General features: G+C 34.4%; 38 protein-coding genes and 1 pseudogene. 26 read left to right on the top strand and 13 right to left on the bottom strand.

Annotation, left to right across the window (positions count from 1 at the left end; genetic code table 11):
• The first annotated feature begins 197 nt into the window (after positions 1–197).
• The 6 genes from E7480_05755 to E7480_05730 all read left to right on the top strand — a co-directional run bounded on the left by E7480_05755 (position 198) and on the right by E7480_05730 (position 4,792).
• Entirely contained in the window at positions 198–548 is a 351-nt protein-coding gene (locus tag E7480_05755) for a four helix bundle protein (GenBank protein MBE6904095.1), read from the top strand.
• On the top strand, positions 545–949 hold the full coding sequence (locus E7480_05750) for a hypothetical protein (GenBank protein ID MBE6904094.1): 405 nt from the start codon (positions 545–547) through the stop codon (positions 947–949). Before E7480_05755 ends, E7480_05750 begins: the two co-directional genes overlap by 4 nt.
• 183 nt (positions 950–1,132) lie before the next feature.
• Positions 1,133–1,720, top strand: coding sequence for an HD domain-containing protein (locus tag E7480_05745; GenBank protein ID MBE6904093.1), 588 nt, complete (start codon positions 1,133–1,135; stop codon positions 1,718–1,720).
• Between the two features lie 142 nt (positions 1,721–1,862).
• On the top strand, positions 1,863–3,047 hold the full coding sequence (locus E7480_05740; protein MBE6904092.1) for a hypothetical protein: 1,185 nt from the start codon (positions 1,863–1,865) through the stop codon (positions 3,045–3,047).
• Between the two features lie 18 nt (positions 3,048–3,065).
• Complete coding sequence (locus tag E7480_05735) at positions 3,066–4,205, top strand: hypothetical protein (protein MBE6904091.1); 1,140 nt, start codon at positions 3,066–3,068, stop codon at positions 4,203–4,205.
• 23 nt (positions 4,206–4,228) lie between these two features.
• Positions 4,229–4,792 carry a hypothetical protein gene (locus tag E7480_05730; GenBank protein ID MBE6904090.1) on the top strand — a complete coding sequence of 188 codons (564 nt, stop codon included), beginning with the start codon at positions 4,229–4,231 and terminating at the stop codon, positions 4,790–4,792.
• 121 nt (positions 4,793–4,913) lie between these two features.
• Here E7480_05730 and E7480_05725 read toward each other — a convergent pair whose 3' ends face one another.
• The 4 genes from E7480_05725 to E7480_05710 are packed head-to-tail and all read right to left on the bottom strand — an operon-like array spanning position 4,914 to position 8,590.
• Positions 4,914–5,189 (bottom strand): HU family DNA-binding protein, encoded by a 276-nt coding sequence (locus E7480_05725; GenBank protein ID MBE6904089.1) that lies wholly within the window; start codon positions 5,187–5,189, stop codon positions 4,914–4,916.
• 54 nt (positions 5,190–5,243) lie between these two features.
• Positions 5,244–6,053: a nucleoside triphosphate pyrophosphohydrolase gene (gene mazG, locus E7480_05720; GenBank protein MBE6904088.1), complete on the bottom strand. Its 810-nt coding sequence runs from the start codon at positions 6,051–6,053 to the stop codon at positions 5,244–5,246.
• Between the two features lies 1 nt (position 6,054).
• Entirely contained in the window at positions 6,055–7,683 is a 1,629-nt protein-coding gene (locus tag E7480_05715) for a polysaccharide biosynthesis protein (protein MBE6904087.1), read from the bottom strand.
• 52 nt (positions 7,684–7,735) lie between these two features.
• On the bottom strand, positions 7,736–8,590 hold the full coding sequence (locus E7480_05710) for a DegV family protein (GenBank protein MBE6904086.1): 855 nt from the start codon (positions 8,588–8,590) through the stop codon (positions 7,736–7,738).
• Positions 8,591–8,901: 311 nt separating this feature from the next.
• Here E7480_05710 and E7480_05705 point away from each other — a divergent pair, with 311 nt between their 5' ends.
• Positions 8,902–11,016 carry a sodium-translocating pyrophosphatase gene (locus tag E7480_05705; GenBank protein MBE6904085.1) on the top strand — a complete coding sequence of 705 codons (2,115 nt, stop codon included), beginning with the start codon at positions 8,902–8,904 and terminating at the stop codon, positions 11,014–11,016.
• Positions 11,017–11,051: 35 nt separating this feature from the next.
• On the opposite strand, the gene E7480_05700 is transcribed toward E7480_05705, so the two are convergent.
• Positions 11,052–11,852, bottom strand: coding sequence for a helix-turn-helix transcriptional regulator (locus tag E7480_05700; protein ID MBE6904084.1), 801 nt, complete (start codon positions 11,850–11,852; stop codon positions 11,052–11,054).
• Positions 11,853–11,939: 87 nt separating this feature from the next.
• Between E7480_05700 and E7480_05695 the strand changes: the two genes are divergently transcribed.
• Together E7480_05695 and E7480_05690 are read left to right on the top strand one after the other, a co-directional pair.
• The gene (locus E7480_05695) at positions 11,940–14,081 is read left to right on the top strand and encodes a hypothetical protein (GenBank protein ID MBE6904083.1); all 2,142 of its coding nucleotides are present in this window, start codon (positions 11,940–11,942) and stop codon (positions 14,079–14,081) included.
• 10 nt (positions 14,082–14,091) lie between these two features.
• The gene (locus E7480_05690) at positions 14,092–14,988 is read left to right on the top strand and encodes a glycyl-radical enzyme activating protein (GenBank protein MBE6904082.1); all 897 of its coding nucleotides are present in this window, start codon (positions 14,092–14,094) and stop codon (positions 14,986–14,988) included.
• A 67-nt stretch (positions 14,989–15,055) separates the two neighbouring features.
• Here E7480_05690 and E7480_05685 read toward each other — a convergent pair whose 3' ends face one another.
• Complete coding sequence (locus E7480_05685) at positions 15,056–16,381, bottom strand: sodium-dependent transporter (GenBank protein ID MBE6904081.1); 1,326 nt, start codon at positions 16,379–16,381, stop codon at positions 15,056–15,058.
• A gap of 158 nt (positions 16,382–16,539) precedes the next feature.
• Between E7480_05685 and yabP the strand changes: the two genes are divergently transcribed.
• The 4 genes from yabP to E7480_05665 are packed head-to-tail and all read left to right on the top strand — an operon-like array spanning position 16,540 to position 18,009.
• Positions 16,540–16,821, top strand: a complete 282-nt coding sequence (gene yabP, locus E7480_05680) for a sporulation protein YabP (protein ID MBE6904080.1) — start codon at positions 16,540–16,542, stop codon at positions 16,819–16,821.
• Between the two features lie 15 nt (positions 16,822–16,836).
• Entirely contained in the window at positions 16,837–17,430 is a 594-nt protein-coding gene (locus tag E7480_05675) for a hypothetical protein (GenBank protein MBE6904079.1), read from the top strand.
• Positions 17,339–17,617, top strand: a complete 279-nt coding sequence (locus E7480_05670) for a septum formation initiator family protein (GenBank protein ID MBE6904078.1) — start codon at positions 17,339–17,341, stop codon at positions 17,615–17,617. The genes E7480_05675 and E7480_05670 overlap by 92 nt, the downstream gene beginning before the upstream one ends.
• Positions 17,618–17,640: 23 nt before the next feature.
• Positions 17,641–18,009, top strand: a complete 369-nt coding sequence (locus E7480_05665) for a S1 RNA-binding domain-containing protein (GenBank protein MBE6904077.1) — start codon at positions 17,641–17,643, stop codon at positions 18,007–18,009.
• A gap of 41 nt (positions 18,010–18,050) precedes the next feature.
• On the opposite strand, the gene truA is transcribed toward E7480_05665, so the two are convergent.
• From truA to E7480_05640, 5 genes are read right to left on the bottom strand one after another with little or no spacing between them, the layout of a single operon-like run.
• Positions 18,051–18,791 (bottom strand): tRNA pseudouridine(38-40) synthase TruA, encoded by a 741-nt coding sequence (gene truA / locus E7480_05660; GenBank protein ID MBE6904076.1) that lies wholly within the window; start codon positions 18,789–18,791, stop codon positions 18,051–18,053.
• A 51-nt stretch (positions 18,792–18,842) separates the two neighbouring features.
• Positions 18,843–19,655 (bottom strand): energy-coupling factor transporter transmembrane protein EcfT, encoded by an 813-nt coding sequence (locus E7480_05655; GenBank protein ID MBE6904075.1) that lies wholly within the window; start codon positions 19,653–19,655, stop codon positions 18,843–18,845.
• Positions 19,648–20,514 carry an energy-coupling factor transporter ATPase gene (locus tag E7480_05650; protein MBE6904074.1) on the bottom strand — a complete coding sequence of 289 codons (867 nt, stop codon included), beginning with the start codon at positions 20,512–20,514 and terminating at the stop codon, positions 19,648–19,650. The genes E7480_05655 and E7480_05650 overlap by 8 nt, the downstream gene beginning before the upstream one ends.
• A 6-nt stretch (positions 20,515–20,520) precedes the next feature.
• Complete coding sequence (locus tag E7480_05645; protein ID MBE6904073.1) at positions 20,521–21,375, bottom strand: energy-coupling factor transporter ATPase; 855 nt, start codon at positions 21,373–21,375, stop codon at positions 20,521–20,523.
• A 53-nt stretch (positions 21,376–21,428) separates the two neighbouring features.
• Positions 21,429–22,292 (bottom strand): SAM-dependent methyltransferase, encoded by an 864-nt coding sequence (locus E7480_05640; protein ID MBE6904072.1) that lies wholly within the window; start codon positions 22,290–22,292, stop codon positions 21,429–21,431.
• A 162-nt stretch (positions 22,293–22,454) separates the two neighbouring features.
• On the opposite strand from E7480_05640, the gene E7480_05635 reads away from it, so the two are divergent.
• Genes E7480_05635 through E7480_05625 form a run of 3 tightly spaced genes read left to right on the top strand, consistent with a single transcriptional unit; the run spans position 22,455 to position 24,984 of the window.
• The gene (locus E7480_05635; GenBank protein MBE6904071.1) at positions 22,455–23,366 is read left to right on the top strand and encodes a dihydroorotate dehydrogenase; all 912 of its coding nucleotides are present in this window, start codon (positions 22,455–22,457) and stop codon (positions 23,364–23,366) included.
• A 14-nt stretch (positions 23,367–23,380) separates the two neighbouring features.
• Positions 23,381–24,055 (top strand): histidine phosphatase family protein, encoded by a 675-nt coding sequence (locus E7480_05630; protein ID MBE6904070.1) that lies wholly within the window; start codon positions 23,381–23,383, stop codon positions 24,053–24,055.
• A complete protein-coding gene (locus E7480_05625; GenBank protein MBE6904069.1) occupies positions 24,019–24,984 on the top strand; it encodes a 1-phosphofructokinase family hexose kinase in 966 nt (321 codons plus the stop codon). The genes E7480_05630 and E7480_05625 overlap by 37 nt, the downstream gene beginning before the upstream one ends.
• Positions 24,985–25,032: 48 nt before the next feature.
• Here E7480_05625 and E7480_05620 read toward each other — a convergent pair whose 3' ends face one another.
• Positions 25,033–27,126 (bottom strand): glutamine synthetase type III, encoded by a 2,094-nt coding sequence (locus E7480_05620; GenBank protein MBE6904068.1) that lies wholly within the window; start codon positions 27,124–27,126, stop codon positions 25,033–25,035.
• A gap of 280 nt (positions 27,127–27,406) precedes the next feature.
• On the opposite strand from E7480_05620, the pseudogene purF reads away from it, so the two are divergent.
• From purF to E7480_05600, 4 genes and pseudogenes are all read left to right on the top strand, one after another.
• Positions 27,407–28,810, top strand: a pseudogene (purF, locus tag E7480_05615) (amidophosphoribosyltransferase).
• A gap of 83 nt (positions 28,811–28,893) precedes the next feature.
• Positions 28,894–32,334: a DNA polymerase III subunit alpha gene (locus E7480_05610; GenBank protein ID MBE6904067.1), complete on the top strand. Its 3,441-nt coding sequence runs from the start codon at positions 28,894–28,896 to the stop codon at positions 32,332–32,334.
• Between the two features lie 162 nt (positions 32,335–32,496).
• Entirely contained in the window at positions 32,497–33,471 is a 975-nt protein-coding gene (gene pfkA / locus E7480_05605) for a 6-phosphofructokinase (protein MBE6904066.1), read from the top strand.
• Positions 33,472–33,489: 18 nt separating this feature from the next.
• Positions 33,490–34,119 carry a hypothetical protein gene (locus tag E7480_05600; GenBank protein ID MBE6904065.1) on the top strand — a complete coding sequence of 210 codons (630 nt, stop codon included), beginning with the start codon at positions 33,490–33,492 and terminating at the stop codon, positions 34,117–34,119.
• Between the two features lie 47 nt (positions 34,120–34,166).
• Here E7480_05600 and E7480_05595 read toward each other — a convergent pair whose 3' ends face one another.
• Complete coding sequence (locus tag E7480_05595) at positions 34,167–35,711, bottom strand: hypothetical protein (GenBank protein ID MBE6904064.1); 1,545 nt, start codon at positions 35,709–35,711, stop codon at positions 34,167–34,169.
• Positions 35,712–35,921: 210 nt separating this feature from the next.
• On the opposite strand from E7480_05595, the gene spoVAD reads away from it, so the two are divergent.
• The 6 genes from spoVAD to E7480_05565 form a co-directional block, all read left to right on the top strand.
• Positions 35,922–36,926, top strand: coding sequence for a stage V sporulation protein AD (gene spoVAD, locus E7480_05590; protein MBE6904063.1), 1,005 nt, complete (start codon positions 35,922–35,924; stop codon positions 36,924–36,926).
• Positions 36,927–37,071: 145 nt separating this feature from the next.
• Complete coding sequence (gene tsaD / locus E7480_05585; GenBank protein ID MBE6904062.1) at positions 37,072–38,106, top strand: tRNA (adenosine(37)-N6)-threonylcarbamoyltransferase complex transferase subunit TsaD; 1,035 nt, start codon at positions 37,072–37,074, stop codon at positions 38,104–38,106.
• 296 nt (positions 38,107–38,402) lie between these two features.
• Complete coding sequence (gene rlmB / locus E7480_05580; GenBank protein MBE6904061.1) at positions 38,403–39,182, top strand: 23S rRNA (guanosine(2251)-2'-O)-methyltransferase RlmB; 780 nt, start codon at positions 38,403–38,405, stop codon at positions 39,180–39,182.
• A gap of 18 nt (positions 39,183–39,200) precedes the next feature.
• Positions 39,201–41,588 (top strand): hypothetical protein, encoded by a 2,388-nt coding sequence (locus E7480_05575; protein MBE6904060.1) that lies wholly within the window; start codon positions 39,201–39,203, stop codon positions 41,586–41,588.
• A gap of 57 nt (positions 41,589–41,645) precedes the next feature.
• The gene (locus E7480_05570) at positions 41,646–42,854 is read left to right on the top strand and encodes a hypothetical protein (GenBank protein MBE6904059.1); all 1,209 of its coding nucleotides are present in this window, start codon (positions 41,646–41,648) and stop codon (positions 42,852–42,854) included.
• Positions 42,851–43,093: crossover junction endodeoxyribonuclease RuvC (locus E7480_05565; GenBank protein ID MBE6904058.1), on the top strand; the 243-nt coding region annotated here is incomplete at its 3' end. The genes E7480_05570 and E7480_05565, both read left to right, overlap by 4 nt.

The raw sequence follows: 43,093 nt of genomic DNA, 5'->3' as shown, positions 1-43,093 counted from the left end.
AAGAAAAATTGTTGAATATATTGAATTGTATTACAATTCAGAAAGATTGCATTCAGGTATCAATTATTCAGTACCAAATCAATTTTTCACTCTTTTATCTGTCCGAAATTCTTGACAAGTTTCGAAAATGTGCTTTGCTTCGCAAAGCGTTGATTTGAAAAGTAAATTATGATATAATTTACTTAGAGGTGAAGATAATGAATAGTCCGTTACTCGAAAAATCACTTGATTTTGCAACAAAAATTGTCTTATTTTATGAAGAATTTTCTAAAACAAAAAAAGATACAACAATTGCAAAACAATTACTGCGCTCTGCTACAAGTGTGGGTGCCAATATAAACGAAGCAATATACGGCAACAGTAAAGCCGATTTTATATCAAAATTACATATTGCTCTTAAAGAAACAGGTGAAAGTATTTATTGGCTTATGCTTTTAAAAAGAACCAACTTAATCGATTATAATTTTGATAGTTTGCTTTCACCTGCAGAAGAAATAAAAAGAATGTTAATAGCATCGTTGAATACTGCAAAGGAGAATTCAAAATGATATTTGATTTTGATGCTCTTTCAAAAGAGTTTAAAATATTTTATGATGCTTTTTCTCCTGAAACTTACGGCATTTCTATGGGACGTGCTGCTGAGCACGCTGCTGTAGATTTTGATAATCTTTCTGATGAAGAAAAAACATTAATCGATGAATGGTTTCTTGAACTTTTCGAAGAAGAAAAAGATTATTATGGTATTCCTTATCTTTGGGTTATTGAAAAATTAAAGGATGTTCGTTTCATTCCTTTGATTAAAAATTATTATAAAAGGTTAAAAAAGCGACACAAGAAAATTGTTGAAACAAACATAGATGGCAAAACAATTAGAGCACGCTCGGATTTTACAAGCGAATTAGTTTTGTGTAAAAAAGTTATAAAAGCACTTAAATCCAAAAAGAAATAATGTGTAGTGGTTCAAACATATAGGTCAAAAATTCAAAGGGTTTCGAATTTGTACAACCTTTCCACAAAAACCGACTTGTTTTGACAAGTCGGTTTTTTTATATGTTTGTTTCTGTAATACATCGTTGAAATACTATAAATTTGTGATATAATCAGTTCAATAAAGAAAAATCGAGGGTGAGTTATGGATATTCGTATTAAAAAGCAATTAGATTTTGCATTAGAAATTGATAAGCTTAAGAACGTGTTCAGACAAACACATTTATCAAATAACGGAAGAAATGAAAACGACGCTGAACATTCCTGGCATATGGCAATTATGGCATATGTTCTCAAGGAATACACAAATGAAAATATTGATATAGCAAAGGTTATGCTGATGTGTTTGATTCACGACATTGTTGAAATAGATTCCGGAGATACATATGCGTATGATTTGGAAAGATTGCAATCTCAAAAAGCAAGAGAGGATATTGCAAAACAAAGAATATTTTCTATTTTACCAGAAGAACAAGCAAAAGAATTAATAGACCTGTTCGATGAATTTGAAGCATATGAAACAGCTGAAGCTAAATTTGCTCATTCCATGGATAATCTCCAACCGCTGATATTAAATAATAACAATAATGGTGGTGATTGGCGTCAACACAATGTCACGGCGGAACAAGTTTATAAAAGACAAAGTAAAACCAAATTAGGTTCGGACAGATTGTTTGAAGTAACTGATGAAATAATTAAAGAAAATATACAAAAGGGTAACTTGAAAAAATAATAAATTCTAATTTATAAAACAGATTGGGATAGGGTCAATTTGCTTAATTGAAAATTTATATGGCAAAAATATTGTTTTTTCGAAATCTATTGCTATTTTGCGACAAAGCCTTTATAATAGAAAAGAAAAAAAGATTTTTGTAATGGAAAATAAAAAATATTACAATAGGGAGAAACGTATGAAACTGATTTCGGATTCACATTTTGACATTCGAGAATATTACGGAGATTTAATTATTCTATATCCGGAGGGATATCCGGAATTAGTTGCGCCATTGCGAGAAAGATTGGATATTTCCGGACACGTATATCATTGTCGTGCTGTAGGAGAGTCGCTTTTGGTGAAGGGAAATGCCTTTGATGAGATTGTGACATTATTAAATCATTGTGCTTGTCTGATACCAGTACTCAATAAGCAGTTGTTTGAAGAAGAGAATTTAGTATCTTGTTCTATGTTTTGGTATTTTATCGGATATATCCGTTCTAAATTGCAAGAATCCATTGTGCCTTACATTCCTAAAAATCAGGATGATGGAGTGCCCGATTTGAAGGGAACACCCTTGCAGGGAATTGATATTATATTTGATGCAGATACTTTTATGTCTAAAATACCGGAAAAATTTGCATCTAAACTGCTTCGTTATAATTATTATGAAAATCGTACTACAAATTTTTATGCTGCCCGTCGCATTAATTTTCAATGCCTGCGTATATCCTTTAATATTTATGAAGAAGCTTTTCAAAATGCTAAGCTATATTATAATGACATTACAGGTTATAACCGTTCAGACAGTGAATTTGATAATTTCTTGGAAGAGCATCTTATTTGCGGATGCCGTGTTGTCAGCTTTGGTGCAGAAGAACGCTTAGAGCCGCAGATGATGGTTTATAAGGAGGAGGTACATCCTTACATTGCGGATTATCCCAAGTCCTTTGTAGGAAAGAAGTCTTATCGTCGTTTTACTGCTAATGAACGTGAGGAAAGCGGAATTCGTGCTGAATTTGTATTCGATGTGTTGATTCCTGTACATAAAATCCTCGGAGCATATATAAAATGCTATTTGACTTGCCGAGATACAGATTGTCCTGTGTTTATGCTTCTTGCCTTGATGGAGCCTGACTTTGCAGAAGGAAGCATTTCGGAGCTTGATTTTGACCGCTATGAAGACGCTTCTTATTGGAAGGGAATCTACCCCGAGCAATCGCATGTGGATACTCGTTTTAACCGTCTGTATTTTTCATTGAATTTTGAATTACTAAGACCTCTTCTAAAAGCTGACCCCGCTTTAAATGTAGGGGAGACGGTAGACTTTATTTTCCCACAGTAAAGGAGGAAAGGATATATTATGTTAGAACCGAGAGGCTCCCGTTTGGGAGATTTTGATTTTACTACAAGACAATTAGAAGAGGACGAGAAAAAGTTCTATGGGATATTTATTTCTCACGCTAATGCTGACAATGAGGATTGCCTTTATCCTCTGCGAAATGCTATGCTTGAAATGGGACTTTATCCTCTTTGCGATCGTGATTTCTTGTCCGGGGGAGACGATTTTCAAAGCAAAATCGAGCGCACTTTGGATTGTTATGCGGCGGTAATTATAATAACCGAGGCATCCTTGCATTCCCATTGGGTCAATTATGAGATTGGTATACTTTCGGGGAAGAATATTCCTGTTTATCTTTGGGACCCAAATGGTATTTTGAATACTGCACCTAAGGAGGATAGCGTGGATTTTCGCAAATTTGCAGATGCACATCTCAACCGTTTTCTCCCTGCATTTAACAGCTTGGAAAGCCTTCTTGATGCTATACGAGACCTTTCTCCTTATGCTGATATGTTTTGTGAAGAAAATGCCTATTTAGACTGTACAACTTTCCGTAAAAGAATGAAGGAATATGCAGAAACAGTAATCGTTACTTTGGAAAGTAATATTTTTGATGAATATTACAGTGATTTTGCCGAATGTAAGATAGGAACACTAATTCCTAATTTTGGAATGTTTTACGCTGACCACGGAGATGGGGAGCATTGCTATGCCAGAAACCGCTGTGTTCCTTTGGAAGATAGAGCTTGTCCACAAAACGGAATCCCTTGCGCTCTTTCACTGCCAAGAACTTTGGGAGAGGAAAATAAGGAATGTGTGCTTTTAAATCATGTGATGTACAATGGCAAGGTTTATCGTCAGGGTGATTTAAATCGTCAAGGTAAACGTATTGAAAAAGGCTGCATTATGTTCCATGTTCCTGTACACAAGCTGTACGGAACAGAATTCAAGTTTATTATGGATGTTCAGGATAACACACGTTATGATTTGATTATGGCTCTTTTGGAAAAAGCGGGAATGAATCCTAGCGCATCTAATTCGATGCTTGGTGGCCGTATTTATCTTTCCTTGCCGGAACGACGTATGCAAGGCCTTTTCCGCTTAAATCATGAATTCACCAACAATTTCCTTTGTCCTCACGCTGCAAGAAAATCCGTCTGAATATTGAAAGGAGACTTTGAAGAGTGAAATCAGCTAATAAAAGAACAATATATATTTCATTGACGTTTGTTCTTGTAGTTATAATTTTGTTAGGTTCTGTATTTCTAAAATTACATAATGAAAAAGAACAGTGGAAACATATTGTTGCAGAACACAATTATAATCATTGGAATGAAATTTATCATATGGCATGGAAAACCGAAAATCAAGGATTTACAAAAGATGCTATAAAAGAAAGTTATTTATATATAAATGCCAAGATTTATTCAAACACAGATGGATTATATCCTGTGTTCAGTGGCGATTCAAAGTATACTGCCTTTTTGCAAACCTATTATTATGGATTGGCACAAGATATTGCTGTAAAAGATATGCAAGGGGATAAATTGCAAGAAGCACTTGATTTATTTAAAGAGACAACTATAGAATTAAAGAAGCTTTCCGGAAATATATTAAATATAGCTGAAAATAAAAGAGCTTCTTTAATAGAAACGAAATCAGAGCTTTATAATCAGGTTGAAAAAACTATTATAGAATTTTGTAATAAGTACGGAGAGAAAATTTCAACATTTAATTTATCTGTTTAAATAATAATTAAATTTCAAACAAAATCTATTTTTTATAAAAGAAAAAAGCCGAATAATCAGATAAAAAAACTGACTTTGCATTATTAAACAGCAAAGTCAGTTTTTTTAAAAACAAATTTAATTATTTTGCAATAACATCTTTGAAAGCTTTACCAGCTTTGAATACGGGAAGTTTGGAAGCAGGAATCTGAATTGTTTGCTTTGTTCTGGGGTTTCTTCCTGTTCTTGCGTTGCGGCACTTAACTTCGAATGTACCAAAACCAACTAACTGAACTTTGTCTCCAGCCTTTAATGCATCCTCAACAGAGCTGATTACAGCAGCAAGAGCCTTTTCAGCATCCTTCTTGGAAAGTTCTGATTTTGCAGCGATAGCAGCAATAAGTTCGCTTTTGTTCATTTTTTTATCCTCCTAAATTTTTTTATATATTAACTCCTATCGGAATTAACTACATCATTTATTTTCAAGCTTTATTTTATCCCAAAGCTTATCCATCTCAGCTAAAGACATTTCCGAAAGATTTTTACCTTCTTTAATTGCTTGATTTTCAAGCTTTTCAAAACGAGAAATGAATTTATCACAAGCATTATATAAGCTGTTTTCAGCATCACAATCCACAAATCTGGCAACGTTTACACAAGAAAATAAAAGATCTCCCAACTCTTCGTTTATTTCCTCTTTATTGTTTTTCTTAATAGCGTTTTCAAGCTCTTGAATTTCCTCGTGAAGTTTGTTTAAAGCACCGTCTGTATTTTCCCAATCAAAGCCGACTTTAGCAGCACGCTTTTGAACCTTTTGACTTCTTATAAGAGAGGGAAGAGCCTTAGAAACAGAATTTAAAGTATCTGTAACGCTTTTCTGACTTTTTTCTACCTTCTTTATTTCATCCCAACGCATAAGAACTTCTTGTGAATTACCTGCCTTAGCATCGGCAAAAATATGAGGATGTCTTAAAATAAGCTTTTTACAAACACCGTCACAAACATCGTCTATGTTAAATTTGTTTTCTTCCTGTGACATACGGCTGTGAAAAACAACTTGGAGCATAACATCTCCCAATTCTTCTTTTAACAGCTCGACATTATCGGTATCAATAGCTTCAACAGCTTCGTAAACCTCTTCGATGAAATTATTCCTGATTGAGTGATGGTCTTGCTCTTTGTCCCAAGGGCATCCGTTTTCGCTTCGCAAAATTGCCATTATTTCAACAAGGTCATCAAAAAAGTATTTTTCTTTTCTTTTAAATCTCTCAACATTTAACATTTTAACGCATTATCCTTATTTTTTCAAGTATTTTTTTAATTTTTTTACCAAAAGGCAAAATTTCTATATCTTTTGCTGTAATTCCTTTGCAAAAATACAGGGAAATGAGATAAATTGCCATCCCAAACAGCACCGAAATCACGGTTGAAACAAGATTTGGAACAAAATTGCCTATAGCTTTATAAAGTAAAAATGCTCCTGCGGCGCATAAAACCGAAGAAAATAAAGGCTTTGTAAAGGCAGAACTGATGCTTGGAAATACACCCGTATTTTTCTTAAGCTGATGCAAATTTAAAATAGTTATTATAAGGTAACAAATAAAAGTTGCAAAAGGAGCGCCGAAAATACGTATATTGGGATTAGCAATAAGAAAATAATTCATTAAGAATTTTATAAGACCGGCAATGAAAATATTTATTACGGGAATATGAGGCTTTTTAATAGCTTGAAGCATTGAGGTCGAAACAGTCGCAATGCTTAAAGGGATAACAGCTAATCCGAGAATATTCAAAAGGGGAGTAGCAATAGCAACACCTTCGGGACGGTTTGAAAAAAGGATATTTAAAATAGGGCCCGACATAACAGACATACCAAAAGCTATCGGAAAAGCAATAAGCGCATTCATTCTGAAGGAGGCGTCAATAGCACTTTTTATACGCTCTGGCTGTTGTAAAGTATATGACCTTGACAGAGCTGGAATAGCGCTTGTGCAAATAGCTGCGGTGATTGTAGCGGGCATATTATAAAGAAGTACCGCCATACTTGTATAGCTACCGTAAACAAAGTTTGCATATTCGCTTGTATAGCCCGAAACAATCAATCTGTTCATAAGAACAAATACATCTATTGTGTTTGTAAGGTTCATAGTCAAAGCACCTATGAGTATAGGTAAGCTTGCTTTTAAAAATTCAGATGCGATTTGTTTATATGGAGTAGCAGGGAAAGATTCTTGATTAAGATATAGCTTTGTAGAGTTTCTGTTTTTTAAATATATTATAAACATATAAAGTAAAGAGATAGCGGCACTTACAGAAACACCGACTGCGGCACCCGCAGCTACGGTAGATAAGGGAAAGCCTGCTTTCAAAAGAATAAGAGCCAAGGAAAAACCTACGACTAAATTGAAAAATGACTCTAAAATATTTGAAATTCCCGTAGACATCATATCCTGATGTCCTTGAAAAAAACCTCTTAAGCCTGCAACTGCAGATACGAAAAAGATTGCAGGCGCAACAGCAATTAAAGCTTCAAAAGCGGGATCGTTACCTGTCCACGAAGCGATCGTTTTTGAAAAAAACAGCATAAAAATCGCAATAAGAAAGCTTATTGAAGAGTAGACAAGTAAAGATATTTTTAAAATACGGGAAGTATCTCTGAATTTTTTTAAAGCAATTGCAGAGGAGACCATTCTTGAAACAGTTACAGGTAATCCCGAGGTAGAAAGCACGTACATCGTTGTATATATGGAAAGGGCACTGTTATAATATCCCATAGTTTCTTCGCCGAAAATACGTGTCATAGGAATTTTATATATAAAACCTATAAATTTTACTATAATTCCCGAAATTGTTAAAATAAGGGCTCCGTGCAAAAAGGTTTGCTTTTTTACATCGGATTGCAAAAAAAACACCTCTTAATTATATAATGATGCCGATTGTATTTATAAATCGGCATCAAAAAAATTATTTATTTTCATTTCTGATTAAAAGAACACCAAGAGTATTTTTGCCACAATGGGAAGATATAGTACAGCTTGCACGTGTTACATAAATCTTTTCAAAAATTCCCTTTGCAATAACTTGGTTTTTAAGCTGCTCTACAATAGCATTGTCAACGCCTGCGTGAGTAATAAAAGCAGCAGATTTGTCAATATCGGTATTCTCAAGACGCTCGTCAACATACTGCTTTAATACAGTTTCGTATTGACCTCTGTATTTTTTGCCAACACCCATTTTTCCGTTCAGAACCTCAATACAAGGTTTTAATTTCAAGAAATTAGCACCTAAAGCCGAAAGAGCAGAGCATCTTCCGCCCTTGTAAAGATATTCAAGAGAGTCTATAACAAAGCTTGCATCAACCTTGGGAACAAGAGCTTCAATTTGTTCTTTGATTTCAGCGCCTGATTTGCCTTCTTCTATAAAAGATATAATTTTTAAAACAAGTAAACCTATTCCGGTAGAAAGATTTTGAGAATCAAGAACAAAGATTCTTTCATTTCCGTCAGCGGCAATGACTGCACTTTGATAAGTAGTTGAAAGTCCAGAGCCTATGCCGATGTAAATAACCTCGTCATAGGTTTCAAGAGCCTTGTTGAAAAGCTCTTCAAATATTCCGGGGGAAACAGCGGCAGTTTTTGGAAGAACCTTTGTTTTATTATAATTTTCATATATATCGTCGGGAACAATGTCTACTCCGTCTTTAAAAGTTTTGTCTCCCAACGTAACAAAAAGAGGAACAATCTCTATATTGTATTTTTTAATAACTTCTTCAGGAAGGTCACAAGTACTGTCGCATATAATATGGATTTTTTTGCTCATAGCCATATTCCTTTCTTAATAAAATAGATATAACCTCAAGAATACTTTTATTATTCTAACATATTTTGCTTAAAAAGGCAAGATGTTTTAATTGGTTAGATAAAATCAAAATAAATAACATAAAATAATGTTAAATTCAATGTTAAACATTGTTAAGTTCACATTATTTTTAGTTAATTTGTGAAGATTAACAAAAATAACAATTGACGATATTGATAAAAGAAAAAAAAGCCGAAAATAAAAAAAAGTATTGAGGAAAAGCATTTTTTTTGTTATAATATATAAAAATCAAAAAAAACGGAGGTATAACTATGAATTTTGATTTAGTGCTATTCGTTCCTTTGTGCGCTATTTTGGCTATTGTTTTTTCTGTAATTCTTGCAGTGAAAATTTTAAAGGCCGATGAAGGCACAGAAAGAATGAAACAAATTTCTGGCTATATAAAAAAAGGAGCGAATGCTTATTTAAGCAGGCAATATAAGGCTGTATCCATATTCTTTATTGCTATGTTTGTAATATTGCTTGCCCTTTCTTTTATAACTGATATTTCAATTTTTGTTCCTTTTGCTTTTATAAGCGGTGGAATATTTTCTGCACTTTCCGGATTTTTCGGAATGAAAATAGCTACTTCTTCAAATGCAAGAACTGCAAGTGCGGCTAATAAGAGCCTTAACTCAGGATTGAGAGTTGCTTTTTCATCAGGTGCGGTTATGGGCTTTGTTGTGGTAGGTCTTGGCCTTTTACATATTTCTTTATGGTATTTTATTCTTAAAGCTGCTTTATTTGACGGCGGTCTTTTTGAAAAAATAGAAAGTAAAGAGGTTCTTTATAACATTACATCTGTATTACTTACATCGGGAATGGGTGCTTCATGTATGGCGTTATTTGCCCGTGTAGGCGGCGGTGTTTTCACAAAGGCTGCAGATGTAGGCGCCGATCTTGTTGGTAAGGTTGAAGCAGGTATTCCTGAAGATGACCCCAGAAATCCTGCAGTTATTGCCGACAATGTAGGCGATAATGTTGGTGACGTTGCAGGTATGGGTGCAGACCTTTACGAAAGCTATATAGGTTCTATTATATCAACAACAACTCTTGCAGTAGCAGCAGGCTTTGGCTTTGGTGGTATAGCCGTTCCGTTAATTATTGCTGCTATAGGTATAATTGCTTCTATTATAGGTACATTTTTTGTTCGTACAAAAGAAGGAGCTTCTCAGAAAAAGCTTCTCGGTGTATTGCGTAGAGGTACTTGGATAAGTAGTATTCTTACAGCAGCTGCAGCTTTCCCCGTAGTTTATTTCATTCTTGGCGCTGATAAAATAGGTACTTATTTTGCAATAATTACAGGTCTTCTTGCAGGTATCATTATCGGTGTTATCACTGAATACTATACATCTGATTCTTATAATCCCACTAAAAAGCTTTCAAAGTCTTCTTTGACAGGTTCTGCTACTACTATTATAAGCGGATTGTCTTTAGGTATGCTTTCAACAGCAGCTCCTGTTGTTGTTATCGGTGCAGGTATTATTGTTGCATTCTTTGTTGCCGGAGGAACTACAACAAACTTAAGCCCTGGATTGTACGGTATAGGTCTTGCGGCTGTTGGTATGCTTTCTACTTTAGGTATTACTCTTGCAACAGATGCATACGGTCCTGTAGCAGATAATGCAGGCGGTATTGCTGAAATGTCTGGACTTGATGAAGAGGTCAGAAAGAGAACAGATGCTCTTGACTCTCTCGGAAATACAACAGCAGCTACAGGTAAAGGCTTTGCAATAGGCTCTGCTGCGTTGACAGCGCTTACACTTATAGCATCATATGTTGAAACAGTAAAAGAAATTAAACCCGATTTTGAACTTAATTTAAATATTACTAATCCTGTTCTTTTGGTAGGTTTGTTTATAGGCGGTATGCTTCCGTTCCTTTTTGCAGCACTTACTATGGAATCTGTAGGCCGTGCGGCACAGAGCATTGTTGTAGAGGTGCGCCGTCAATTTAAAGAAATTACCGGTCTTATGGAAGGTAAAGCGGAGCCCGATTATAAAAACTGTGTTGATATATGCACCAAAGCAGCTCAAAAAGAAATAATAATTCCTGCATTTTTGGGAGTTGTTGTTCCTGTTATAGTAGGCTTGATTTTGGGTGTAGACGGCGTAGTTGGTATGCTTTCCGGAGCAACAGTTACCGGCTTTGTATTGGCTATTATGATGTCTAACTCAGGTGGAGCTTGGGACAATGCAAAGAAATACATAGAAAGCGGAGAGCACGGAGGAAAAGGCTCAGATGCTCATAAAGCAGCGGTCGTAGGTGATACTGTGGGAGATCCTTTCAAGGATACATCAGGACCTTCTATTAACATTCTTATAAAGCTTCTTTCAATGGTTTCTATTGTTTTTGCAAGCTTAATAGTAAGCTTCCATATATTTTAATTAAACAAAAATGACTTAAAGCTTTTTGCTTTAAGTCATTTTTTTATCTGAAGTAATAAGGCATTTTCCCGATATTTTTGTGGAGAAACAGAAAAGTTGTTTTTAAAGAGCTTTGAAAAATATGCGGCATCTTCAAAGCCTACTTCTTCTGCAATAGAGGAAATAGATGCGGTGCTGTTTTCTAAAAGAACAGAGGCTTTTTCAAGACGGAATTTATTTATATAGTTGTGTGGTGATAAGTGAAAATACTTTTGAAAAATTCTATACAAATTAGGTACAGAACAAAAAGCAATATCGCTCAAAGCTTTTATTGTTATGTTTTCGGCATAATGTTGAGAAATGTATTTTTTTATTTGTGCTGCCGTATTGTTCATAATCGTATCCTTAATTTTGGAATGAGCTATTAAAAACTCTACAATTTGATATGCGGCAATATATTTTTGGCAGGTGCTGTTTGTAGTTCTGATAGCTAAAATAAGCTCAGATAATGATTCGCTGTCTTTAGAAGACAGTGTAACAGGCATATCAAAAACGTCTTCAAAAGTAAAGAAATCATTTATAGTAACATTCATAAAAACCCATTGGGCTTTCATAAATTCGTTTATACCGTTATGGTGAATGATATCTTGTTTAACTCCTGCAGGCGCAATAAAAACACCGCCCTCCTGAGTACAAACAGGCTTATTTTTGCCTAAGGCTATTTCGTAATAACCGTTCAATGACTGAACAACAGATAGACAGGGTAAGGTTTTTATGTGCTGTTCTTTTTCTATATTTGCTTTTAAATATCCGCCTGAAATATCCTTTATTTCTATTGAATTGATTTTCATATTCATCACCTGATAATATAATACAAATCAATTATACTATAATATATTCAAAAATGCAATTAGTATGATAAAATAATATCAGAGGTGATAGCTATGGTATTTGCAACAGCAGCTAATATTGAGCGTCCGATGAGATTGAGTTCTTCAACAAGAAATTGGGCGTGGGAGTCGTTACACGGCAAATACGGTGATGAAGCAATTAACAACGGCTTTATTAATTTGGATAATATTGAAAACTTTGAAGCTATGTCAGATATAGAAAAATATGATATAGCTATTAAAACTATTGCACAACAGGCGCCCATAAGAATATGCCAAGAGGAAAAAATATGCAGCTCTGCAACTCTTGGAGGCGCAATTTATCATAGAATCCCTGCAAAATATAAAGAAGAGCCTGTTTTTTTAAGTGTAAGCCATTTAACTATACGCTATGATAAGGTGTTAAATCAAGGTCTTGATTCATATAAAAAAGATATAGCAGAGCGTTTGAAGGATAAATCTCTTTCGGACAAACAAAAAGTGTTTTTAAATAGCTTAGATAATGTTATTGAAGCAATACGCATCTGGCATAGCAGATATTTAAAAGCAACAGAAAACACAAGACCTGATCTTCATAAGCTTTTACTGCAGGTGCCTTTTTCGCAGGCACGTAATTTTCATGAAGCTTTGCAATCTCTTTGGTTTATCTTTTCTTTTGTCCGTCTTTGCGGAAATTGGCCGGGTATAGGAAGATTGGATTGGCTTCTTGGTGATTTCTTGAAAAAAGATTTAAATTCAAAAGAGCTGGATATTTCACAAGCAAGAGAATTGTTGGCATCATTTTTTATAAAGGGCTGTGAATGGATACAGTCTAACACTCCGCAGGAATCCGGTGACGCCCAGCACTATCAAAATATTGTGTTGTCGGGAATTGACAGCGAGGGAAAAGAAATAACTAACGAAGTAACTTTTCTTACTTTAGATATAGTGGAAGAGTTGTCGATTTCTGATTTTCCCATTACTGTCAGACTGAATAAAAACTCTCCTTTAGAGCTTAAGGAGAAAGTTGCCGCTGTTATGCGTCACGGTGGGGGAATTGTTGCAGTATATAATGAAGATTTGATTTTACAGGCTTTGCGTAATGACGGATATTCAGAAAAAGAAGCTTGTAATTTTGCCAATGACGGTTGTTGGGAAGTACAGATACCGGGTAAAACAGATTTTATTTATATTCCTTTTGATGGACTGCAAATTTTTAATGAAGCTATTGGTTTAACTAAAGAAGCTGATAATAATTTTTCATCAATAGAGGAGATTTATTCAGCTTTTTACAAACGTTTAAAAGAAGAAATTTCAAATATATATAAGTATATAATTCTTGAGCCTTATATATTTAAGGACAATAGTTGGCAATCTAAAAAAGATGTTACTCCTACTTCTGTTATAAGTCTTTTTGAAGATGGTTGTATCAAAAATGCACGTGCTTACTATGATTTCGGACCTGAATATTTAGTGCGTTCTCCACATATAGGAGGTTCTCCTGATATTGCCAATTCCTTATATGCAATTGAAAAATTTGTTTTTTTAGAAAAAAGAATTTCTTTTGAAAAGTTGTTAGAATGTTTGCGCAATAATTGGGAAGATAACGAGGAACTACGTTTGTACATAAAAAACAACAGCTTGTTTTACGGTAACGATGAAGATAAGGTAGATAAATGGCATAGTCGGATACTAAATGATTTTGCAGATATTGTAGAAAACTGTAAAGGGGAAGGGGATTGTCCTGCAAAGTTTATCCCCGGTGTAAGCACCTTCGGACGTCAGATTGAATGGTTGCCAAACCGTTGCGCTACTGCATTTGGATATAAAAAAGGAGATATTTTATCAGGAAACGATTCTCCTACTCCCGGAACTGATATAAATGGTGCAACCTCTGTTATTAAATCCTATTGTAAAACAGATTTGGTAAGACAGTCTTGCGGAGCAGCTTTGGATATTAAGATTTTTCCTGAATCCTTAAGCGGAGATAACGGAATAGCTTCGCTTATTGCCTTAATGGACGGATTTTTAAAATTAGGCGGCTTCTTTATGCAGTTGGATGCAGTAGATACTAAAACCTTGTTAGATGCACAAAAAAATCCGCATAAGTATAAAACTCTTTCTGTACGTGTTTCCGGCTGGAATGCCCGATTTGTAACACTTAACAGAGAGTGGCAAAATATGATAATCGAAAGAAATACACAAAATATAAATTAAGGAGCAGTATATGGCAGATTTTTATGTAACAAAAATCCAGCATTTTTGTACTAAAGACGGTCCGGGTATTCGTACTACTGTTTTTTTAAAAGGATGTCCTTTGAGATGTGTCTGGTGTCATAATCCCGAAACACAATCAAGAGAGCCACAGCTCTTTTATTCTTCGCAGCTATGTATTAACTGCGGTGCCTGCTTATCAGCATGCTCTGCTGATGTTCATAAGTTTTCGGGAAATATACATATTCTGCAACGGGATAATTGCTGTCAATGTATGAAATGCGTAGAAGCTTGTCCTACAGGCGCTTTGGAAGCTTGTTCTGAAAAGCTTTCCTCAGAACAAATTTTAAACGAAGTAATGAAAGATGAAGCTTTTTATGGAGATGTCGGGGGCGTAACCTTTTCAGGCGGCGAGCCTACAGCTTATGGCTTGAATTTAATCGAATTGCTCAATAATTTTAAAAAACACAATATAAATACAGCGATTGAAACCTGCGGATATTTTGATTCTTCTCTGTTGTCGAAGCTTGTTTCTGCTACAGATTTATTTTTGTGGGATATAAAAGATACAGACGATGCCCGTCACATTAAAAATACAGGAGTATCCAATAAACTGATTTTAGAAAATTTAAAATTGGCAGATAAAATGGGAGCAAAAACTATTTTGCGTTGTATATTGCTTAAGTCTGTAAATTATAATTATGAGCATTTAGAAGAAATTGTTAAGATATATAAGTCGTTAAAAAATTGCTTGGGTGTAGAGCTTATCGCTTATCACACATACGGAGGAGCTAAAAGAATACAGTTAGGATTAAAAGAAAATATCAATAAAGACTGGCTTTTGTCTGAAGATGAAATATTGAAAGCAAAAAACTTTTTAAAACAAAATGTTCCTATAATAAATAATTAAAAGATATAAAATATTAAAAAGGCTGTTGCTTGGTTTTATCACCTTGCAACAGCCTTGATTTTTTTAATTATTTTGTAACTATATTAAATATATTTATAAATCCTACGATAGTTACTAAAACTATGAGTATAGGAACAATAAAGCGTATACAGATAAGCCATGCTTTTTTCAAAGGAAAGCGGTTTGAATTAGTTTCAACGTGTTCTGCAATATGCTTAGGTCCCCATATCCAGCCTATAAAGATACACATAAATATACCGCCCACAGGCATCAATATATTATCTGTTATAACACCTAAAAAGTCAAAGAAATCATAATTTAATATTTTGAAATTTTTAAGAACGCCATAGGTTAATGCGGCGGGGATACCTAAAAGAAAAGCGCCTAAAGCAGTAAAAATAGTGGCAATTTTTCTTGAACAGTTAAAGCGATCAAGAATTGCGCTGACAACACATTCAAGCAAAGCAATAGCAGATGTTAAAGCGGCAAAGGCCATAAGCAGAAAGAAAATAATAGCGAAAATCCAACCGCCTTGCATAGACTCGAAAACTTTTGGAAGTGTGCCGAAGGTTAATGTAGTACCTTGAGAAGGCTCTAAACCAAAAGCGAAAACAGCAGGGAAGATTGCTAAACCTGCTAAAAGAGCAATTGAAGTATCGAGAGATGCAATAATAGTTACGTTTTTCGGAATACTTTCTTTTTTGCTGAGATAGCTTCCGTAGGTTATTGTAATACCCATGCAAAGAGAGAGAGAATAAAAAACCTGTCCTAAAGCAGCAACAATAGTATTTAAAGAAAATCCGCCTTTAGCGGTAAACATAAATGCTAAGCCTTTATCTGCAGCACCGAGAGTAAGAGAACGGATAGCAATAACTATTAACATTATAAAAAGAACAGGCATCATTACTTTAGAAGCACGTTCAATCCCTTTTGTACCGTAACAGCAAACAAGTGCAGTAATAGCTATAAAGATAAAATGCCAGAAAACAGGCCCTGCAGAAGTAGCAATATATTGAGAAAAATCAGCGGGAGGAGCTTGGAAAACAATATAGTTTTCTATATATTTAAAAATCCAACCGCCTATTACACTATAATAAGATAAAATTATAAAAGCACAGCTGATACCTATTATACCGATAAACTTAAACTTTTTATTAAGCTTTCCAAAAGCTTTTACGGGTCCGCTTTCAGTCATTCTTCCGATAGATAACTCGCTTATCATAACGGGAAGACCTAAAATCAGAATAAATATAATGTATACAATTAAAAACCAAAATCCGCCGTTTTCACCCATAAGATAAGGAAATTTCCATAAGTTACCCAAGCCTATAGCAGAGCCGGCAGAAGCAAGAAGAAATCCGACATTGGAAGCCCATTTTGTTTTCTTTTCCATAAATACCTCGATAATAGTTTTTGATTTTTTTCTTTGATTAAATATTATAACATAAAATTTTAATAACAGCAATATTTTTTTAAGAGAAAATAAAATGTAATAAATTTATAAATAAATGAATATACTTTTTTGAATGAAAATATAAAGAGGTGCTTAAATTGTCAGAAGATAAGAAAATAAAAAAAGCACATACGGTAATTATGGAAAACAGAGCTGTCGCAAATCTTTCAGGTGTTGAGGATGTAGATAGTTTTGATGAAAAAAAAGTGGTTTTATACACAACACACGGAATGATGACAATAAACGGAACAGAGCTTCATATAAGTAATTTGTCAGTTGAAAGCGGAGATTTAACCCTTGAAGGTAAAATATCCTCGATTATATACAGCGATAATGAAAACTTAAAAAATGCAAGTATTTTTACACGAATTTTCAAATAGAAAAGAGGCTTTTAGTTGGAAATATCGGTATCAGAACAGGCAATAGTTTTTTTAAATTCATTGTGCTTTGGCGTTGCTTTAGGTGTTATATACGATTTGTTCAGAATAATCAGAGTAGCTTTTCCAATGGGAAAAATAATTGTCTTTATAGAGGATTTGCTTTTCTTAATATCAGCAGGTCTTTTTAGCTTTATATTTATTTTAACTGTTAATTCAGGCAGAATAAGAATATTTTTATTGATAGCTGCTGCAATAGGTTTTATATTATATTATTTCACTATAGGCAAGCTAATACTCAAAAGCGCACAGTCGATAATTAAAATAATAAAATTTATTTTATCTAAAATTCTATCACCGTTTGCGAAAATTTGTTCTATTATTCAGAGAAAAATTAAAAAAATTTTTAAAAAGTTAAAAAGAGTACAATTATTTTTTAAAAAGTACTTTAAATTTATTAAAAAAAAGATTATTATAAATAAGAAAGAATGTAAAAATAAAAAAGTGTGCGGTGAATATAATGGCAAAAAGAAAACCAAATATTCTAATATCAATGGCACGGTTTTCCATAGTGGTAGTCCTATTGATTACTACAATGGCAGGTTTCGTTAAGGTTAACGAAAAGAAGAAAGAAATTGAGCAGCTTGATAATCAGATTAAAGAGCAACAATATGAAAATGCTCAGATAAATGATATGCTCGAAGCCAATGACCTTGAACTTATTGAGCGTTACGCACGTGAAAAACTCGGATATGGATATCCAAACGAAAAGGTTTATATTGATATCGCCGGAAAATAAACGAGAGGAAAGAGTATTAATTTATGTCAATTGAGGTCGGCAGCATTTTAGAAGGTAAGGTTACAGGCATAACAAAATTCGGAGTGTTTGTATCTCTTGAAAACGGCAGTACAGGAATGGTACATATTTCAGAGGTGTCCACTGAATACGTTAAGGACATTAATGACCATGTTAAAGAAGGCCAGTCTGTTAAGGTTAAAGTTATAGGAACAGATGATAAAGGAAGATTAAGTCTTTCAATTCGCAAAGCAATAGTTCCTGTAAAGAAAGAAATGACATTTGAAGAATTAATGAGCAAATTCAAGCAGGACAGTGATGAGAAAATGTCTGATTTGAAGCGTTCTGTTGAATCAAAAAGAGGCGCCTTTGCGCGTCGAGGCTCAAGAGGATAAATATAAATATAAACTCGGTCGGTATTTGCCGACCGAGTTTTTTATGCTTTTAAAGTAACTTTATTTAAAAACAGAGCGTGGGGAGGTAAAGTTTTTCCCGTGTTTTTTCTGTCTTGGCTTAAAATTATTTTGTCAAGATTTTCTAAGCTTATTTTGCCTTCGTTGATATAAAGAAGAGTTCCCGCCATTATACGAACCATATTATATAAAAATCCGTTTCCTTCAACGTAAAACTCTACAATATCTCCGTTTCTTATAACCTTAGAAGAATAAATTGTACGTACAGTATCGGTAACGTCTGAACCTTGAGCCATAAAAGCTCTGAAATCGTGTTCTCCTATATAATGCTTGCAAGCTTCATCCATTATCTTTTCGTCAAGCTTATATGGATAAAAAAGAGCGGTGCTTTTTAAAAAAGGATTTTTAACACTCCCGTTAAAAAATCTATAAACATATTCTTTTTTTGCAACATCAAAACGGCTGTTAAAGCTATCGTCAACTATTTGGCAGTCTAAAACGGCAATATCCGAAGGAAGCAGGGAATTAAGGGCTCTTTTTAAGTTTTCGGGAGGTATAGCGCAGTTTGATTTAAAATTAGCATAATATTCCTTTGCATGTACTCCTGCATCAGTACGGGAACAGCCTGTTATGCTTATATATTCTCCTGTTATTGAGCTTAAAACGGAGTTTAGAGTGCCTTGGATTGTAGATGCATTAGGCTGAATTTGAAAACCGTGATAATTGCTGCCGTCAAAACAAAGCTTGAGTCTGAAATTATTCATAATTATAAGGCATTACGGCTTAATATAAAACCTAACCTTTGTCACCTAATTTCATATAAAATTTAAAATTATAACAATTCCAAAGACGATAACAGTAATAAAAAATGCATAAAAATCAATAGAAGAAAATTTATATATCTTAAACTTTGTTCTGTTAAAATCGCCTCTGTAGCAGCGACATTCCATAGCAACCGCAAGCTCATCAGCACGTCTGAAGGCAGAAACAAAAAGCGGCACAAGAATAGGGATAAGGGATTTGGCTCTTTTTATAAGACCGCCTGAAGAAAAATCAGCACCTCTTGCTTTTTGTGCATTTATTATTTTTTCTGTTTCTTCTATAAGTGTAGGAATAAAGCGTAGAGCAATAGTCATCATCATTGAAAATTCGTGTACGGGAATATGAATTTTTTTCAAAGGAGATAACAAGCTTTCAATACCGTCTGTAAGCACGATAGGGGAAGTGGTATAAGTCAGCATAGATGTTCCCATTATAAGAAACATAATTCTCAGTATCATAAACACAGTAACTTTAATTCCGTTGAGAGAAATAGAAATTGTTATAAACCAAAATTTTATAGGCTCAAAAAGTGGCTCACCCTGAGTATAAAAAAGGTTTAAAATGCTTGTTAAAACAATAATAATAAGTAGAGGTCTGACACTTTTTAAAACAAGCTTAATAGGAATTTTTGAAGCAAAAATGCTTGAAAATAAAAAGATACCTAAAATTAAATAACCAAATATATTTTGAGGAACAAAAAGAATAACTATAAAAGCTATTGTAATAAGAATTTTAGTTTTAGGGTCAAGACGGTGAATTACAGAATCACCGGGAAAAAACTGACCGAAGGTTATATCTTTAAACATTGGCACCCCTCCGTTTTATCAGCTTTAAAAGCTCGTTTTTACCGTCTTCTATAGTGTATATGCCCGTGTTTACATCAATACCTCTTTTGTTAAGCTCTAAGAAAATTTGAGTAATTTGAGGAATTGCCAAACCAACCTGATACAATTCTTCAGCTCTTTTGAAAATATTAGCAACTGTATCATACATATAAACTTTAGATTTATTCATAACAAGAATATGTTTAGCATTTCTTGCTATATCCTCCATAGAGTGAGAAACAAGAATAACCGTGCTGTTGTTTTGTGTGTGATAGTCTTTTATATGCTGTAATATATCATCTCTTCCAACAGGGTCAAGACCCGCAGTCGGCTCATCTAAAATAAGAACCTTGGGCTTCATGGCAATAACTCCTGCAATTGCAACACGGCGTTTCTGTCCGCCTGAAAGCTCAAAAGGAGATTTTTCCAAAACACTTTCATCAAGACCCACAAATTTTAAGCTTTCATAAACACGCTGAGTAATTTCAGCGTTAGAAAGTCCCATATTCGAAGGGCCGAAAGCAATATCTTTATAAACAGTTTCTTCGAAAAGCTGATATTCGGGATATTGAAAAACAAGGCCAACATCAAAACTGAGTTGACTTTTGTTTTTTATTTGAGAAATATCCTGACCGTCAAGATAAATTTTACCGTTAGTAGGCTTTAAAAGGCCATTAAAATGAGAAATGAGAGTTGATTTTCCACTTCCGGTATGTCCGATTACACCTAAAAAATCGCCTTTTTCTATTTCTAAACATACATTATCAAGAGCACACATTTCAAAAGGTGTGCCCTTGCCGTAAATATGTGTTAAATTTTCAGTCTTTAAAATAGTTTCCAATTTTGTTTACTCCGTTATATTATGAGATAAATAATCTTCAATAGCATTAACACATTCTTCTACCGTAATAATTTCAAGAGGAAATTTTAAATCAAGCTTTCTGAGTGAAAACATAAGATCGGTAGATTGAGGAACATCAAGTCCTATGTTTTTTAAAAGTCCCACATTCATAAAAACCTTGTGGGGAGTATCATCAAGAAGAATTTGACCTTCATTCATTACAATAACTCTATCACTTTGAGCAGCTTCATTCATGTAATGAGTAATAAGAATAACAGTTATTCCTTCTTCATGGTTTAGCTTTTTTATTGTTTTAATAACCTCTTCACGTCCTGCAGGGTCAAGCATAGCTGTAGGCTCATCAAGAATAATGCATTTAGGCTTCATAGCAAGAATTCCCGCTATGGCAATTCTTTGCTTTTGACCGCCGGAAAGAAGGTGAGGGGCGTGGTTGCGATATTCATACATACCAACAGCCTTCAAAGCATCATCAACTCTTTGACGAATTTCTTTCTGAGGAATACCTAAATTTTCAGGACCGAATGCGACATCCTCTTCAACTATAGTAGCAACAAGCTGATTATCGGGATTTTGAAAAACCATTCCTATTCTTTGACGGATTTCAAAGAGCAGTTCTTCGTTTTTTGTGTCCATATTGTCAACAATAACGCTTCCGCCAATAGGCAGCAAAATAGCGTTGAGGTGTTTTGCAAGAGTCGATTTTCCAGAACCGTTGTGTCCTAAAACACTTACAAATTCACCTTGATTTACAGAGAAATTTATGTTGTCAAGTACAATATGAGAACGGTTGTTTTCATTTTCGTACAGAAAAAATAAATCTTTTCCTTCAATAAAACTCATTTGCTGAGAATTTCCTTTCAATAATAAAAGAATATATGTAAAGTCTTATAGCTTTACAATGCTTCCCACCTTGCAGTATTGCCGCAAGGAAGCACACCGCCGGTAGATAAAACCTTTAAACCGATTTCATCAGCAGTACATTTACCGCCAAAACGTTTTTTGATAATATTTTCTAAAAGATATTTCATAATAGCGGGAGAAAGACCGGTAGTATAAGAATTTAAAATAAAGAAAAGGGGATTATCGGACATAACTCCACAGCATAAATCAATAAGATCATAAAGCTTGTCTTCAAGATGCCAGATTTCTCCGTTTGGACCTCTTCCGTAAGACGGTGGATCCATAATTATTGCATCATATCTTCTGCCTCTGCGAATTTCTCTTGCTACAAATTTACTGCAGTCATCTACAATATATCGAACAGGAGCATCTGAAAGCCCCGAAGCCGCAACATTTTCTTTTGCCTGTTCAACCATTCCTTTAGAAGCATCAACGTGGCAAACGGAAGCTCCTGCATTAAGGCAGGCAACGGTAGCACCGCCTGTATAGGCAAAAAGATTAAGCACATTTATATGTCTGTTTGCGTTTTTGATTTTTTCTTCACAAAAGTCCCAGTTAACAGCTTGTTCGGGGAATAGACCCGTATGCTTAAAGTTCATAGGGCGTATATTAAAGGTCAGCTCTTTATAATTAATTTGCCAACTTTCAGGTAAGTTATGCTTATTCCAGCTTCCTCCGCCTGAGGAAGAACGGCTGTAAACAGCATCAGCTTTGTTCCAAAGAGAATTATCCTTAGGAGTTTTCCAAATTATCTGAGGGTCTGGACGGCGGAGAATAAACTTTCCCCAGCTCTCTAACTTTTCACCGTCGCTTGTATCTAAAATTTTATAGTCTAACCAATTATCTGCAATCCACATTATACTATTTTCCTATCATAAACTTATTGATGTTAAATTATATCACAGCATACAGTATTTGTCAATTTTTCATAATATAAAAATAAAGCAATAAATTGTTGATATTGGTTTTTAAAAATGATATAATAGAATATAATCAGTTTAAAGTAAAGGAAGATATCAATGGCAGATTTATCGGTTAATATAGCAGGAGTTACATTAAAAAACCCGTTGGTTACAGCATCGGGTACATTTGGCTTTGGATTTGAATACAACAAATTTTTTGATATTTCAAAATTGGGAGCAGTATGCGTTAAAGGACTTACCTTGAAAGAAAGACAGGGAAATCCTCCCTCAAGAATAGCAGAAACAAGCAGTGGTATATTAAATAGTGTAGGCTTGCAAAACCCAGGTGTCGAGGTATATGCAAACGATTATCTTCCAAAGCTGAAAGAAATGGGTTGTACGGTTATTGCAAATATCGCAGGAAGCTGTATAGAGGACTACTGTCAAATGGCAGAGCGTATTTCACAGACAGATACAGACCTTGTGGAAATGAATATTTCTTGTCCTAACGTTAAAGAGGGCGGCGTTGCTTTCGGCGTTATTCCTGAAACCGTGTTTAAAATAACAAACGAAGTAAAAAAACACTGTACAAAGCCTTTAATTGTTAAGCTATCTCCAAATGTAACGGATATTACAGAAACTGCAAGAGCAGCAAGAGATGGCGGAGCAGATGCTCTTTCTCTTATAAATACTTTACTTGGAATGAAAATAGATATTAGAACAAAACGTCCTGTTTTGCATAATAACGTAGGAGGTCTTTCGGGTCCTGCTGTAAAGCCTGTTGCGGTAAGAATGGTTTGGCAGGTTAAAAATGCAGTTGACCTTCCTATTATTGGAATGGGCGGAATAGCAAACGCTGATGATGCAGTTGAATTTATGCTTGCAGGAGCAGATGCTGTTGCAGTGGGAACCTCAATGTTTGCAAATCCAATGTGTCCTATAGAGATAATTGACGGACTTAATACATACCTTGATAATAACGGCTATAAAAAAGCAACTGAACTTACAGGAAAGGTATTGCCTTACTGATAGGAGGATTATAAATGACAAGACTTTATATTGTAAGGCATTGTGAAGCAGCGGGAAATAAATCAAGAGTATTTCACGGCTCGTTTAATTCCGAAATAACCGAAAACGGTCAAAAACAGCTTGAACAGTTAAAAGAACGCTTTAAAGACATTAAATATGATGTGATTTATTCCAGTGATTTGAACCGTGCTGTAAAAACAGCAGAAGCTGTAAATTCTCATTTAAAGCTTAATATCAGCTTAACAAAGGATATAAGAGAAATATTTGGCGGTAAATGGGAAAACATACCCTTTGTAAAAATAAAAGAGCTGTATCCAGAAGAATATAATTTATGGGAGAAAAATGACGAAAGCTTTAAAATGCCTGAAGGTGAGAGCTATTGTGATTTTTTTGAGCGTATTGTTTTGGGTTTTGAAAAAATATTGAAAGACAATAAAGGTAAAACTATAGTTGCAGCAACTCACGGAACAGTAATAAAAATGTATCTTTCATATATTTTAGGGTATGGTCTTAAAAATTCTTCCAATGTTCCTTGGTGCGATAATACAGGAGTTTCTTGTATAGACTTTGATGATGATTTGAACGGAAAAGTTGTTTTTATGAATGATAATTCTCACTTGTCAGACGAAACAAAAACTATTATTCATCAGGAATGGTGGAAGAAAAGTCAGAAAGAAGGAAAAGTATGATATATACAGTAACTTTAAACCCTTGTATTGATAAAACCTACGATGTTGACGGACTTGTAGTTGATAGAATGAATAGAAGTATCTCATCACGTACCGACTACTGCGGAAAAGGGGTAAATGTTGCTATAGATTGTTGCATTTTAGGTCAGAAGGCTATTGCGACAGGATTTTTGGGAAGTAATGACTTAAAGCCTTACAATGAAACTCTTTCAAAATACGGAGTAGAAAACGGCTTCGTTATGGTGGAAGGCTCAACAAGGGTAAATATTAAAATTGTTGATATAAAAACAATGGAGCAAACCGATGTAAATGAAAGTGGCTTTGAGATTCCTGTATCTAAAATTACAGAGCTTGAAGAATATCTTAAAACAAATGTAAAAAAAGGTGATATCGTCTCCTTCAGTGGTTCTGTTCCTAAGAAATTCAGTTTTGAAAGCTTTAAAAGACTTATAGATGCCGTTGTATTTAATGGTGGAAAGCTTGTTGTAGATACCGAAAAAGAACGTCTTGCATACGGAATAAAAATGAAAGCTTTTATGATTAAGCCCAATATCCACGAATTTGAAGACTATCTTTCAAAAAAGCTTGAAACAGTTGAAGAAATAGCAAAAGAAGCAAATAATATCGCTAAAACAGGTGTTACTAACGTAGTTATTTCAATGGGTGGCGACGGTTGTCTTTTTGCAAATGCCGATAGCGTTATATATTGTAAAAATCTTGATGTAAAATGTGTAAGCACTACGGGAGCAGGAGATTCAGTAGTTGCAGGCTTTATAAGTGCATACGCTGAGGGAAAAGCGTTTGAAGACTGTGCTGTGTCAGCGGTTGCATCAGCAAGCGCCTGTGTAATGACAAAAGGAACATTACCTCCTGAAAAAGAAAAATACGACGAATTGCTAAAGAAAGTTTCTTTTATAAGAGTATTGTAAAAAAACGGTAGATACAAAATAATGTATCTACCATTTTTAATGCTTTTATCAGATATTAAATAATAATTCCGAATAAGTGGGGAATGGCCAAAATTCTTTAGCTACTATAAGCTCAAGCTCATCTGCAACATCTCTGACATTATCCATAGCGGGAACAATATAGCTCTTATGACATTGAGCTTTTTCAATAGCATCAGTAATATCCTTAATCTTAATAAGATTTTCTTCAAGAAGGTCAGTGCTTTCTATAAGTTTTTCTGTAAGGGTTGAAAGCTTTACAGCTAACTTTTCCTGAGATTTTGCGCCAATACCAATGCTTGATGACTTTTTCAAAGCAAGAGAAGCTAAAATGCTGTCCGTATACTTTATGCAGGCAGGAATAATCTCTTGCTTTGCCATATCAAGCATAGTTAAAGCTTCGATATTTATCGTCTTTGAATATTCAGCTAACAATATTTCATAACGGGAATACATTTCCGATTCACTGAAAATACCGTGTTTTGAAAATAGCTCAATATTCTTTTTGTCAATAAAATGAGCTAAAGCTTCGGTGGCTGTTTTGTAGTTAGGTAAGCCTCGTCTTTTTGCTTCCTCAACCCATTCTTCTGAATAGTTATTGCCGTTAAAAATGATGCGTTTATGCTCTTTAAAGGTTTCTCTAATGATATTTTCTATCTCATCATTAGGATTTTCACAAGCATCAAGTCTGTCAGCAAATTGACGTAAGCTTTCTGCAACGGTTGTATTGATTATAACATTTATATCTGCTATTGATTGCGAAGAACCGGGCATTCTGAACTCAAATTTATTGCCTGTAAAAGCAAAGGGGGAGGTTCTGTTTCTATCGGTGGTATCACGGCGAAGCTTAGGAAGAATTTCTACTCCTGTGTTAAGCATTTCACGCTTATTTTCCAAAGAGGATTTACCTTCAATAACAGCATTTACTACATCTTCAAGCTCTTCGCCTATAAACATAGAAACAATAGCAGGCGGAGCTTCGTTAGCTCCGAGACGGTGGTCATTTCCTGCAGTTGCTACTGAAATACGAATTAAATCACCATACATATCAACAGCCTTCATAACAGCTGCAAAGAAGAGAAGAAACTGTTTGTTTTCAATAGGATTTTTACCGGGCTTTAAAAGATTTTCTCCGTCGGAGGTAGAAAGAGACCAGTTATTATGCTTTCCGCTTCCGTTTACTCCTTTATAAGGCTTTTCGTGTAGTAGACAGACAAGATTATGATGAGGAGCGATTTTTTTCATCATTTCCATTGTGAGCTGATTATGGTCTGTTGCGATATTTGTATGTGTATAAATAGGAGCAAGCTCGTGCTGAGCAGGAGCGCCTTCGTTGTGCTCTGTTTTTGCATAAACGCCCAATTTCCAAAGCTCTTCGTCAAGCTCTTTCATATAAGCAGATACTCTTTCTTTAAGAGTACCGAAATAATGGTCATCCAATTCCTGTCCCTTAGGAGGTCTTGCGCCAAAAAGAGTTCTTCCGGTAAAAATCAAGTCTTTTCTTTGCTTGAATAAATCTCTGTCAACAAGGAAATATTCTTGTTCAGGACCTTCGGAAGAGGAAACTCGGCTTACGTTTTTACCGAAATATTTAAGTACTCTGACAGACTGACGTCCTATTTCTTCTTCAGAACGCAAAAGGGGAGTTTTCTTATCTAAAACCTCGCCCGAATATGAGCAAAATGCTGTAGGAATACAAAGAGTACGGTCTTTAATAAAAGCATAAGAGGTGGGGTCCCACGCAGTATATCCGCGTGCTTCAAATGTAGCTCTCAAACCACCAGAGGGGAAAGAGGAAGCATCAGGCTCACCCTTTATAAGCTCTTTTCCTGAAAATTCCATTATAACCTTACCGTCAGGCGTAGGGGCTATAAAAGCATCGTGCTTTTCAGCAGTAACACCTGTCATAGGCTGAAACCAGTGAGTATAGTGAGTAGCGCCTTTCTCGATAGCCCAATCCTTCATTTCATTTGCAACGACCTGAGCAACGGCATTATCAAGAGGCTTTCCCTCATTGATTGTTTCTTTCAGACTTTTGTAAATGTCTGCAGGCAGACGCATAGCCATAATAGTTTCATTAAATACGTTACTTGCAAAAATTTCAGGTACATTTGTTTTATCCATAAAATCACCATATCCTTTACTGTGATTAAAGCTACGTATTGCTTATATCAAAACAACATTTTAAGAATATCATATGCTTTGTTTTATGTCAAGTTTACAGCTTATTATATTTATTATTATAAACTTAAATTTATTTTTTTAACAAAAAAAATCTTTGTTAAAAAATAATTTTTATAAGGTAAAACAAAATCATAAAATATACTATATATTAACATAAAAATATGTCATTTTTGCTTGCCAAAAAAAATATTATATGATAAAATAAATAATAGATTATTCAATGAAAAGAGGAGATTTTTTGCTATTCGATAAGCTACATGAAGAATGCGGAATTTTCGGTGTAGTGTGCGCTGAAAATGAAGAAGCTGCGGGAATAACATATAATGCACTTTTGGCTTTACAACATAGAGGTCAGGAAAGTGCGGGAATAGCCGCTATTTCCGGAAAATCAATATTGTATCATAAAAACAGTGGTCTTGTTTCCGAGGTTTTTAAAAATTAGGTTCTTTCTAAACTGCCTAAATCTAAAACAGCTATCGGCCATGTTAGATATTCCACAGTCGGAAATAACTCTAAAGAAAATGCTCAGCCTATTGTTACTGAGTTTTTTAAAGGAAGAATAGCAGTTGCTCATAACGGAAATATAATAAATGCAGAAGAGTTAAAAAAATCTCTTGAAAATGAAGGCGTTTTATTTAAAACAAACAGCGATAGCGAAATTATATCAATGCTTATTGTTAATGAAATGCTAAAGGTTGAAAATATTGAACAGGCAATTATAAACGCTTGTTCCTATTTAAAAGGAGCATATTCTCTTGTTATTTTAAGCGGAAATAAGCTTATAGCTGTACGTGATCCTAACGGTTTCCGTCCTCTTTGTCTCGGTGAATATAACAATGAAAAAATTATTGCTTCAGAGAGCTGTGCTATTGACAGTATAGATGCAAATTTTGTACGTGATATAAAGCCCGGAGAAATTCTTTCCATTGATGAAAACGGAGAGATGAGCTCTATAATGTTTGGCTATAAAAAAGCCAAGGAAGGCTTGTGCATTTTTGAATATGTTTATTTTGCACGCCCTGACTCTATCATTGATAATGTGAGCGTATATAAAGCTCGTTTCAATGCAGGTATGATACTTGCTATGGAAACACCAACTAATGCTGACATTGTTTGCGGTGTTCCCGACAGCGGTCTTGAAGCAGCACAAGGATTTAGTGCTCAGAGCGGAATTCCTTTAGGAAGCGCTTTTGTTAAAAACAGATACATAGGAAGAAGCTTTATTTATCCTACTCAGAAAGCAAGAGAGACTGCTGTAAAATTAAAGCTTAATCCTTTAAAAGCAACTGTTGCAGGAAAAAGAGTAATTCTTGTTGATGACTCTATTGTAAGAGGTACCACAAGCGCAAAAATAATAGCAGCTTTGCGTGCAGCAGGAGCTAAAGAGGTTCATTTGCGTATTTCATCTCCGCCTTTTATTCATACATGTTATTTTGGTACAGATATAGATTCAGAAGAATCACTTATTGCAAATAAATATTCATGTGATGAAATTTGTAAGATGATAGGTGCAGACAGTCTTGCATATATTTCTGTAAAAGGTTTGAAAACAGCTTGCAACGGCTGTAATTTAGAGCTTTGCACAGGCTGTTTTGATGGCGAATATCCTATTGACGTTAAATAATTTTACCGTAGGGCACAATGGCTCTGCTCGTGCTTTAAGCAGGGCAGAGCCTGTTTTTATACAAAATTAAAGGGGGTTTAAAAATGTCGTTTGCTCATCTTCATTTGCACAGTGAATACAGTCTTTTAGACGGAGCGTGCAGAATAAAAGAAATTGTAAAAAAAGCAAAAGAATATAATATGAATGCTGTGGCAATAACAGACCATGGGGTTATGAACGGTTGCATAGATTTTTATAAAGAATGTAAAGCAAACGGTATTAAACCATTAATAGGCTGTGAGGTTTATGTAGCTCCCGGCACCAGATTTGATAAAACCCGTGAAATTTCAGGTGGATATTATCACCTTGTTCTTTTATGTAAGAATACTAAAGGCTATAGCAATCTTATAAAGCTTGTTTCTTTAGGATTTACTGAAGGTTTTTATATTAAACCGAGAATAGATTTTGAACTTTTGTCAAAATACAGCGAAGGTCTTGTATGTCTTTGTGCCTGCTTGAGAGGTGAAGTACCTTCTAAAATTCTCAACGGTGATATTGAGGGTGCAAGAAATAGTGCTAAAAAATATAAAGAATTGTTTGGTGAAGACTATTATCTTGAACTTCAAGACCATTTAATGCGTGAACAGCAAGCTGTAAATACAGGATTATTAAAGCTTTCAAAAGAACTTGATATTCCCATAGTAGCAACAAATGACGTTCATTATATAGATAAAAATGATGCTAAAACCCAAAAAGTATTGATGTGTATTCAAACAGGTAAACAGATCAACGATGAAAATGCTATTGCGCTTCCTACAAATGAATTTTATTTTAAATCAGAAGAGGAAATGAAAAGCCTTTTTTTAAATTGTCCTCATGCTGTTGAAAATACACAGAAAATAGTAGATAAATGTAATATAGAGTTTGATTTTAATGAAAGGCATTTGCCTGAATTTAAGCTTCCAAGCGGAATAAATACCTATGATGAACTGAAAAGACTTTGTGAAAAGGGAATTGAAAAACGTTATAATAATATTTCCGAGGAAATAAAGGAACGCTTGAATTACGAGTTGAATACTATTAAAGAAATGGGATTTGTAGATTATTTTTTAATAGTACACGATTTTATAAAGTTTGCAAAAGATAATAATATTCCTGTCGGTCCAGGTAGAGGAAGTGCTGCGGGAAGTATTGTGGCCTATTCTTTACAAATTACGGATATTGACCCTTTAAAATATAATTTGCTTTTTGAAAGATTTTTAAATCCCGAACGTGTAACAATGCCTGATATTGATATTGATTTTTGTTATGAACGTAGGGGAGAGGTAATAGAATATGTAATAAATAAGTACGGGAAGGACAGAGTTGCACAAATTATTACTTTCGGTACTATGCAGGCACGCCTTGCAATAAGAGATGTAGGAAGAACCTTAGGAATACCGTATAATGATGTTGATGTTGTGGCAAAGCTTATTCCTATGGAAAAGGATATGTCAATAAAAAAAGCTTTATTAGTTTCTCCGGAGCTCAATGCTATATATGAGGAAAAAGCGGAAATAAAAGAGCTTATAGACACTGCTGAAAAGCTTGAAGGAATGCCCCGCCATTGTTCTACACATGCAGCGGGAGTAGTTATTACAGCTTCTCCTGTATATGATTTTGTGCCTTTGCAGAAAAATGATGATTTAACAGTAACACAGTATCCGATGGGAACATTGGAAGAGCTGGGACTTTTAAAGATGGACTTTTTGGCATTGAGAAATCTTACAATTATAAGTGACGCCGAGAAGCTGATAAATGCAAATAAAAAGGATTTTTCCATAGAGAATATTCCATATGACGATAAAGGTACATTCGATATGCTGACCAGCGGAAAAACTTTAGGTGTTTTTCAGCTTGAATCTCCGGGAATGCGCAGAGCTATAATGGGGCTTGAGCCTAAAAGTATGGAGGATATTATAGCTGTTATTTCCCTTTACCGACCGGGTCCTATGGATTCTATACCTGCATATATTGAATTTTCTCACAATCCTGAAAGAGTGAAATATAAACACCCACTTTTAAAGGATATTCTTGACATTACCTATGGCTGCATAGTTTATCAGGAACAGGTTATGCAAATAGTCAGAAAGCTTGCCGGATATTCTTATGGCAGAGCTGATCTTGTTCGTCGTGCTATGAGCAAAAAGAAAGCCTCTGTAATGGAAAAGGAACGTCAAAACTTTATTTACGGTAAAAAAGATGAAAACGGAAACATTGAAATAATAGGCGCAGTAAATAACGGCGTTGATGAAAAAACAGCGGGTGAGATATTTGATGAAATGGCAAAATTTGCCGAATATGCTTTTAACAAATCTCATGCCGCCGCATATGCTATGGTAGCGTACAGAACTGCATTTTTAAAAAAACATTATACAAAGGAATATATGGCAGCTCTTTTAACCAGTGTTATTGACCGTCAGGATAAGGTTAATGAGTATATAGAAGAGTGTAACAGCTTAGGTATAAAAGTGTTGTTGCCCGATATTAACGAAAGCTGTGATACCTTTACCGTTTCGGGAGGAAATATCCGTTTTGGACTTGTTGCAATAAAAAATGTAGGCAGAGCATTTATAAAGCTTTTGGTAAAAGAAAGAGAAAGAAACGGAAAATTTGAGGATTTTTACGATTTTTGCAAAAGAATGAGCGCTTATGACTTAAACAAGAGAGCTATTGAGGGTCTAATCAGATGCGGCGCTTTTGACAGTCTTAAAATTAACAGAAAAAGTCTTTTATTATCTATGAATAAGATAATAACTCAAATTACAGACAGTCAACGAAAAAACGTAGAAGGTCAGCTTGATTTGTTTTCAGAAGCACCTATATCCGAATTAAAAGCGCAACGTTATGAAATTGTGCCTGAGTTTTCAAGAGAAGAGCTTTTGAAAATGGAAAAAGAAGTCGGCGGAATGTATTTTTCAGGACATCCTATTTCGGATTATACAAGAGCAATAAAACAGTATAACGCAAAGAGCATAGCGCAGATACAAGAGAGTCTTGAGGAAAATGACGGAGCTTTTAAAGATGGAGATAACGTAAAGATAGCAGGAATTGTACTTAATGTTACTTTGAAAAATACAAAGAATAATGAGCAAATGGCTTTTGTAACTATGGAAGATCTTACGGGAGTTGTTGAGCTTATTATATTTCCAAAGGTTTTTCAAAAATTTTCGAGGTTTCTTTACGAGTCAAACGCTTTGCTTGTTTTAGGAAAAATAAATGTTCGTGAGGAAGAGCACTTTAAACTTTTATGTAACAGCATTGATATTCTTGAGAAGAATGATATGATTTCAAAAAAATTATATGTTAAAGCTGCTTCAAAAAATGATACTGATTTTATCAAAGCAGTAGAACTTATGAAAAGAAAGCCGGGAAAAAGTAAGGTTACCGTAAAATTTTCAAACGACGGCAGTGCTGTTGTGGCAAACTTTAACGTGGATATTGATGAACAATTAGAAATTGAGCTTTGCGAAATTTTAGGTAAAAACAATGTTGTTGTGATTTAACATAAAAAAAGTGTGAATTTCCATGAAATGTTTTTGCAACATTTTTTGTATATTTAATTGATTTTAGATTGTTTGTGTATTAAAATATAAAATAGTATATAATGAGGTATTTTGTGCTAACATTATACAAAAATATCTAACCAATCGGAAGGAATGTATTAAATGGTTAATGCGGTAAAAAAAATAGGTATTCTCACCAGCGGCGGAGATGCTCCCGGAATGAATGTTGTAATCAGAGCGGTTACAAGAGCAGCTATTGCTAAAGGAATAAGAGTATTCGGTATAAAAAGAGGATATAACGGACTTATAAACGGAGATATTGAAGAGCTTAATTTGCGCAGTGTTTCTGATATAATACATAGAGGCGGAACACTTCTTTACACAGCAAGATGTCTTGAGTTTAAGGAAGAGGCAGGAATTCAGAAAGCTGTCGAAAATTGTAAAAAATTCGGTATTGACGGTGTTGTAGTAATGGGTGGAGACGGTTCCTTCAGAGGTGCGGCTGATCTTTCTGCTCACGGAATTCCCAGCATTGGTATTCCCGGAACAATAGATAACGATATTTCAGCAAGTGATTATACAATCGGTTTTGATACAGCTTTAGATACTATTACAAAAATGGTAGACAGAATACGTGATACAGCTCAATCTCACGATCGTTGCTCTGTTGTTGAGGTTATGGGAAGAAAAGCAGGATGGCTTACTCTTTACAGTGGAATTACAGTTGGAGCTACCGTTGTTCTTGTTCCTGAAATTGAGTTTGATTTCCAAAAAGATATCATTGATAAAATAAATAAAACATTGAAGACAGGCAAAAAACATTTTATCATACTTGTTGCTGAAGGAGTCGGCGGAGTTGATGAAATGGCAAAGCGAATTGAAAAAGAAACCGGCATAGAAACACGTGCAACTGTATTGGGATATGTTCAAAGGGGTGGCTCTCCCTCTGTTAAGGATAGAATTATTGGTACTAAAATGGGACATTATGCGGTTGAACTTCTTTCAAAGGGTATCAGCAATCGTGTTGTTGTAACTAAAAATAATGAGATACTTGACTATGATATTCAAGAAGCTCTTTCTATGAAAAAGCCTTTTGATATTGAACTCTATAATATTGCAAATGAAATCAATATATAGTATAAGGAAACAAAAGATATGAAATTAAAAGCAGTTTCTTTCATATACGCATTTGTATCAATATGTATTTGCATATGTATTCATTTTTTAGAAGCTAATGTAAATCTTGTTATGCTCGGTTATTACGGTAATACAGAAAGCGTATTTTCCTTATTGGTAGTTTCGCTTATACCAATATTTTTCTGTGCTTTTATTTTAAGTTTTTATAAAAATAAAATAATATACAAGATTTCATCATTAGCTATTTCTTTTATGTATGCGTTGAGAATTACGGCATTTATAAAAAATATGTCAAACTTAAATTTTGAAGGTAAGCTTACAACGGGTAAAGCGGTGTTTTACGGTGTACTTTCCTTTGTGTTTCTTTTGTTTGTGCTGAGCTTCTTGATGCTTTCTCTTTCAAGAGAAATTCAAATGAAAGCCACATCTCTTTTGAAGGTAATTTCTATAATATCAATTGTAATTTTTGGCCTTATTACGCTTTTGTTTTCATTAGCAATTTTTATACTGTCTGACGAAGCTGATATAAGAAGATTTTTTATAGCTTTTTCTACAGTATTTTTATTGGATGTTATTAACTATATACTAATGCTTGTAAGTGTAAATTCTCTTAATAAAACGCTTTATGAGTCAGATAAAAAAGATTAAACTTAATATAAAAAAAGTGCGGAGTGTTTGATACTCCGCACTTTTTGTTAGTTGATATCAGGGATTTTAGAAATCTTTTTTGAATCAATTATAATCTTCGTTGTTTTCTCGAAGGTTTCATATTTTTTAGAATAGTCTTTGGATTTTAATTCGTTTATCGCAATTTGTTTCCAAGCCTCAATTCCGTCTCCGTCAAAATAAGCTATATGGTATCCGAAATCGCTCTTTACAATATCACAGTCTCCGACTTTTCTGCTTGAACTGAATGCCCATAAATCAAAGTTTCCGGTAAGTTCATCTTTTAATGTGTTTTCAAGCTTTCCGTCTTTTGTTCTGGTGTTTGTATCTTCGCTGAATTCTTTTACAAAAGCAGAAAATACAGTATCTGTTTTTTCTGAGTCGTTCCATTTTTTCAAAATTTCTTCGGCTTTTTCCTTAGCTTTTTCGTCGCTACCGTAAATATCAGAGGTTAGCATAATATGACGAAGATTTTTTGTATTATAGGTTTCGTAATATGAAGGCTTAACCATAATGTAAACGGCATATATACCGGATTTTTCAATAACTTTTGTATCATTGATTTTGCGTCCGTTTTCAAATGCCCATTTACCTAAATCGTCTGAAACACTGTATTTATAGCCTTTGTTTAATGTTTCATTAACTTCTTTTTCAATAGCACTATTGTTCTTTTTGCTGTCGTCTTTATACAAGTTCTTGAGATATGTTGTCAGATAAGCGTCAAATTCTTCGGAAGTTTTGCAAGCTGCCAATTCCTCAGCATATTTTTTAGTTTGTGCGTAAATGCTTTTCTTTTCTTCTTCGGTGGCTTTTGAAGGAATTGTAGGTGAAAACTCAAATTTTTTGAAATCACACATTAAGAAGCTTGCAGGGTTTTCATCAAAATATTTTTGTATTTCATCATCGGAATAACTGAAATCATTTTTTACAATATTATAATATTTTATTGCAAGAGCTCTTAATTCAAGGGCTTTTCTTATATCTTGCTCTTTAACACCGTGACCATATATTTGAGAGATATATTTTTCAAAATCAACATTTTCCTTTTGCGCAGAATTTTTAAGAAAATCGATGCTTGAGTTGATGGATTTGATTTCATCTTCTTCAATAGATATGTTATTTCTCTTTGCATTTTGTGCCAAAATTAAGTACTGTTTAACGGTAGATGAAGCGTTTTGAGAAAAATATTCAAACCAAGTGTTTTCAGAATCGGGAATTTTTTGAGATTTAAGAGGCTTGGAAATATCAAGACCGTATGAATCCAAAGAATCGGAATAATTGTTTACAAAAGAAGAAAATTCGGTATGCAAGAAATAACTCATCATAGCATTATTTACTTCAAAATCATCAGATTGAGCAGAAACTGTTTTTCTTAAAAAATATCCGTCATCATTTAATTTGTTAATAAATATTCCTGTAACAGCTGAGACAACTGCAATAGCAGCGATACATAAAAAAATAACAGTATTGATTTTTTTTCTTTTTTTCTTGTCAATAGAAGTTTTAATTTTTGCTTGCTTTTTATTGGTAGATTCGAGACTATTACTTAAACGGGTTCTTTTACCTTTTCCCATTGATACACTTCCTTTTAAGTTTTATTGTGAGAACAACTTTTTATTATATTATACAAAAAAACACCGTTAATATATAGCCTAAATATAAATAAAATTTTTTAAATAAAAAAGCTTTTTGCAATATATAGCACAAAAATTGAAGCTTTTATAATTGAATAAAAATATTTATTTTACAAAAAATAAAATAAAAATATTAACGGAGAAAATAAAATGGCTACTTTAAATTTTAATACAATAGAATTTGAAAAAATGCCCTGTGTTGAAGGCTATGCATCTGTTACAGGAAGCAAAGAAAAAGAAGGACCGTTAGGTGAGCTTTTTGATTTTTGCGATATTGATAACACTTTTGGGCAGGATACCTGGGAAAAATCTGAAAGTGTTATGCAACAAAAGGTTTGCTGTATTGCTATGGATAAGCTTAAGTTAAAGCCGGAAAATATTGATTTTATTTTTGCAGGTGACCTTTTGAATCAATGTATAAGTTCAAGCTATGGTTTGCGTGATTTTAATATAAAATTTTTTGGACTTTACGGAGCTTGTTCTACTATGGCAGAGGGAATGATTTTAAGTGCTTTAACGGTAGACAGCGGTGTTGCTAAGAGAACCATAAATCTGTCATCATCGCATTTTTGTTCTGCCGAAAGGCAGTTTCGTTTTCCGCTTGAATACGGGAGTCAGCGTCCGCCGTCGGCACAGTGGACTGTTACCGGCGCAGGTGCTGTTATAATGGGTGAAAGGGGAAAAGTAAAGGTTAAAAGAGCAACGGTTGGAAAAATAAAAGATTTAGGGGTAGACGATATAAATAATATGGGTGCTGCTATGGCTCCTGCTGCTGCACAAACCTTGATTGAGTTTTTTAACGACACTAAAACCATTCCTTCAGATTATGACTTTATTGCGACAGGGGACTTAGGGTATGTAGGCTATGATATAGTAAAGGATTTATGCAAAAAAGAAGGATATGATTTAAACAATAATTATACAGATTGCGGTCTTATTATTTATGACAGAGAGGCTCAGGATGTTCACGCAGGAGGTAGCGGATGCGGATGCTCTGCAAGTGTACTGACATCATATATATTGCCTAAAATGGAAAGAGGAGAGCTAAAAAAAGTATTATTTATTGGAACCGGAGCTCTTATGAGCCCCGTTTCTTTTCAACAAGGAGAAAGCATTCCATCAATAGCTCATTTAGTAGAGCTTTCAGCAGAATAATTGTAAAAACAGCTTTTTTATGTGAATAAAGAGCTGTTTTTTTATTGGATAAAGCGCAAAAATACTATTGCTTTTATCTTATATATAGTATATAATATATTATGTATTAATATATGATGTATTATTATGCTTATTTTTGAAAGGAATGGCCGTTAAGGTGAATATTTTGGCAATAGAATCATCGTGTGATGAGACAGCCGCAGCAGTTGTGGCAGACGGTAAAAAAATTCTGTCAGATATAGTTTATTCTCAAGTTGAAACTCATAGTAATTACGGTGGAGTTGTGCCTGAGGTTGCTTCAAGAATGCATAGCAAATGTATCAGCGAAGTAGTTGAAAAGGCTGTGGAGCAAGCAGGTCTTGAATACTCAGATATAGATGCTGTAGCAGTTACATATGCACCGGGACTAATTGGAGCGTTGCTTACAGGTGTCAGTTTTGCTAAAGGACTTTCAACCTCATTAAAACGACCTATCATTCCTGTTCATCATATCAGAGGGCATATTGCTGCAAATTATATTGAAAATCCACAGTTAAAGCCTCCGTTTATGTGTCTGGTTGCATCGGGCGGACATTCTCATATTGTTCTTGTTAAGGATTATACAGATTTTGAAATAATAGGAAAGACAAGAGATGATGCTGCAGGAGAAGCTTACGATAAAACGGCGAGAATTTTAGGGTTATCATATCCCGGAGGACCGAGTATTGATAAGCTTTCTAAAAAAGGTAATCCTGATGCTTTAAAGCTTCCAAGGGTAAGTTTTGATGACAATCCTTTTGATTTTAGCTTTTCGGGTGTTAAAACAGCAGTTAATAATTTGGTTCATAACATCCGTCAAAAAGGCGGAGAAATTGCTGATGCAGATATTGCTGCTTCTTTTAATAAAACCGTTTGCGAAACTCTTATGGATAAGGCTGTGCTTGCATGTGTTAAAAATAATGTCAACGTTTTATGTATAGCAGGAGGAGTGGCTGCCAACTCTTACTTGAGAGAATATGCAAATAAGCTGTGTACAGATAATAAAATAGAGCTTTTTATACCGTCTGTAAAATATTGCGGCGATAATGCTGTGATGATAGGAGTTCAGGCTTTCTTTGAATTTAAAGAGAAAAATTTAGGTGATAAATACTTAAACGCTTGTGCTAATATGAGTATAGAAAAATCGTATCAAAAAAAATAAAATTTCAGATTTTTGTACAATAAATATTTTCGTTTTTCCTTTTTTAGGAAAATGGAAATTGAGAATAAATTTCAACATTATTTTTGATTGTGCAATATCTAAAATAGCCTTGAAATGCTATAAAATCAAGCTTTTTTATGTGGAAAACCCTGTGGAAAACCCTTTTTGCTGTGGAAAACTCAAAAAAATATGGCAGAATTAACAAATAAAGAGAATTTGATTTGTAGGCATATTTTTTAGTACAATTTGTAATATTTGCTTTACGGGACGGTCTTTTTGAAAGGAAATACTAACTGATGAGAAGAGAAGAATATAGAAATAACGAAATTGAAGACGAGGGAATAATTTGCGGGCGCAATCCTGTTTTTGAAGCTTTAAAAGCGGAAAGAAATATAGAAAAAATTCTTATAGCTGACGGAAGCAGAGAAGGATTGATTTTAAAAATAATAGCTATGGCACGCGAAAAAGGAATTCCTGTTGTAACTACAAGAAGAGAAAGTCTCGATAAGATGTTTACAACAAAATCCCATCAAGGTATAGCGGCATATGTAACTCAAAAAGAGTATTCAACGGTAGAGGAAATTCTTGATTATGCATATTCAAAAAATCAAAAGCCGTTTTTAGTTATAGCAGACGAAATAAGCGACCCTCATAATTTAGGAGCAATAATAAGAAGCGCAGACTGTGCAGGAGCGCATGGGGTTATAATTCAGAAAAGACGTAGCTGCGGAATGACAAGTACTGTGTATAAATCTTCTGCAGGTGCAGCTGAGCATATGAAAATAGCAAGAGTTACAAATCTTAACGATACAGTAAGGTCATTAAAAAAAGCAGGTGTGTTTGTTTTTGGGACCGACGGTATGGGTGACAGATACTATTACGATACTGATTATGATTGTCCTGTGGCAATAGTAATAGGCAGTGAAGGTGAAGGAATGAGCCGATTGATGAGAGAAAGCTGTGATATGCTTTTGAAAATTCCTATGTTTGGCAAAATAAATTCTCTTAATGCTTCCTGCGCTGCAGCAATAGTGCTTATGGAATGTGCAAAATTCAGGTCATTAAAAAACATATAAAATTTTGGGGGGATAAAGGTGCAGGATAAAGATATTTTTGATGGACTCGGAGATACAAATATAAGTATTGACGATATATTATCTGAATTTGGTAACGGTAAAAAAGAAAATTCTGCAGATAATGCCGAAAAAGATATAAAAAAGTCTGATGATAAAAAAATTAATAGCAATATTGAAAATCTTAAGGAAGATATAAAATCCGAGAAAAAAGAATTTAAGCTTCAGAAAGATACTCTTGAAAAAAGAGTTAATGAGTATGTTAAGCCTGTTGAAGAGCCTATTACTTCAAAAGAAGCTATAAATCGCAATAAAATGAAAAACTTCATACAGGAGTTTTATGGCGATAATTCTGAAGAGGATAAAGCTACGGAGAGCAAAGATATAGCTATTAAAGAAGATTCTGCTTTAACAAATGAAGAGCCTGAAAAGGTCATTGTAGCTGAAAAAGAACAGGAGCTACCACGTAAATTTTACAATCGTGAAGATTACGGTATGCCTATCTGGACTGCGGTACCTGAGACAAATACAAAAATACGTCCGGAGCATCCGATTGAAGAAGATAATAAAGATAAATTTGAAAATAATCTTAATACAGAAGAAGTAAAAGCTGAGAAAAAAGGTTTGGCGGGCTTTATTAACAAACTTTTGGCAGAGGCTGAGGACGATGAGGAGCCTATTGAACAAGAAGAAGCACCTGTAGTGGAAATTGATGAGTTTGAATCAATAGAGGATAAGGAAACAGTAGTAAAAGATTTACTCTTTCAAAAACGAGATGCATCCTTTAAAACTCTTGTCGGAGGAATATTTACCTTTCTTTTATTGTATTTGAATATAGGCGTTGCTTATCCATTTTTACTACCAGGATTTTTAAGACCCGAAGTTAATATTTTTGCTTTCTGTACCGCTTGCATTTTGCTTATGCTCTTTTTAATAATAACTGCATTAGGCAGCTTTGTTTCGGGAATAAAAAATCTTATTACATTTAAACCTTCAAACGAATCCTTGCCGTCTATTTCAATGGTTATCTCTATTGCTTTTTGTGTATATTCGGGACTCGCAGGTGTTTCTCAAGAAAACGCATTTGTATTTTACGGTGCAGCACCGTCTATTGCGTTTTTCTTATGTCTGTTTGGCAAATATTTAAGAATAAGTGCAGTTTGTAACAATTCTTCCATATTGATAAATGAAAACGAAAAAATTGCTCTTACAAGAATAACAAAAAATGATATGCCTTATGAAATAAATACTGACGACAATAAGATTTCCGCTGTTTGCAAAAGTGACTTTTTTACAGGATTTCTTGAAAGAAGCTTTGAAAAAGACCCTTCTGAAAAGTTTTCTAAAAAGACAGGAATGTTTTTGTTTTTGATATGTCTTGTTATTTTTGCAGTAAGCTTTATAAGAAGCGGTGCTTATGTTGCTTTTACAAGTCTTTGTGCATCAACAGCTATTTGTGCACCCTTTATATCGGGACTTTGTTTTTCATTACCGTATTTTTTAAAGCTTAAAAAGCTTGCTAAAAAAGAAGCTTTTATCACCAACTATACGGTTGCTCAGGAATTTTCTGATACTAACGCTCTTGTTATTTCAGACCACGAATTGTTTTCTGAAAAGAATTTAGAAATTACCGGAATGAAAATGTCAGCAGACAGTGAAATTTTTGATGTTGCTGTAGCTGTAGCTTCTTTATATAATGCTGTGAATTGTCCGTTAAGATATGCTTTTTTAAAGCTTATGGATAATAAAAATGAGTTTTTGAAAGATGTTGAAGATATAGAAGTATTTGATAAAATGGGTGTTTCAGGAAAGCTTGGTAACGATGAAATTGCGGCAGGTAATGCAAGCTTTATGGAATATTTAAACGTCGATTTACCCGAAACTGATTATGTGAAAAAATTCGGAAGCGATAATAAGCACATTATATTCTATTCTAAAAACGGTATTCTTAAAGGTCTGTTTGTTGTAAGATACAGCGCACAGGTAAGTGTTATCAATCAACTTTCGGATTTTGATTTTGAAGAAAATGCTTTAATCGTAAATTCTGATGACCAAAATATAACAGAAAACCTTATAAGAAAAGTTTTTTGTTTGAAAAATATGGATATTGTTGTTTTCAGCAGTAAAAAAAGTGTAAGAATGAATACAGTTGTAGAGAAAAAAGAAAAAACTCCCGCAACTGTTGTTTCTCAAAACGGGATTTGCGGTATTTTATATGCAATTACGGCTGCAGGAAAAATCAAACGCTCTGTAACAATATGTATAATTTTACGTGCGCTTTGCATAGCTATTGCTCTTGCTATGACTGCTTTTCTTGTATTTAGCCAAACCCCCGTTGAAACACAGCAAATGCTTGCATATCAAGGAATATGGGGATTGCTTTGTCTGATAATTTCATTGTTGTTATAATGCTTAGAAGTGCAGAAATGGAGGAAATGTTTTTTGTTTAACGAACAGTTATCAACTATGGCTGTAAAAGCTCAGGAAAAAGCAAGTGCTCAATTTAGAATTATTGATGAGATTGCCGAATATAATCAGCTTAAGGTTTTAAAGGCTTTTTCTGAAAACAGAGTATGTGAAGCTGATTTTGCAGGAACTACAGGATATGGATATGACGATAGAGGAAGAGAAAAGCTTAATGCTGTTTTTGCAAATGTATTTGACTGCGAAGATGCTCTTGTAAGTCATTATTTTGTTTCCGGAACTCATACGTTAACAGTTGCTTTGTTTGGATTATTGCGTCCTGGAGATACTCTTCTTTCGGTTACAGGGAAACCCTATGATACCTTGGACAGCGTTATAGGAATTACAGAGTGCGACGGCTCACTTATGGATTTCGGAGTTAATTATCGTCAAGTTGATTTTAAAGATAATAAAATTGATTTTGAAGGTATAAGAAAAGCGCTTACAGATGATGTTAAGATTGTTTTTATTCAGCGCTCTAAGGGATATATGAACAGACCTTCGCTTACTTGCGAACAAATAGGGGAAATTGCTTTATTTGTTAAAAATATAAACAGTAATGTAAGCGTAGTAATCGATAACTGCTACGGTGAATTTGTTGAGAAAACAGAGCCTATATCTCACGGTGCTGACCTCATAATAGGTTCAATGATAAAAAACCCGGGCGGTGGACTTGCACCAACAGGCGGATATATAGCAGGAAAAAAAGAATTGGTAGAAAAATGTGCTTGCAGGCTTACTGCTCCCGGAATAGGAAATGAGGTAGGCGCTACACTAAATGTTCTCAGAGATATGTTTAGAGGATTTTTTATGGCTCCTCATATTACGGCACAGGCTTTAAAAACAGCTGTTTTTGCTGCAGCTTTATTTGAAGATATGGGATATAAAGTAAATCCTGCATCGGATAGCGTAAGAACAGATATAATTGAAGCAGTTGAACTTAATTGTCCCGAAAAAATAAAAGCTTTTTGCAGAGGGATACAAAAAGGAGCTCCGGTCGACAGCTTTTTAACGCCTGAACCGTGGGATATGCCGGGATATGATGCTCAGGTTATAATGGCGGCAGGCGCATTTGTTCAAGGTTCGTCGATAGAGCTTTCTGCAGATGCACCTATGAAAGAGCCGTATACTGTATTCTTTCAAGGCGGACTTACTTATGAAAGCGGAAAAGCAGGAGTAATGTTTGCGGCACAGGAGCTTATGAAGTTATGATTATTTTAGGGATAGACCCGGGATATGCTACAATAGGCTACGGTGTTATAAAATATGAAAAGAATAGATTTGAAACTGTTGATTACGGTGCAATAATAACGCAGGCAGGGATAAGCTTTCCTAAAAGATTGGAGCAAATTTACGATAGTCTCGTTACTATTATAAATAAATACAGACCTGATGCTATGGCTGTTGAAGAGTTGTTTTTCAATACCAATGTAAAAACAGGTATAGCGGTG

The organism is Oscillospiraceae bacterium (assembly GCA_015067255.1).
GTDB lineage: Bacteria > Bacillota > Clostridia > Oscillospirales > SIG519 > SIG519.
The sequence above is the reverse complement of the archived record's forward strand: the minus strand, read 5'-3'. Positions and strand labels throughout refer to the sequence as shown.

What these genes read in the sequence shown, in the direction of transcription:
- E7480_05755 (MBE6904095.1), top strand. Translation starts at nt 198, where the DNA reads ATGAATAGTCCGTTACTCGAAAAATCACTTGATTTTGCAACAAAAATT.
- E7480_05750 (MBE6904094.1), top strand. Translation starts at nt 545, where the DNA reads ATGATATTTGATTTTGATGCTCTTTCAAAAGAGTTTAAAATATTTTAT.
- E7480_05745 (MBE6904093.1), top strand. Translation starts at nt 1,133, where the DNA reads ATGGATATTCGTATTAAAAAGCAATTAGATTTTGCATTAGAAATTGAT.
- E7480_05740 (MBE6904092.1), top strand. Translation starts at nt 1,863, where the DNA reads ATGGAAAATAAAAAATATTACAATAGGGAGAAACGTATGAAACTGATT.
- E7480_05735 (MBE6904091.1), top strand. Translation starts at nt 3,066, where the DNA reads ATGTTAGAACCGAGAGGCTCCCGTTTGGGAGATTTTGATTTTACTACA.
- E7480_05725 (MBE6904089.1), bottom strand. Translation starts at nt 5,189, where the DNA reads ATGAACAAAAGCGAACTTATTGCTGCTATCGCTGCAAAATCAGAACTT.
- mazG (MBE6904088.1), bottom strand. Translation starts at nt 6,053, where the DNA reads ATGTTAAATGTTGAGAGATTTAAAAGAAAAGAAAAATACTTTTTTGAT.
- E7480_05710 (MBE6904086.1), bottom strand. Translation starts at nt 8,590, where the DNA reads ATGAGCAAAAAAATCCATATTATATGCGACAGTACTTGTGACCTTCCT.
- E7480_05705 (MBE6904085.1), top strand. Translation starts at nt 8,902, where the DNA reads ATGAATTTTGATTTAGTGCTATTCGTTCCTTTGTGCGCTATTTTGGCT.
- E7480_05700 (MBE6904084.1), bottom strand. Translation starts at nt 11,852, where the DNA reads ATGAATATGAAAATCAATTCAATAGAAATAAAGGATATTTCAGGCGGA.
- E7480_05695 (MBE6904083.1), top strand. Translation starts at nt 11,940, where the DNA reads ATGGTATTTGCAACAGCAGCTAATATTGAGCGTCCGATGAGATTGAGT.
- E7480_05690 (MBE6904082.1), top strand. Translation starts at nt 14,092, where the DNA reads ATGGCAGATTTTTATGTAACAAAAATCCAGCATTTTTGTACTAAAGAC.
- E7480_05685 (MBE6904081.1), bottom strand. Translation starts at nt 16,381, where the DNA reads ATGGAAAAGAAAACAAAATGGGCTTCCAATGTCGGATTTCTTCTTGCT.
- E7480_05670 (MBE6904078.1), top strand. Translation starts at nt 17,339, where the DNA reads ATGGCAAAAAGAAAACCAAATATTCTAATATCAATGGCACGGTTTTCC.
- E7480_05665 (MBE6904077.1), top strand. Translation starts at nt 17,641, where the DNA reads ATGTCAATTGAGGTCGGCAGCATTTTAGAAGGTAAGGTTACAGGCATA.
- truA (MBE6904076.1), bottom strand. Translation starts at nt 18,791, where the DNA reads ATGAATAATTTCAGACTCAAGCTTTGTTTTGACGGCAGCAATTATCAC.
- E7480_05655 (MBE6904075.1), bottom strand. Translation starts at nt 19,655, where the DNA reads ATGTTTAAAGATATAACCTTCGGTCAGTTTTTTCCCGGTGATTCTGTA.
- E7480_05645 (MBE6904073.1), bottom strand. Translation starts at nt 21,375, where the DNA reads ATGAGTTTTATTGAAGGAAAAGATTTATTTTTTCTGTACGAAAATGAA.
- E7480_05640 (MBE6904072.1), bottom strand. Translation starts at nt 22,292, where the DNA reads ATGTGGATTGCAGATAATTGGTTAGACTATAAAATTTTAGATACAAGC.
- E7480_05635 (MBE6904071.1), top strand. Translation starts at nt 22,455, where the DNA reads ATGGCAGATTTATCGGTTAATATAGCAGGAGTTACATTAAAAAACCCG.
- E7480_05630 (MBE6904070.1), top strand. Translation starts at nt 23,381, where the DNA reads ATGACAAGACTTTATATTGTAAGGCATTGTGAAGCAGCGGGAAATAAA.
- E7480_05625 (MBE6904069.1), top strand. Translation starts at nt 24,019, where the DNA reads ATGGTGGAAGAAAAGTCAGAAAGAAGGAAAAGTATGATATATACAGTA.
- E7480_05620 (MBE6904068.1), bottom strand. Translation starts at nt 27,126, where the DNA reads ATGGATAAAACAAATGTACCTGAAATTTTTGCAAGTAACGTATTTAAT.
- E7480_05610 (MBE6904067.1), top strand. Translation starts at nt 28,894, where the DNA reads ATGTCGTTTGCTCATCTTCATTTGCACAGTGAATACAGTCTTTTAGAC.
- pfkA (MBE6904066.1), top strand. Translation starts at nt 32,497, where the DNA reads ATGGTTAATGCGGTAAAAAAAATAGGTATTCTCACCAGCGGCGGAGAT.
- E7480_05600 (MBE6904065.1), top strand. Translation starts at nt 33,490, where the DNA reads ATGAAATTAAAAGCAGTTTCTTTCATATACGCATTTGTATCAATATGT.
- E7480_05595 (MBE6904064.1), bottom strand. Translation starts at nt 35,711, where the DNA reads ATGGGAAAAGGTAAAAGAACCCGTTTAAGTAATAGTCTCGAATCTACC.
- spoVAD (MBE6904063.1), top strand. Translation starts at nt 35,922, where the DNA reads ATGGCTACTTTAAATTTTAATACAATAGAATTTGAAAAAATGCCCTGT.
- tsaD (MBE6904062.1), top strand. Translation starts at nt 37,072, where the DNA reads ATGGCCGTTAAGGTGAATATTTTGGCAATAGAATCATCGTGTGATGAG.
- rlmB (MBE6904061.1), top strand. Translation starts at nt 38,403, where the DNA reads ATGAGAAGAGAAGAATATAGAAATAACGAAATTGAAGACGAGGGAATA.
- E7480_05570 (MBE6904059.1), top strand. Translation starts at nt 41,646, where the DNA reads ATGGCTGTAAAAGCTCAGGAAAAAGCAAGTGCTCAATTTAGAATTATT.